The sequence below is a fragment of the Kibdelosporangium persicum genome (genome assembly GCF_013280595.1).
In the GTDB taxonomy this organism is placed as follows: Bacteria; Actinomycetota; Actinomycetes; order Mycobacteriales; family Pseudonocardiaceae; genus Kibdelosporangium; species Kibdelosporangium persicum.
The window spans coordinates 1-57671 of record NZ_JAAATY010000033.1; the positions used below are offsets into that span (position 1 = coordinate 1).

At 68.3% G+C, this 57671-nt stretch carries 55 protein-coding genes (1 of these 55 running past the window's edge); 27 read left to right on the plus strand and 28 right to left on the minus strand.

Annotated elements, in window-relative coordinates; all coding sequences use genetic code 11:
- The 11 genes from GC106_RS38350 to GC106_RS38400 all read right to left on the minus strand — a co-directional run.
- Positions 1-1874 (minus strand): ALF repeat-containing protein (locus tag GC106_RS38350; protein WP_173140752.1); only part of this gene is annotated, 1874 nt, incomplete at its 3' end.
- Positions 1875-2476: 602 nt separating this feature from the next.
- Positions 2477-3691, minus strand: a complete 1215-nt coding sequence (locus GC106_RS38355) for an FAD-dependent monooxygenase (protein WP_173140754.1) — start codon at positions 3689-3691, stop codon at positions 2477-2479.
- Positions 3688-5088: an MFS transporter gene (locus GC106_RS38360; RefSeq protein WP_173140756.1), complete on the minus strand. Its 1401-nt coding sequence runs from the start codon at positions 5086-5088 to the stop codon at positions 3688-3690. Before GC106_RS38360 ends, GC106_RS38355 begins: the two co-directional genes overlap by 4 nt.
- 36 nt (positions 5089-5124) lie before the next feature.
- Positions 5125-6237: a DUF3500 domain-containing protein gene (locus tag GC106_RS38365; RefSeq protein ID WP_173140758.1), complete on the minus strand. Its 1113-nt coding sequence runs from the start codon at positions 6235-6237 to the stop codon at positions 5125-5127.
- Between the two features lie 39 nt (positions 6238-6276).
- Positions 6277-7080: an alpha/beta fold hydrolase gene (locus GC106_RS38370; protein WP_217281489.1), complete on the minus strand. Its 804-nt coding sequence runs from the start codon at positions 7078-7080 to the stop codon at positions 6277-6279.
- Positions 7081-7287: 207 nt separating this feature from the next.
- The gene (locus GC106_RS38375) at positions 7288-7905 is read right to left on the minus strand and encodes a TetR/AcrR family transcriptional regulator (protein WP_173140760.1); all 618 of its coding nucleotides are present in this window, start codon (positions 7903-7905) and stop codon (positions 7288-7290) included.
- Positions 7906-7995: 90 nt separating this feature from the next.
- The gene (locus GC106_RS38380; RefSeq protein WP_173140762.1) at positions 7996-9132 is read right to left on the minus strand and encodes a pyridoxal phosphate-dependent aminotransferase; all 1137 of its coding nucleotides are present in this window, start codon (positions 9130-9132) and stop codon (positions 7996-7998) included.
- Positions 9129-9788, minus strand: a complete 660-nt coding sequence (locus tag GC106_RS38385) for an RraA family protein (protein ID WP_173140764.1) — start codon at positions 9786-9788, stop codon at positions 9129-9131. Before GC106_RS38385 ends, GC106_RS38380 begins: the two co-directional genes overlap by 4 nt.
- 230 nt (positions 9789-10018) lie before the next feature.
- The gene (locus tag GC106_RS38390) at positions 10019-10342 is read right to left on the minus strand and encodes a DUF1048 domain-containing protein (protein ID WP_173140765.1); all 324 of its coding nucleotides are present in this window, start codon (positions 10340-10342) and stop codon (positions 10019-10021) included.
- Position 10343: 1 nt separating this feature from the next.
- Positions 10344-10700 carry a DUF1048 domain-containing protein gene (locus GC106_RS38395; protein WP_173140767.1) on the minus strand — a complete coding sequence of 119 codons (357 nt, stop codon included), beginning with the start codon at positions 10698-10700 and terminating at the stop codon, positions 10344-10346.
- A complete protein-coding gene (locus GC106_RS38400) occupies positions 10697-11023 on the minus strand; it encodes a PadR family transcriptional regulator (protein WP_173140769.1) in 327 nt (108 codons plus the stop codon). The genes GC106_RS38395 and GC106_RS38400 overlap by 4 nt, the downstream gene beginning before the upstream one ends.
- A 504-nt stretch (positions 11024-11527) precedes the next feature.
- Between GC106_RS38400 and GC106_RS38405 the strand changes: the two genes are divergently transcribed.
- The 6 genes from GC106_RS38405 (at position 11528) to GC106_RS49555 (ending at position 16471) form a co-directional block, all read left to right on the plus strand.
- Positions 11528-12223 (plus strand): hypothetical protein, encoded by a 696-nt coding sequence (locus GC106_RS38405; RefSeq protein WP_173140771.1) that lies wholly within the window; start codon positions 11528-11530, stop codon positions 12221-12223.
- 197 nt (positions 12224-12420) lie between these two features.
- Positions 12421-12834: a cysteine/serine endopeptidase inhibitor gene (locus tag GC106_RS38410; protein ID WP_173140773.1), complete on the plus strand. Its 414-nt coding sequence runs from the start codon at positions 12421-12423 to the stop codon at positions 12832-12834.
- Positions 12835-12907: 73 nt separating this feature from the next.
- The gene (locus GC106_RS38415) at positions 12908-13711 is read left to right on the plus strand and encodes a glycoside hydrolase family protein (protein WP_173140775.1); all 804 of its coding nucleotides are present in this window, start codon (positions 12908-12910) and stop codon (positions 13709-13711) included.
- Between the two features lie 97 nt (positions 13712-13808).
- Positions 13809-14546 carry a thaumatin family protein gene (locus GC106_RS38420; protein WP_173140777.1) on the plus strand — a complete coding sequence of 246 codons (738 nt, stop codon included), beginning with the start codon at positions 13809-13811 and terminating at the stop codon, positions 14544-14546.
- 5 nt (positions 14547-14551) lie between these two features.
- A complete protein-coding gene (locus GC106_RS38425) occupies positions 14552-15037 on the plus strand; it encodes a CAP domain-containing protein (RefSeq protein ID WP_217281491.1) in 486 nt (161 codons plus the stop codon).
- A 165-nt stretch (positions 15038-15202) separates the two neighbouring features.
- Positions 15203-16471: a helix-turn-helix transcriptional regulator gene (locus tag GC106_RS49555; protein WP_173140779.1), complete on the plus strand. Its 1269-nt coding sequence runs from the start codon at positions 15203-15205 to the stop codon at positions 16469-16471.
- Positions 16472-16504: 33 nt separating this feature from the next.
- On the opposite strand, the gene GC106_RS38435 is transcribed toward GC106_RS49555, so the two are convergent.
- Complete coding sequence (locus GC106_RS38435) at positions 16505-16945, minus strand: VOC family protein (RefSeq protein WP_173140781.1); 441 nt, start codon at positions 16943-16945, stop codon at positions 16505-16507.
- Positions 16946-17061: 116 nt separating this feature from the next.
- Here GC106_RS38435 and GC106_RS49040 point away from each other — a divergent pair, with 116 nt between their 5' ends.
- Genes GC106_RS49040 through GC106_RS38445 form a run of 3 tightly spaced genes read left to right on the plus strand, consistent with a single transcriptional unit; the run spans position 17062 to position 19669 of the window.
- Positions 17062-17184 (plus strand): hypothetical protein, encoded by a 123-nt coding sequence (locus tag GC106_RS49040; protein WP_281368731.1) that lies wholly within the window; start codon positions 17062-17064, stop codon positions 17182-17184.
- Between the two features lie 23 nt (positions 17185-17207).
- Positions 17208-18527 (plus strand): TfuA-like protein, encoded by a 1320-nt coding sequence (locus GC106_RS38440; RefSeq protein ID WP_173140783.1) that lies wholly within the window; start codon positions 17208-17210, stop codon positions 18525-18527.
- A complete protein-coding gene (locus tag GC106_RS38445) occupies positions 18527-19669 on the plus strand; it encodes a YcaO-like family protein (RefSeq protein ID WP_173140785.1) in 1143 nt (380 codons plus the stop codon). Before GC106_RS38440 ends, GC106_RS38445 begins: the two co-directional genes overlap by 1 nt.
- Positions 19670-19675: 6 nt before the next feature.
- Here the strand turns inward: GC106_RS38445 and GC106_RS38450 are convergent, their stop codons facing one another.
- Entirely contained in the window at positions 19676-22942 is a 3267-nt protein-coding gene (locus GC106_RS38450; RefSeq protein WP_173140787.1) for an AfsR/SARP family transcriptional regulator, read from the minus strand.
- A gap of 13 nt (positions 22943-22955) precedes the next feature.
- Positions 22956-24005: an amidohydrolase family protein gene (locus GC106_RS38455; RefSeq protein WP_173140789.1), complete on the minus strand. Its 1050-nt coding sequence runs from the start codon at positions 24003-24005 to the stop codon at positions 22956-22958.
- Between the two features lie 295 nt (positions 24006-24300).
- Between GC106_RS38455 and GC106_RS38460 the strand changes: the two genes are divergently transcribed.
- Positions 24301-24471, plus strand: a complete 171-nt coding sequence (locus tag GC106_RS38460) for a hypothetical protein (protein ID WP_173140791.1) — start codon at positions 24301-24303, stop codon at positions 24469-24471.
- A 65-nt stretch (positions 24472-24536) separates the two neighbouring features.
- On the opposite strand, the gene GC106_RS38465 is transcribed toward GC106_RS38460, so the two are convergent.
- From GC106_RS38465 to GC106_RS38485, 6 genes are read right to left on the minus strand one after another with little or no spacing between them, the layout of a single operon-like run.
- Positions 24537-25643, minus strand: coding sequence for a cytochrome P450 family protein (locus GC106_RS38465; protein ID WP_312873228.1), 1107 nt, complete (start codon positions 25641-25643; stop codon positions 24537-24539).
- Positions 25625-27001 carry a cytochrome P450 gene (locus GC106_RS48390; protein WP_312873222.1) on the minus strand — a complete coding sequence of 459 codons (1377 nt, stop codon included), beginning with the start codon at positions 26999-27001 and terminating at the stop codon, positions 25625-25627. Before GC106_RS48390 ends, GC106_RS38465 begins: the two co-directional genes overlap by 19 nt.
- A complete protein-coding gene (locus GC106_RS38470; protein WP_173140794.1) occupies positions 26998-27594 on the minus strand; it encodes a GTP-binding protein in 597 nt (198 codons plus the stop codon). Before GC106_RS38470 ends, GC106_RS48390 begins: the two co-directional genes overlap by 4 nt.
- Positions 27572-27925, minus strand: coding sequence for a DUF742 domain-containing protein (locus GC106_RS38475; RefSeq protein ID WP_173140796.1), 354 nt, complete (start codon positions 27923-27925; stop codon positions 27572-27574). The genes GC106_RS38470 and GC106_RS38475 overlap by 23 nt, the downstream gene beginning before the upstream one ends.
- On the minus strand, positions 27922-28320 hold the full coding sequence (locus tag GC106_RS38480; protein WP_173140798.1) for a roadblock/LC7 domain-containing protein: 399 nt from the start codon (positions 28318-28320) through the stop codon (positions 27922-27924). Before GC106_RS38480 ends, GC106_RS38475 begins: the two co-directional genes overlap by 4 nt.
- Positions 28317-29564, minus strand: a complete 1248-nt coding sequence (locus GC106_RS38485; RefSeq protein WP_173140800.1) for an ATP-binding protein — start codon at positions 29562-29564, stop codon at positions 28317-28319. Before GC106_RS38485 ends, GC106_RS38480 begins: the two co-directional genes overlap by 4 nt.
- Before the next feature lie 793 nt (positions 29565-30357).
- On the opposite strand from GC106_RS38485, the gene GC106_RS38490 reads away from it, so the two are divergent.
- The 3 genes from GC106_RS38490 to GC106_RS38500 all read left to right on the plus strand — a co-directional run bounded on the left by GC106_RS38490 (position 30358) and on the right by GC106_RS38500 (position 32263).
- Positions 30358-30870: a DUF3455 domain-containing protein gene (locus GC106_RS38490; RefSeq protein WP_173140802.1), complete on the plus strand. Its 513-nt coding sequence runs from the start codon at positions 30358-30360 to the stop codon at positions 30868-30870.
- Positions 30871-30975: 105 nt separating this feature from the next.
- A complete protein-coding gene (locus GC106_RS38495) occupies positions 30976-31230 on the plus strand; it encodes a hypothetical protein (RefSeq protein ID WP_173140804.1) in 255 nt (84 codons plus the stop codon).
- A 91-nt stretch (positions 31231-31321) separates the two neighbouring features.
- The gene (locus GC106_RS38500; RefSeq protein WP_173140806.1) at positions 31322-32263 is read left to right on the plus strand and encodes an aldo/keto reductase; all 942 of its coding nucleotides are present in this window, start codon (positions 31322-31324) and stop codon (positions 32261-32263) included.
- A 4-nt stretch (positions 32264-32267) separates the two neighbouring features.
- Here the strand turns inward: GC106_RS38500 and GC106_RS38505 are convergent, their stop codons facing one another.
- A complete protein-coding gene (locus tag GC106_RS38505; RefSeq protein ID WP_173140808.1) occupies positions 32268-32672 on the minus strand; it encodes an SsgA family sporulation/cell division regulator in 405 nt (134 codons plus the stop codon).
- 177 nt (positions 32673-32849) lie between these two features.
- Here GC106_RS38505 and GC106_RS38510 point away from each other — a divergent pair, with 177 nt between their 5' ends.
- Positions 32850-33455 carry a TetR/AcrR family transcriptional regulator gene (locus GC106_RS38510; protein WP_173140810.1) on the plus strand — a complete coding sequence of 202 codons (606 nt, stop codon included), beginning with the start codon at positions 32850-32852 and terminating at the stop codon, positions 33453-33455.
- Positions 33456-33459: 4 nt separating this feature from the next.
- On the opposite strand, the gene GC106_RS38515 is transcribed toward GC106_RS38510, so the two are convergent.
- Together GC106_RS38515 and GC106_RS38520 are read right to left on the minus strand one after the other, a co-directional pair.
- Positions 33460-33672, minus strand: coding sequence for a hypothetical protein (locus GC106_RS38515; RefSeq protein WP_173140812.1), 213 nt, complete (start codon positions 33670-33672; stop codon positions 33460-33462).
- 67 nt (positions 33673-33739) lie between these two features.
- On the minus strand, positions 33740-34600 hold the full coding sequence (locus GC106_RS38520) for a poly(ethylene terephthalate) hydrolase family protein (protein ID WP_173140814.1): 861 nt from the start codon (positions 34598-34600) through the stop codon (positions 33740-33742).
- Positions 34601-34856: 256 nt separating this feature from the next.
- On the opposite strand from GC106_RS38520, the gene GC106_RS38525 reads away from it, so the two are divergent.
- Positions 34857-35087, plus strand: coding sequence for a hypothetical protein (locus GC106_RS38525; RefSeq protein WP_173140816.1), 231 nt, complete (start codon positions 34857-34859; stop codon positions 35085-35087).
- A gap of 311 nt (positions 35088-35398) precedes the next feature.
- Entirely contained in the window at positions 35399-35815 is a 417-nt protein-coding gene (locus GC106_RS38530; RefSeq protein WP_173140818.1) for a YybH family protein, read from the plus strand.
- Between the two features lie 9 nt (positions 35816-35824).
- On the opposite strand, the gene GC106_RS38535 is transcribed toward GC106_RS38530, so the two are convergent.
- Positions 35825-36409 (minus strand): helix-turn-helix domain-containing protein, encoded by a 585-nt coding sequence (locus GC106_RS38535; protein ID WP_173140820.1) that lies wholly within the window; start codon positions 36407-36409, stop codon positions 35825-35827.
- Positions 36410-36503: 94 nt separating this feature from the next.
- Here GC106_RS38535 and GC106_RS38540 point away from each other — a divergent pair, with 94 nt between their 5' ends.
- The 6 genes from GC106_RS38540 (at position 36504) to GC106_RS38565 (ending at position 45452) form a co-directional block, all read left to right on the plus strand.
- Positions 36504-36683: a hypothetical protein gene (locus GC106_RS38540; RefSeq protein WP_173140822.1), complete on the plus strand. Its 180-nt coding sequence runs from the start codon at positions 36504-36506 to the stop codon at positions 36681-36683.
- Positions 36680-37876 (plus strand): MFS transporter, encoded by a 1197-nt coding sequence (locus GC106_RS38545; protein WP_173140824.1) that lies wholly within the window; start codon positions 36680-36682, stop codon positions 37874-37876. The genes GC106_RS38540 and GC106_RS38545 overlap by 4 nt, the downstream gene beginning before the upstream one ends.
- Positions 37877-38246: 370 nt before the next feature.
- A complete protein-coding gene (locus GC106_RS38550; RefSeq protein ID WP_246367807.1) occupies positions 38247-39173 on the plus strand; it encodes an AAA family ATPase in 927 nt (308 codons plus the stop codon).
- A gap of 6 nt (positions 39174-39179) precedes the next feature.
- The gene (locus GC106_RS38555; protein ID WP_173140828.1) at positions 39180-40313 is read left to right on the plus strand and encodes a DUF58 domain-containing protein; all 1134 of its coding nucleotides are present in this window, start codon (positions 39180-39182) and stop codon (positions 40311-40313) included.
- Complete coding sequence (locus GC106_RS38560) at positions 40289-42517, plus strand: transglutaminase TgpA family protein (protein WP_173140830.1); 2229 nt, start codon at positions 40289-40291, stop codon at positions 42515-42517. The genes GC106_RS38555 and GC106_RS38560 overlap by 25 nt, the downstream gene beginning before the upstream one ends.
- Positions 42507-45452 carry a PKD domain-containing protein gene (locus GC106_RS38565; protein WP_173140832.1) on the plus strand — a complete coding sequence of 982 codons (2946 nt, stop codon included), beginning with the start codon at positions 42507-42509 and terminating at the stop codon, positions 45450-45452. The genes GC106_RS38560 and GC106_RS38565 overlap by 11 nt, the downstream gene beginning before the upstream one ends.
- Before the next feature lie 10 nt (positions 45453-45462).
- Here GC106_RS38565 and GC106_RS38570 read toward each other — a convergent pair whose 3' ends face one another.
- The 3 genes from GC106_RS38570 to GC106_RS38580 form a co-directional block, all read right to left on the minus strand.
- Positions 45463-50223 (minus strand): nSTAND1 domain-containing NTPase, encoded by a 4761-nt coding sequence (locus GC106_RS38570; protein ID WP_173140834.1) that lies wholly within the window; start codon positions 50221-50223, stop codon positions 45463-45465.
- Positions 50224-50296: 73 nt separating this feature from the next.
- Entirely contained in the window at positions 50297-51613 is a 1317-nt protein-coding gene (locus tag GC106_RS38575; protein ID WP_173140836.1) for a helix-turn-helix domain-containing protein, read from the minus strand.
- 408 nt (positions 51614-52021) lie between these two features.
- Positions 52022-52306 carry a hypothetical protein gene (locus tag GC106_RS38580; RefSeq protein WP_173140838.1) on the minus strand — a complete coding sequence of 95 codons (285 nt, stop codon included), beginning with the start codon at positions 52304-52306 and terminating at the stop codon, positions 52022-52024.
- A 342-nt stretch (positions 52307-52648) separates the two neighbouring features.
- On the opposite strand from GC106_RS38580, the gene GC106_RS38585 reads away from it, so the two are divergent.
- The 5 genes from GC106_RS38585 (at position 52649) to GC106_RS38605 (ending at position 57170) form a co-directional block, all read left to right on the plus strand.
- Positions 52649-53026, plus strand: coding sequence for a hypothetical protein (locus GC106_RS38585; protein WP_173140840.1), 378 nt, complete (start codon positions 52649-52651; stop codon positions 53024-53026).
- 74 nt (positions 53027-53100) lie between these two features.
- On the plus strand, positions 53101-54309 hold the full coding sequence (locus GC106_RS38590; RefSeq protein WP_173140842.1) for a radical SAM protein: 1209 nt from the start codon (positions 53101-53103) through the stop codon (positions 54307-54309).
- Entirely contained in the window at positions 54296-55450 is a 1155-nt protein-coding gene (locus GC106_RS38595; RefSeq protein WP_173140844.1) for a SagB/ThcOx family dehydrogenase, read from the plus strand. Before GC106_RS38590 ends, GC106_RS38595 begins: the two co-directional genes overlap by 14 nt.
- Positions 55378-55911, plus strand: coding sequence for a nitroreductase family protein (locus GC106_RS38600; RefSeq protein ID WP_173140846.1), 534 nt, complete (start codon positions 55378-55380; stop codon positions 55909-55911). The genes GC106_RS38595 and GC106_RS38600 overlap by 73 nt, the downstream gene beginning before the upstream one ends.
- A 173-nt stretch (positions 55912-56084) precedes the next feature.
- Positions 56085-57170, plus strand: coding sequence for a cytochrome P450 (locus tag GC106_RS38605; protein ID WP_173140848.1), 1086 nt, complete (start codon positions 56085-56087; stop codon positions 57168-57170).
- Between the two features lie 149 nt (positions 57171-57319).
- Here the strand turns inward: GC106_RS38605 and GC106_RS38610 are convergent, their stop codons facing one another.
- Positions 57320-57671, minus strand: partial view of an iron chaperone gene (locus tag GC106_RS38610; protein WP_173140850.1) — the 3' portion only. It continues 86 nt past the right edge of the window; 352 of the gene's 438 nt are visible here — the last part of the coding sequence; its start codon lies off the right edge, out of view; its stop codon occupies positions 57320-57322.

Consider the following 57671-nt stretch of genomic DNA (forward strand, 5'->3'; position numbering starts at 1 on the left):
GTGGCCGCACCACGCGCGCCGGCCGCGGCGCCGGTGGCGATGTTGGCGGCGTTACGGGCCGCGCCGGCGGCACCAGCCGCGATTGTCGCGGCGCCTCGGGCGTTGTTGGCTTCGGCCTGGGCTGCCGCGGCGTGCGGGCCGCCACGAGCCGCTGCGGCCATGGCGTCCATCGCGTGGGCACGGGCCTCGGCCGCGCGCTGATCGCGTTCAGCCTGGTAGGCCTTGTCACGGCTGGTGTTGGCGTTGCGTTCCTCGGTGCGGGCGTTGGTTTCTGCTTGCGCCGCAGCACCATCCGCTGCCTCGGCCTGGCCTCGGGCAGCCGCCGCGATGCCTGCCTGTGTCTCGGCTTCGCCCCGCATCGCGCGCGCGACCGCGGCTTGCTGCTCGGCCCGGCCCCGGGCTGCGGCGGCGGTGGCGCGCTCGCGTTCGGCGATGGCCCGCTGGGCCGCGGCGGTCGCGGCTTCGCGTTCGGCGATGATCCGCTGCTGCCGGGTCCGCTCAGCAGCCGCCCACGCCTCTGCCTCAGCCTGCTCAGCAGCCTGACGCGCGGCCTTCGTACGGGCTGCCGCGTCCTTGGCTGCTTCCATTTGCACGCGGGCGGCTTCGGCGAGGTCGGCTGCGGCGCGGGCGTGTGCTTCGGCGGTCTGGCGCCATTTCGTGGCTTGTTCGGCGTGCCGCTCGGCCCGTTCCTGGGCGTTGCGGGCCTGGTCGGTGAACGCCGCCGCGTCCACCGAGTGCGACGCGGTCTCCACCGCGGAGACCGCAGCCTGAGCAGCCTGGGACATACCGAACGCCATCTGCGCCCACTGCGTGCCGTAGGGCAGGCCGGTTTCGACCAGCACCTCGGCCTGGACCTGGGCTTGGACGGCCGCGCGGCGGGCGTCGTCCGCGGCAGCACGTGCGTTGCCCAACTGGCGGGCGACCTCGGCTTTCACCCCGTTGAAGGCATCGACCGGGTGGTGGCCGCCCGCGGTGTTCGCGGCCAGGATCTGCTCGGCCTTGCGGGCTTCGTTGCCCGCCAGGATCAGCGCGTTGGACGAACGCTGCAACGCGCGGATGCCGTTGCCGTGTTCCACCACCAGGATCCGGCGTGCCTCGTTGGCCCGAGCGGACTTCTTGGCCAGCTCCGACAACGCCTCGGCCGCTTTCTGCCGGGCTTCCTCGTCGGCGAGGAACTTCTCCCGCGCCTCGGCGTCCTTCCTGGCCGCCTCCAGATACCCGGTGGCGAGGAACTGTTCGATGGCGGCGTCACCAGCATCCAACGCGGCCTGTGCGGCGCGTTTGACCTCAGGACCACCCGCACCGAGCACCATGGTCACCCGGGCGCGGTTCTCTTGGGCCCGCTGCTGCACACTTTGCGTGGCGGCGGCATCGCGTTGCTCGGCAATGGCACGGCCATAGGCCAGGAACTGCACACGGTCCAGATCGGTGCCCGCCAGCACGCGGTCCACTTCGGCCCGCAGGTACGGGCCACCGGTGCCGCGCAACGGCTCGATCGCGGCCCGGTTCTCCAGTGCGACCCGGGCTTTGCGCTCGGCCGCTTTCTGCTCGGCCACCCTCTTGCCGCCGTTGAGGAATGCCATGATCCCGGTTCGCCCGAGGTCGAGCGCTGCCTTGGCGGCGTCGCGGACTTCCACGTCCTCGGCGAGTTCGGCGTTGTCGGCCACCAGTTGACGCAGCCGTGGGTCGCCGGTGTCCGGGACACCGGTCGTGCCGTCCCATTCCTTGTACGGGTCGGGCGGCATCGGCCGCGCGGGCGGCGGATCCTCAGCAACACCAGCCGTAACGGCAGGAGCCGCCTGCGCGGGATGCACCACACCCGCGAACACGGCGAACGTCAACGACGCCGCCACCGCTCTTCGAAGAAGTCTCATCGTTTATGTCGATCCCCTCAGAAACGTACAAACAAGGCCCGGCACCCGCCAGAACGAGTACCGGGCCCTGGAAAACAACGGACGGGTCAGCTGGCAGGTGCACCCCAGATATGACTGCTCCGAGTCCGATGTCTGCCAACGGTCCCGGATCGCACCGCCTCATGACCCCTACACGCGAACGTTTTCCGTTCGGCTTCAGTCGTGTTCGGACGCTATCCGCCGCAACAGTTGCTGTCCCAGGAAAAGACGCCATAACAATGGCGGACAGCAGGGCAACGCGTCACCCCTGAACCCCCCTTGACAAGTCGACAGAGCCCCCCGGCTCGGTCCCTTGCGGACCGTAACCCACCAGGCGCTCGGCGCACAAGGAAAAGGGACACCATTACGAAAGTTCCGGCAGACGGCGTAACCGCCTGCGGTAAAACGGGTCTGTCACGAACCGCACCGTTGTGGCGGCCTTTGGCGGTGCGGTACGGACCGGTTCGGGCCGCCTGAGAAGCGCGTCCAGACGCCACCGTGCCGTATGACGAGACCTGAGGCGTCGCGTGTACGACCTTGATCAGCGGTCGCGTTTGGACAGTGCCGATCCGGGCACTGGTCCTTCACGTCGCGGGCGTGAACGAGGGCAAAGTGAGGGCCGAGTGAGCCGGTCGTCCCTCCGCGGCGGGCATGGTGCTGAGGTTGCGCAGTCTGTCGTTGCGTTGCGCCAGGGCCTCGGCGGTGGTCGGGAAGAGTGTGGCGCCGCCTTCGCCGACCAGCCCCTGGTTCAGGGTCACGAACTCACGGGTGCTGTGTTCGTAGGCGGCGAAGCCTTCGGCGTGGTCCCGGTCGGCGAGGGAACCGGCGAGCATGTACGCACCGACCAGCGCGAGGCTGGTGCCCTGTCCGGTGAGGAACGAGGGCGCGTACGCGGCGTCGCCGACCAGCGCCACCCTGCCGCTGGACCAGGAGGGCATGCGGATCTGGCTGACCGCGTCGAAGAACAGGTCGTCCGCGTCGCGCATCGCGGCGAGCATGCCGGGGACCTCCCACCCGGCGTCGGCGAAGACCGTGGCGACCAGGTCCCGTTGGGCGTCCAGGTTCCGGAACGCGTGGAACGGCGGTTCCGGCAGAGCGAGGTTCAGGAAGGCGTGCACCTCGTCGTCGTCCCCTACGGCGTAGAGCGCCGCGGCCCTGCCTGGGGCGTTCCACATCACGGTCTCGTGCGAGAGCCCGAAGGTGTTGCGCATGGTGAACACCGCGAAGCAGTAGCCGAGGTATCGGTGGAACTGCTCTTCGGGGCCGAACAGCATCTCCCGGGTACGCGAGTGTGTTCCTTCCGCAGCGAACACCATGTCGAACGTACGGCTGCCGCCCCCGTGGAAGGTGACGTCGACGCCGTGGTCGTGCTGGTCGAGGGAGGCGATCGAGTCGTTGAACAAGAACTCCACGTCGTCTCGGACCGCCGCGTGCAGAGCGTCGGTCAGATCCCCGCGCCGCACCTCCAGGTCCCGCCCCGCGACACCGCCGGTGACACCGTGGGGGTGGACCGAGGCCACCTCGCTGCCGTCCTCACCGAGGAACGTCAGCCGGCGCAGGTCGATGTGCGCGTCCCGCAGCCGGGGGAGGATTCCCATCCTCCGGACGACTTCGAGTGCGGTGCCGCGCACGTCGATGGGATAGCCACCGCTGCGCGGTGCGCTCGCCTTCTCCACCACCGTGACCGCGTATCCGTAGCGGTTGAGCCAGAAAGCCAGGGCCGGGCCCGCGATGCTGGCCCCGGAAACCAGGACCGTGCGCCTCGGCGTACGGACGCCTGCTTGATCGGTGCGGGTCATTCCTGGACTCCTTTGCCTTGGGTGCGAGTGACCAGCAGGGACAGCGCCGTGACAGCGCCGGCTATGAGAAAGCCCGCGACGAAGGCCGATTCGGCCGGGACGTCCGACCCGGAAGGGGTTCCGGCGGTCAGGATCGCGCCGCTGACCTGAACACCGACGGCGAAGCCGAGCACGCGCGTCACCAAAACCAGACTGGTGGCGATGCCGGTGTCACCCTGGTCGACGGATGTGGCGGTGCTGGTCACCGTCGCCGTGACGCACAAACCGTTGGCGAACGCGATCACCGCCTTGCCGACGACGAGGTGCCAGATTTCGGTGTGTACGGCGGCCAAGGCCATCAGGGACACGGCCATCATGACGATCCCGGCGGTGAGCACGGCACGCGAGCCGAAACGCCGCGCCGCGATACCACCGATCGGCCCGGCCAACGACGCGGCGACGGCGCCGGGGAGCAGGAAGAAGCCGATCTGGGTGGCACTGGCCCCGAACCCGTACCCGTCGGCGGAGACCGCGAACAGTTGCGGGACAAGGTAGACCGCCCCCGAGGTACCGACACAGATCACGAACGTCAGCACGCACGACTTCCACACCGCGGGCCGTGCGAGCATGCGCAGATCGACCATCGGCGAGGCCGCACGACGCTCGACGGCTATCCAGCCGGTCACGAAGGCGCCCAGCAGCACGATGAGGGCGCCGAGCACGAGCGGCTGCGACGCGATGTCGGCCGCCAGTGCGAGGACGAGCATGAGCGTGACCAGCGTCCCGCTCAGCAGTGCCAAACCTGGCCAGTCGATTCCGGCGTCGTCCGGGCGGCCCGGCGGATCGTGCGGCATCAGCCGGTTCACCAGCAGGGTCGCCCCGATGACGGCGATCGTGGGCAGCGCGAACATCCAGTGCCGGGACAGCTGTTCGGCCACAGGCCCGGCCGCCAGCGTGCCCACCATCCCGCCACCCACGAACAGCCCACTGACCACCCCGATGGCCACCTTGGACTCGCCCGCGGGGAGGTGTTTGCGCACGAGGATGAACGACAGCGGCAGCGCGCCCACCATCGCCCCCTGCAGTACCTGGCCTGCCAGGAGGACGGGCAGGTTGGGAGCCAGGGCGGACACCATGCCGCCGACGCAGACCACCGCCATCAGCCGGATCAGGACCCGTTTCCCGCCGTAGCGGTCACCGAACTTGCCGGCGACCGGCGTGACGAGCGCGCCGGTGATCAGGAGCACGATGCTCAGCAGTGCCCCTTCGGCGGGGCTCATGTCCAGCTCGCGTTGCAGGAGCGGAAGTGTCGGCGTCACCACCGACTCCAGGGCGCCGGTGGCGACGGCCAGCAGGCCGAGAGCCCCGACAGCGGCCTTTCCGATGCGGACCGTCCCGGGAGCAGGGGTTGCGGTCATGGACGTCACACTCCGTTCCTGTGTGGACGTGGTGGCTCAAGGCGCGTGATGAGCGGCGTGATGGGCGGCCAGGACGTCACCGCCGAAGTCGGTCTCCGGGTCCCGCCACACGGCGTGGGCGTGGTTGACACCGCGGTGGACGTTGGTCCACTCGATCAGCAACCGCGGGCCATGCAGGCGGTAGTAGTGCGGTTCGCCCGCCGTGGTCGAGCCGGCCCAGGCGAGGTGCACGGCGTCCAGCGCCGCCGGGTCGTCGTAGCGGGACATCGGGGACACTCCGTCCGGGACGCGGCCGAGGTAAGTGCCCAGCAGGGCCCGCAGCAGTTCCCGTTGCGCGGCGTCGAGTTCGGCGCCCGGCACGCCCTTGGGCGTCGGGGTGAGGGCCAGCGCCCGCTGGTTCGCGCCGTCGAGGCCGGTGGCCGGATGCTCGGCACGGTCCGGGATGTGCGGGCCGGGGCGCCAGAGTTCGCTGCGCTTCACCACACGGTCGCCGATCCTGGTGCTGTTGCCCGCGACGATGTCGTTCGGGGCGCGGGGCAACAGGACCGCGCGGGTGGCGAGTTCTGGGCGCAGGGAACGGACCAGCTCGCGGGCCAGGTCCTCGGACGTTCCCAGCGGGCGCAGCTTCGCGCCGCCCAGCAGCGGTGACGCGGCCGGGTCGGCACCCAGGAAACACGGTGTGGTGGCGGCGACCCGCCCGTCCACCACGAGGTTGTTGATCGAGACGTGGTGGCCGCCGAACCGCCATCCCCACGGCCGCCGTCCGCCCGGTTCACCGAAGACCCGCAGGTAGTACATGCCGGGATCGCGGGTTCGTTCCCTGCCCCAGTTCACCGAGAAGCCCTCGGCGCGGTCGAGCACGTTCTCCAGGCCGAGCACGGTGGCCACAGTGGTGTACCCGGCTTCGGACAGTCCGCTCGCGACCAGTCGCATCACCAGCCGGTGCTGGGCGGGGCGCTGCTGGTGGAACGTCAGGCCGCCGTGATCGGTGGGCGTGTAGAACCAGCGGGTGCGTTCGGCCTCGGCTTCGCCACCGGCGCCCGGCGGCGGTCCGACCGCCACCCTGCGCTGGTCCGCGTCCAAGGAGTCCAGCCACGCCTGGGCCGCCTCCGCCATCCGGTGGGCGACCTCCTGGCCGGCGTCAGCCACGGCTGCGGAGCAGGATCGGTCGTGGGGGCGCCGTGCTGTTCATGTCGCGTCCACTCCGAGGAATTCGCGCACCCAGCGGGCGATCTGGTCCGGGAACTCCACCGCGATGCCGTGCCGCCCACCTTGGATCGACCGCAGTTCGGCGTGGGGAATCTGGTGTTCCATCAGGACGGCGCCGGTGTAGAGCGCCAGCCGATCGTCCGTGCCGTGCACGACGAGGGTGGGGGCGGTGATCTCCCCGAGCCGGTCCCGGACCTCGTGCTGCCGGGCGACGTCATGGCGGCGGGCACTCTGCTCGGGAGTGCGGGCGGTGAGCGTCCGGGCGCGCCGCTCGCCCGGATATTCGGGCGTGAAGAAGAAGTCCGGGGCCGCGATCACCCGCTCGCTGTGGGTCATGTTCAGGAGTTCGTCGATCGCCTCGTGGTTCATCGCGAAACTCGGCGTGGTGGCGACCAGGATGAGGGACGCGACCCGATCGGGATGCCGGAGCGCGGCGTGCTGCGCGAGAGCGCCGCCGAAGGAGGTGCCCAGCAGGTGCGCGTCGCGCAGCCCCAACGCGTCCAACAGGGCGACGAGATCATCGGCGAGGACGTCGAACGTGTAGGGGACCGGTGGGTTCACGGTGATCCCGGAATCGCGCTGGTCGTAGGAGATCGCCCGAATTCCCGGGCCGAGGTGCGTGCGGAGCTTCGTGAACTGGGTGCGGTCGCTTTCGCCGCCGTGCACGAGGACAAGCGGCACGCCGTCGCCGCCGCTGTCGATCACCCCGACTTCGAGATCACCCGCTCGTACGGTCGAACCGGCCGTTTCGGCGGGTTCGTGCATCTCCTGTCGCGTCGCCACCGCTGCTCCCGTGGTTGAAAAAAATGTGACTGCCGTATGACTTGAGACGAATCTATCACATTCTGGCCGACGTCGTCTTCTCTACCGAGTAGGTACAGAGTGCGGCGACGGCGGCACATCAGGCGTCATGCCCGAGAACCACGTGCAGGTGCTACCGCAGGAGGAGACGGCGAACGTCGCCCAGTCCATCAGCCCGGAGGCGGGCGATCAGCCGACCCGCGCCCACCCACGCAACGCGCCGCAGTACGCCTCGGTCAGCCGGGTGATGACCTCCCGGCGGGAAAGGTCCGTCTCCTGCATCAGGTCCTGGACCTCGCGTGGATCGAAGATCATGTTGCCGAGGAACAGGGCGTATTCGAGCATCCCGGCCGGCAGCCCGATGTCGTCGAGCAGTCCCCGCACAGGCTCGCTCCAGGCGTCCCGCGTGGCGGCGATGATCTCGCTCCCGTTGTGCAGCCGCTCCAGGAAACCCCGCCGGGACCGAAGCTGGACCAACGCCGGGCCGTGCTCGGCTAGCAGATCCACCCACTTGTCCACGACGGCATCGAACAGCGGCCGCCCCTGCGCGGTCGACCTCGCGGTGAAATCCCCGAGCTCCTCGACGACGCTGAGGACGTAGGCCGCGAGCACCTCCTCCATCGAGGAGTAGTAGCGATAGGCCGTGGCCGGACCGATCTCCGCGCGGGACGCGACCGCCTGCATGGTCAGCTCGTCGGGTGCCTCCCGGGCGAGCTCGCCGACGGCCTCGAGGAGGCGCCGGCGGTTGCGGCGGGTGTCGCTGCGCAACTTGCGTTCCCCACGTGGGGCCGCCTGCTGACCGGACACGGGCCTCCTCCCCCTGGTAGAAGTGCAGGCAAAGGGTATCGCTTCCCCAACGCGGTGCGTACTTCCGCCGGGTAGGCGACCCGGTCTCGGTCAGGAGTTCGCGACGCCGAGGTGCCGGACGATGCGGGCCAGCCCGGTCCGCAGGTCGTCCTCGGCGGCCGCGAACGAAATCCGGATGTGCCCCTCGCCCGAAGGGCCGTACTCCGCGCCGGCCCGGACCAGCACCTTCCGCTCGGCGAGCTCGCGGGCGATCTGTTCGGAGGGGCGGGCGGCGTCGTAACGGAGGAACCCGTAGAACGCGCCCTCCGGGGGAACCAGGTGCAGGCCGGGGACGTCCGACAGGTGCGCGACCACCAGTTCACGACGCTGCCGGTACGTGTCCACCATGGCGTCCACGACGCCGTCCGGCAGATCGAGGGCGGCGAGGGCCGCGTGCTGGACCGCCGTGTTCAACGAGCCGTTGAGGGTCCGATGCACCTGAGCCGCCGCGTCCACCACTTGGCGCGGCCCGGTCAGATAGCCCACGCGCCAGCCGGTCATCGCGTATGTCTTGGAGAACGTCTGCACGTACACCGTCCGGTCCCGCAGCGATTCGATCGCCAGCGCCGAGGTCCACTCGTGTCCCGGGTAGACCAGCCGGTGGTACGCCTCGTCGCTGACGACCAGCACGCCGGAGCCGTCGAGGAGGTCTCCGAGGGCCTTGAGCTCCTGCTCGCCGTGCACGATGCCGGTCGGGTTCGAGGGATTCGAGAAGATCATCATCGTGGCGCCGGGAAGCGCGGCGGCCAACGCGTCGAGGTCCCAGTGCAGGTCTGGACCGAGCGGGACGAAGTCCACGGTGCCTCCGGCGAGGACGACCAGGTCGGCGTACAGCGAGTAGGCGGGCTCCGGGATGACGACGCGGTCGCCGGGGCCGACCATCGCGAGCACGACCGCCGCCAGCGCGGCGGTGGCGCCGTGGGTGACCACGATGTCGTCCGCGCTCGACGTCCGGCCGGGATGGGCGGGTAGCCGGGACGCGAGCGCGGCGCGCAGTTCAAGCAGGCCCTTCTGGTCGGCGTAGTGGGTGTTTCCCATGCGTAAGGCGGCCGCGGCGGCCTCGATCACCGGCGGCGGTGTCGAGAAGTCCGGCTCGCCCATGGCGAGCGAGACGGCACCAGGCGGGGCCGGGGTGAGGGCTGGACGCCGCGAACAGCGGCGCAGTTCCTCGATCCGCAAGGCGGTCATCGAGTCGCCACCGGGCGGTCGGGGCGTGCGGCGAGGATGCGCCGCCGTAGCGCCTCCTCGTTCTCGCCGATCCCGTCGAGCGCGTCGACGACTTCCCGCACCCGGTGCCGTGGGACGACGACGACACCGTCCGCGTCACCGACGAGCACGTCACCTGCCTCCACCACCACGCCGCCGACCGCCACTGGGGCACCGATGGCGCCGGGCCCGTTCTTGAAAGGTCCGGCGGGGGTGACCGCCCGCGCGTACACGGCCAGGCCCATGTTGGACAGCGCCTGGACATCGCGGACCGCACCGTCGACCACCGCGCCCACGACCCCGGCGTTGACCATGATCTCGCCGATGATGTCCCCGACCAGCGCACGGGTCACGTCGCCCTGTCCGTTGACGACCAGGACGTCGCCCGGCCGGGCTTCGTCGAGCGCTCGGTGGATGGCCAGGTTGTCACCTGACCGCACGTTCACCGTCAGAGCGTTGCCCAGGAGCGCGGCGCGCCCGGTGAGCAGCCGGATGCCGCCGTCCAGCACGGTCATCCGCTGCAGCGCGTCACCGACGTTGGCGGCCGGGACTTCCCCCAGCCTGCGGATCTCCGCCGCGGCCGGGCGAGGCCAGCTCGGAGCGATGGACACGCTGTCCGTCGCCGCACCTATGAACATCACGAAGCTCCATCCTCAAATAAGACATCTCTATCAGATGAGATGACCATAGTCTCCCGTGATGCCCGGCTACAACGGTTGGCCGCGAAGCCGCGCCATGGTGTTGTTGGCATCACGAGATACGTCAGGAGCGGCGCCGGACGGGTAGCAGATGCGCATGAGGCGTCGCCACGTCACAGACGTTCGCCGGGCAGGCACGTGAGAACCGACGTGCGTGGGCGGGCGCGTTACTACTTGGCTTTGCCTGATTCCTTGCTGATGGACTCCTGATAGATCTCCGCGTAGGTGCGCGAGTCCTTGATCAGGTCGTCGCAGAAGGCGGCGACGTCGTCGCCGATGAGTTCCAGCACTCCCGTGCCGGCCGCGGCGCCCTCCTCGAAGAAGTCGACGATTCCGGAGAGCAGGTTGCCTTCGGTCAGGTCGACCGGTCCGACCTTGAAGAAGTACTTCTGCATCTCCTGATAGACGATCTGGTAGTCCCGTGGCAGCGCCTTGACCCGAGCCACGTGCGCCCGCCACTGCTTCTTGCCCTCGATGATGTCCTGGATGCCCACGTCAGCCTCCCAGCCTGCCCAGTTTTCTCGCGACATTCCTGTTCAACTGCTCGCGCCACCGGTCGCGATAGCTCCGCGCCCCTTCTCCGCCGGCCAGTGCCGCGCAGAAGCCCGGGATGTCGTCACCCAGCACGTCGTGAATGCCCTGGCCGTCCGCCGCTGTCTGTTCGAGCAGCCCCAGTGCGCTGTCGAGGACCGGCATCAGGTTGCGGCCCGTGAAGTTCCCGTAGGGCAGGAGCTGGAACTTGATCTGGTTCCACGCCGCCCGGTAGTCGGCCGGCAGAGCCCCGGCCCTGGCCTCGAACGCCTTGAATTCCCTGGTGAGATCGCTGCCTGTGATGGTCTCCCAGAAGTTCATCGCCCGCCCTCCCTGAGCTTGTCGATTCGCGATGAGAGGTACTCCCATTTCGCCCAGAACCTCCCGAGTTCTTCGCGCCCCGCGTCGTTGAGCGCGTAGAACTTGCGCGGCGGACCCATCTCGGACGGTCGTTTCGTCACCTGGACGAGCCCGTTCTTCTCCAGTCGCAGCAAGATGGTGTAGACCGTCCCCTCGATGACGTCGGCGAAGCCGAGTTCGTTCAGCCGGCGTGTGATGGCGTATCCGTAGGTCTCTTCGTTGCCGATGATTTCGAGCACGCAGCCTTCAAGGGTGCCCTTCAGCATTTCCCTCAGATCGTCCACCACCGGCCCCTTCGATCCTCTCGGTACTGCGTGATACCGAGTACTACTATAACGTACCACGGAGTAGTGGCGAGTTGGTCTGCTTGTCCAAGACTCATGTGACAGCGCCGTGTGCCAGGACAGCGTGGACGGTTCATGACCGAACTGGCGAGCGCTGTGGTTGTGCCCCTGTCGACTTCGAGCTTCGGGTCCGTCCTCATAGGACATTCGATGGCGGTTGTCGCACACCTCACCACCGCTTGCGCGGCATGGCCATCACCCGGTTGCGCACCGGGCCTTTCGGCGCGCGGCATGGCCCAGTGGACTATTACTCGGTGGCGACACGTCTGAGCTTGCTGCGACACTGGTTTTGTGGCTGACGGGTGGCGGTCGGAGACCTACGGCGGGATCGAGGTCGAGGTTCCCGCCGAGTGGGGGTTCGGCACCAGTAGATGGCCGTCGTGTGTGAGGCAGCCTCCGTCCGGATACGTCGGTCGTCCGGGTTCTATTCCCCTTGTCGGGTGCATGGGCAGAGTGCCGCCGTTGCCGGACCGGGTCCCGTACCTGTGGTTCGACGGGGTGTCGGCGGAGCCGTCGATCCATTCGTTCGATGGCGGATGGGTGGAGGAAAGCCGGGACGTGGCCGGAGTGCGGGTCACGGTGCTCACCGATGACGACGCGTTGCGCAGCCGGTTGTTGCTGTCTGCCCGGCCGGTCGCCGACGACACCGACTGCCCTGCCCGGCATCGGATTCTGGACGGGATCGAGGCCCGGCCCGATCCCGGGCCAGGCGGGCTGGCGGGGATGGGCCGGGTCGAGTCCGTCACGATCTGCCGTTACTTCCTTGGCGAGCGCTCGGGAAATCCCGTGCTGTCGTTGAGCCGGCGCACCGGGGAGACCGCGGAGCGGCTCGTCCGGGCGATCCTGTCGGCACCGCGGGGGAGTGGGCCGAACACGCCGGGAAACTGTGTTCCGGAAGCGATGTACGGTCGTGAAGCCCAGGTGCTCATCGTCCGTGACGGCGTACGTGTCCAGCAGGTGTTCGTGCGGTACAGCGGATGCGACGGACATGGTTTCGACGACGGGCACACTCGCCGGTGGCTTACCACGGACACACTGGAGATCCTGCTGGCCGGTCCGCACCGGGTACTCGGCGGCCTGCAGTCCGCGGTCGCCAGACTCCGGTGGCCAAGCCGTTTCGACCCAGCTCACCCCTCGTGAGTGTTTGTCAGGGTTCTAACCCTGACAAACACTCACGAGGGGGCTTTTTCTGTGGTGTGACCGTAGAGACTTCCGTGCCGCACTCGCCGAAGATCACGCCAGCGGGGAAAGCCGCATCCGGCCGGTACCCGCCAGGTTCGATTCGACCGACCCGGTGACCAACCGGGACCTTCGCGAGAACCACGAGGTGATCAAGCATGACGAAGATCGGTAAGGCACTCGGGGTGCTGGCCGCGGCCGTGGCGCTGCCCTTGGCGGTGAACGGGACCGCGTACGCGGACATCCCGTTCAACCAGCCGATCAACGGGAATGCCACGTACTACGACAACTCGGGCTACGGCGCGTGCGGCACGTGGATCAACGCCGCCACGGAGATGCTGGTCGCGGTGCCCGCCTCGTACTGGACGTCCCCGAACCCGAACAACGACCCGCTTTGCCGGGGTGTCTCCGTGCAGGTGACCTACAACGGGCGGACCATCACCGTCCCGGTCAAGGACAAGTGCCCGAGTTGCGGCAGCGGGCACATCGACCTCAGCCGGCCGGCGTTCGCGCAGCTCGCCGACCCCAATCTGGGCAACATCCCGTTGACGTGGAAGTTCGTCAGGTCCTGACGACGAAGCACGACCGTTGCCGGCTCCCGTACCGGCGAGCCGGCAACGGCACGGGCGACGAGGGGAGACGTCCATGCGATCTGTGCGCTACGTGGTCATCCTCATGCTGGCAGTGCTGGCATTCGGCGCCACGCCGGCCGCCGCGGTGTCGGCGACGAAAAAAGGCGTGAGCGCGCTCAATTTCACCGGCGTCACCACAGCGCTCGCCGATGTCCGGGCGGGCTGGTACTACACGTGGTCGTCGAACACGCAGGGCATCACCGCGCCTCCGGGCGTGGAGTTCGTCCCGATGATCTGGGGCCCTGGGTCGGTGACCGACGCCGAGCTGAACCAGGCGAAGGCCCTGGGCACCACCCTGCTCGGCTTCAACGAACCGGACATGGCCGGTCAGGCGAACATGCCGGTCGAGCAGGCACTCGACCTGTGGCCCCGGCTGCAGGCGACCGGGATGCGGCTGGGCGCTCCGGCCGTCGCGTTCGGCGGCGACCGGCCCGGCGGCTGGCTCGACCGGTTCATGAGCGGTGCGGCCGCTCGCGGCCACCGCGTCGACTTCATCCCGTTGCACTGGTACGGCAGTGATTTCTCCAAGGCGGCCACGGATCACCTGCGGGGTTACCTGCAGGCGGTGCACGACCGGTACCGCAAACCGATCTGGCTCACCGAGTACGCGCTCATCGACTTCACCGGTCCGGTCCCGCGGTACCCGAACCAGGCCGAGCAGGGCGATTTCGTGCGGAACTCCACCGCGATGCTGCAAGGCCTGCCGTTCGTGGAGCGCTACGCCTGGTTCACGTTGTCGACCAGCACCAGCCCCACCGGGCTGTACACCGGCACGGCCGCCAACCAGTCCGGCGCCGCGTACCGCGCCGCCGGCTGATTCGGCTTGAGAGCAACGAGATTCCCTGTGGTCGGACCATGCCCAGAGTGGTCTGTACCACTGCTGACGCGCCTGTTCACGACAACCCGGAGGAACAATGCGCAAGATGCTGTGTGCGGTGATCGCCGTGATCGCCGCACTGGTAGCTGTGACGCCCGCGGCCGCGGCCGCGGACCATACGGTCACCTTCGTCAACCGGTCCGGTCAGACGATCTGGATCGGCAGCGGTGTCAACGCCGACGGCTCGGTGAACTTCACCCGGCTGCCCGTGTTGCAGAACGGGCAGTCCGCGACGGTCACGATCCCCGAGTCGAGCGCCCCGAATCACTGGCGTGGCAAGTTCTTCGCCCGGCAGGGCTGCACCGGCGAGGCGGGCAGCACGTTCCGCTGCAAGGTCGGCGACTGCGGGCCGTTCCCCGACCGGTGCACCACCGGAGAACAGCCGGCCAGCCTCGCGGAGTTCAACTTCGACCGCAAGGACGCCCTGGCTCCCTGGTACAACGTGAGCTACGTCAACGCGTTCTCCTTGCCCGTCACCATCGAGCCCCGTGACGCGTCGGCGCCGCCCGGCTCGAAGGAGTGCGAAGCGGTCGGTTGCTCGCAGAACCTGTTGCCGTTCTGCCCGCCTGCGAACCTGACCCGCTGGGACGACGGCACACCGATGCTCTGCACGAACCCCAACCGGGACGCCAAGACGCCGTACAGCGACGCGATCTCGTCCCGGTGCCCCAAGGCGTATGCCTGGTCGAAGCAGGACACCGAGCCCGGCAACCAGGTGATGCGCCAGTGCCGCCAGTGCAGCGGCTTCACCGTGACGTTCCACAGTGGAAGGTAGGAGTCGTGGTCCGACGCATGCTGACCCTGGTCGCCGCCACGGGAGCGGTGCTGGCCGCCGTGCTGCAGGCGGCTCCGGCCCAGGCCACGGTAACGGTCCAGACCATTCAGGATGACGTGGTGCGGCTGACCAACGCCGAACGGCAGAAGGCCGGTTGCCCACCGCTGACTGCCGTGGCTCAACTCAATGTGGCCGCGCAACGCCATTCCGAGGACATGGCGGCCAAGAACTTCATGGGCCACACGGGTTCCGACGGCAGCACGATGGTGACCAGGGTGGAACGGGCCGGTTACACCGGATGGCGGAGCCTGGCCGAGAACGTCGCCGCCGGGTACCAGACCGCCCAGGCCGTGGTGGCGGGATGGATGAACAGTTCCGGCCACCGCGCCAACATCCTCAACTGCGGGTTACGGGACATCGGGGTCGGCCACGCGACGAATCCCAACAGCACCTACGGCGTCTACTGGACGCAGAACTTCGGCACCCGGTAGCGCGGTCGACGTGCCCTCCCCGGACTGGGACGCCCGGGGAGCGCACGTAACGTCGGGATCGGGCAACGCGCTGTGACATTCCGGGCAGAAATCACCGTTGCCCGGCGGCATCCTGCCCGGAGGGCACAACAATCACCAGACGTGACCCAACCGCCGAGGGCCGAAGTGTCAACTGACATCGATGTCACACCCGGCTCGACGGAGGCGTTGCCGCACCAGGGGGACGTCCCCGCGGTGGTCGTCCCCGGCGTCCACTCGCCGGATCGGTACCGTTGCCCGGCCGAACAGGCCATTCAGGTGGCACACCGGGGAATCCACCGGGTGGAGGCCGTTCAGCTCGCCGAGCGGGCGCTGTCCGGCGGACAGTGTGCGACGGACCCGAAGTGCGTCCGGCACGCCGTGCTGACGATGGTGTACGCCGGCGACCTGATGTCGGCTGAGGCGCATTGCGCTGAGGTGCTCAGACGCGTGGAGTGGCAGGCGGACGGACCCGTCCGGCAGGCTTTTTCCTTGCTCCGGGCGAGGATTCGTTACCTGACCGGTGACTGCGCCGGGGCGCGGGAGAGGCTGTCGCGCCTGCTCGGTGGCCCGGTGCATCCCGGCCTTCGCAGCCCGGCGGTGGCCTGGCTGGTCGAGGCGCTGGTCCAGCGGGACGAGCTCGGCCGTGCGGAGGCGTTGCTGGCCGAGCACGGCCTGCTGGAGTCGGTCGGGCCGCAGATCCCCGACCGGGCCGTGGTGATCGCCGCTCGTGCGGCCGTGCACCTGGCCGCTGAACGGTTCCAGCCGGCCGTGGACGAATACCTGGAGTGTGGCAAGCAGTTGGCGGAGTCGCAGATCGTCAATCCCGCCGTGGTCGCGTGGCGCTCCCGCGCGGCGCTGGCCGCACTCGGGACCCACCGCGTCGACCTCGCCCTGGCACTGGCCCACGACGAACTGCTGGCCGCGCGGCGGTGGGGCTCACCCGCCGCGGTGGGCGCCGCCCTGCACCCTGTGGCGATGCTGCAGACCGACGGCCGCGGCGCCGACCTGCTGGCGGACGCGGTGCGGTTGCTGGACGTCGCCCGTGCCCGCAACGAGCAGATCTGGGCCTTGTACGACCTGGGGCTCATGTTGCACAAGCGGGAGGACAACGCAGCGGCGCGTGCGAAGCTGGAGCTGGCGGGCGAACTGGCCGGGCGGGGCGGCAACGTGCGCTGGTCACGGCGTGTCAGCTCGGCGCTGACCAGGCTGCTGGCGTTCGGCGGGACCGCCGCACTCACCAAGCAGGAAGCCAGGATCGCCCGCCTGGCAGCGGCCGGTCACAGCAACAAGCAGATCGCGGCGAAACTGTGCCTCACGGTCCGGACAGTCGAGTTCCATCTTTCTGGGGCGTACCGCAAGCTCGGCATCTCCGGCCGCCGTGAACTCGGCGCGGTGCTGCCAGCCGTCTTCTGAGCGACCTGCCCCACCGCGACGTTTCGGCAGGCGTCAGCCGAGCTGCTCGGCGAGCCCGACGATGATGCCCTCGGGGCCGCGGACGTAGCAGAGCCGATAGACGTTCTCGTACTGCTCCAGTTCGCCGACAAGGTCGGCGCCGTGGGCGCGCAGGCGGGCGACGACGTCCTCGATGTCGTCGACGGCGAACATGATGCGACGGATGCCCAGCGTGTTCACCGGCGCGTGCTTGGGCTCGGCGCTGATCGCCTTCGGCGTGTGGAACTTCACCAGTTCGATCCGGCCGTGGCCGTCCGGGGTTCGCAGCATGGCGACGTCCTGCCGGACGTCCTCGATGCCGATGATCCGCTCAACCCAACGCCCCTCGACGGGTCCCTTGCCCTCCAGTTCCATGCCCAGTTCGACGAAGAACGCGATAACCGCGTCAAGGTCGTCGACGACAATGAGGACGTTGTCCATCCGCTGGATCGTCATCGTGGCTCCTTGATGTGTCTGTGTGGGTGTTCGGCTGAGATCCCGCCCGGGCCGTGGCTACACTTCCAGCGGGAAGCCCCTGGTGGTAGTAGGGGCGCACACGGCAGGGGTAGAAAATGGACGAATTGATCGAGCGCATTGACGTGGCCGGCACGCAGGTCGCCTTGAACGACTTCTTCGACCCGTGGGTGGACGGCCTCATCACGGCGAGCATGATCGGGCCCTCAGCCATCAACTGATCTCGGGTAACGCAGGGGATGACGTGCGCGTTCACGTTTTCCTTGGGCCGACCTTGCCCGGGCGGGACGCTGCGCGCGTCCTGCCCGGGGCAGTGCTGCACCCGCCCGCCGCGCACGGCGACATGCTGCGGCTTGGCTGCGAGGCAGGCGATGTCGTGGTGCTGGTGGACGGGTACTACCACCACAGTGCTTCCGTGCGGCACAAGGAGATCCTCGCGCTGGTGAGCGACGGCGTGCATGTCGTCGGATGCGCGAGCATGGGTGCGCTTCGTGCGGCCGAACTGCATCCGTACGGCATGGTGGGCAACGGCACCGTGTTCGAGATGTACCGCGATGGCGTGATCGACGGTGACGACGAGGTCGCGGTGATGCACGCCGAAGGCCCGGAGTACCGCAAACTCACCGTTCCGTCGGTGGCTGTTCGGCACGCGGCCGCATCGGCCACCCTGGCCGGTTGGCTCAGCGAATCCGACCATCGTGACATCGTCGGCATCGTCCGGAGTCTGCACTACACCGACCGTACCTGGCAGGCCGTCGAAACGGCCGCCCGCCAGGCTGGACGGCATGACCAGGTCGCCCGGCTGCGTTCGTCGATGGCCGGGCAACCGGACGTCAAAGCCCTTGACACGCTCGACACCTTGACGAAGATCGCGCGCCACGAACTGCCGGGAGACGGCGAACCGGGCGAGTGGGCGACCTCCCGGCACTGGCGCACCAGGTTCCTGGCCGAGTGGCGGACCGAGTTCTCAGTCACCACAGTGGACGGCATCGAGGTCGGCGCGGGCGCGGTGGCCCGGTACCAGCAGATCTACCTCAAGGATTTCCCCGCCCGGTGGGAAAGGCTTGTTCTGTCCACAGTGGCCGGCCCGGGTGCCGGGCTCGTGCCCCGGGCGCTGGCCGCCGCGGCACGGCAGGGACTGACGCCGGAGTCGATCACACCGGCACAGGCCGGCTACTGGCTGACACCGGCGGAGCGGACCGCGCTGTCCGGTGTGGACGCGGTGATCCGGATGCTGGTCCGTTCCCATGTGGCGCCCGCTCCGGCTCATCAGATCGTCGCGTTCGACCCCGAGGTCGTCGCCGATCCGGCGGCGCGGCGAGCGGTCGCCGAGGCGCAGGTGACGAACGCCAGGGTCGCGTCGTGGAAGAACGGCCAGAGCGTGGCGCATCTGAAAAGCGAGGTGCTGCACGCGCACCTGGCCGAGACCTGGCAGGCCGAGGACGGCGCCGCGCTGACCGCGGCGGCACGTGATCGCGGATTCGACTCGGTGGACGCGGCGGTCGCGGCGGTCCGTCCGTTCTTCCTGCGCACGGTGCTGCTGACCGGCACAAAGGCGGGTTGATGCCCGAAGCCAAGGTGTTCTTCACGGGCACGCACCGAACCCGCACGCCCGAACGGACGTGGGAGATCATCGAGCCGCTGCTGCCCAGGTTCGGCGTCACCCGCGTCGCGGATGTCACCGGGCTGGACAGCCTCGGCGTCCCGGTCGCGATGGGTGTGCGTCCGCTGGCTCGCCTGCTGGCCGTCTCCCAGGGCAAAGGACAGACGGCGGTGCTCGCCAAGGTGTCCGCGGCGATGGAAGCGATCGAGTTGTGGCACGTGGAGAACGTGCACCCGCCGGTCACCATCCCCGCGACGCCCGCCAGGGACCTGGACCTGCCCTATCCGGTCAGCGGGCTGCTGTCCGGGCCCGCCGCGCTGGTGACCGACCGGACGCCGGTGGACTGGGTCGACGCCACCGGGATGGTCACCGGAGACGTCGTGCCGGTGCCTTCGGTGGTGGTGTCACTGCCGGACGGCGACCGGCCATGGTCACTGCCGGGCTTCCAGTGGAGCAGCAACGGCCTGGCATCCGGCAACAGTCACGCCGAAGCAAGCCTGCATGCGCTCTACGAGATCATCGAGCGGGACGCGATCAGCGCACAGTCCGATGACACGCCAGGGCAGTACGTCGACCCCGCGTCGATCACCGACAGCCACTGTGCAGCGCTCATCGCCTCGATCGGCTCGATCGGCGCGACCCTGACCATCGAGCGACTGCCGAGCCGGTTCGGCGTGCCCTGCTACCGCGCCGAGGTCTTCAGTCCCGACTTCCCCATCGCCACAGGGGGGACAGGCGCGCATCTGGATGCTCATGTGGCCGTGTCCAGGGCGATCACCGAGGCGGTGCAAAGCAGGCTGACCGCCATCGTGGGCAGCCGCGACGATCTCCCGCCGATCTATCAGCTGGTGCGGCTCAGTGTTGAGGAGTTCGTCCGGCGTCAGGGCACGCCGATGCCGTGGGACGAGCTCGCCCGGACGGCCGCGGGTCCGTTCGACGACATCGGCGACGAACTCGACTGGATTTCCCGCCGGGTACGGGAGATCACTTCGGTCGAGCCGCTCGTGGCGGACCTCAGCACGGTCGAAGAGTTCGCTGTGGTGCGGGTTCTGGCACCGGGGACGCTGATCGACATTGATCGCGTGCACGCCCCGATGCGGTGACGGCTGTCACCGCTGAGTGATGATCCGGGCCGCCAGGGTGCTCAAGGCAGGCTCGATGTCGGCCTGTCCGGTTTCGAACAGTGTCGCGGCGTGGCGCTGGTCATCCCGCGCCGCGGCGGTGTCGCCCATCGCCGTATGGGCCGCGGCCGACACTGACAGAGCGTTCGCGTGGTCGAGGATGTATCCGTGCGCCGCCGCGATCCGCTGAGCCTCACGCGCGTTGGTGATCGCGCTCGGGTGATCTCCCTGAGCCACGAGCACAGCGGCCAGTTCGGTATGCGCCCGGCCACGTTCGCGCGGAAGTTGCTCCGTTGTTCCCTTGCCCGCCAACGCCGCCGCTTCGGCCAGCCGGCCTTCCTGCCGGTGACACGCGGCCAGCCCGAGCCTGACCGTCGATGTCCAATAACGGACCCCGCCACGTGCCATGGTCAAGGCAGCGTCGAAATGCCGCGTCGCCGTGCCGGAGTCGCCCATGTCCAGTGCGGTCTTGCCAAGCACGTCAAGGCACCCGATCGTCTGCCAGTCCGCTTCGATCTCCTGCGCCTTGGCCAGCGCCCACCGGCCCAGATCCGCCGCCAGCGCGGGCCGCCGCGCCAAGCGGCTGACCTCGGCGGTGTGCCGGACCATCTCGACGATCCCCGGCACGAACTCGAGCCGGGAGAACTTCGTCAGCGCCCGGTCGAACCGGGCCAGCGCGGAGCCGAGCCTGCCCGCCCACATGTCCGCGAACCCCCACGCTCCCTCGCACCGGGCGTCCACAAGGGACAGGTCGAGGTCGTGCGCGAGTTCGTTGGCCAGTACCAGGTTCTCGGACGCGCGATCGGTGCGACCCAAGTGGATGTAGAGCATGCTCAGGTTGAACACGGTCACGCACCGGCCCGCGGGGTCCAGCCCGTCACCGAAGAGCCGTAACGACTTCTCGAAGTGCTCGATCGAATTGTCGTACTCGTCCATGTCCCTGGCGAACGCACCCAGGGTGCTGTGCGACCGGGCCTCGCCGATGACGTCGCCCGCGGCGCGGAAGAGCCGTGCCGCGTCGGCCATGTGCGCCCGACCTTCGGCGAACTGCGTGTTCTGGAAATGCAGCCGCGCGATACCCGCGTGGACGACGGCTTGCGGCCGCGACTCACCGGTGCGTTCCGCGGCGGTGAGCGCCGCGGCGAACGTGGACCGCCAACTGGACTGGTGGCGCCGCCGCTGCAGGTACGGCAGCAGAGCCTCGGCGAGCGCCCAGACCGGCAGGCTGTGCGCCGAACCGGTGTTGATCATCGCGAGGAGGTTCTCGGCCTCGATGTCGAGCCACTTCAGCGCGTCGGACGGATCAGTCCATAGTGGAGTCAGCTTGGCCTGTAGCGTCGGCGGCGTGAGATGCGCGTCGGTGTAGAGCATGCGGCACGCCGAGTACGTCCACTGTAGATAGAAGGCGAACAACTCGGCCAGCGCCTGCCCGCGTTCGTCCTCGCTTTCCTGGTCCCGCACCCGTTCGAGGACGAACTCCTTGATCAGGTCATGGAAGCCGGCCCGGCCGGTCGCGCCGACACCGATCAGGTTCATCGAGGTCAGCCGGTCGAGCATGCGCTGCGCCTCGGCCTCGTCCGGTCCCGCGACGGCCGCGGCGGCCAGCCGGTCGAAATCGGGTCCGGGAATCAGGCTCACCATGCGCAGGAACCGGGACAGTGCCGGTTTGAGGGTGCTGTAGGACAGGTCGAAGGCGGGGCGTACCGCGGCCTCGTCGTCCCCCTCGATCTGCATCGCGTCGAGCCTGCTGCCGGAGCGGAGCATCCGGACGTACTCCGCGATGCTGCTGCCTTCCGAACCGGCGAGGTTGGTCGACGCGATCCGCAGGCCCAGCGGGAGGTACCCGCAGAGTGCGGCGAGCGAGCCCGTGGCTTCGGGCTCCGCGCCGACGCGGTCGGCGCCGACGATGTTGGTCACCATCGCGGCCGCCTCGCCCGCCGTGACTACTCCGATGGGGAACCGCTTGGCCCCGTTGAGCGCCGTGAGGCCGTTGAGGTTGTTGCGGCTGGTCACCAGGACCGCGCAGGAACCGTCGGACGGCAGCAGCGGCCGGACGTGCTCCGGGCTCGCCGCGTTGTCCAGGATCATCAGCACCCGGCGGCCGCCCAGCAGCGAACGCAGCAACGCGCTCTGCTCGTCCGCCTCGTGCGGAATCCGCTCCGGCTCGACACCCAGTGCGCGCAGGAACCGGGCCAGCGCGTCCGTCGCGGCCAGTGGCGGGCTCGTGGAGTAGCCACGCAGGTTGACGTACAGCTGACCGTCGGGGAATTCGGGTCTGAGCACGTGAGCGGCGTGCACCGCGAGCGCTGTCTTGCCTGCCCCGGGCGGGCCGGACAGGACCACGAGTGGGACAGCCAGTTTGTTGCGATCCGGGCCGACGGTCAGCTCACGGATCTTGGCCAGCAGGTCGTCCCGGCCGACAAAATCGGGAATGTCCGCGGGCAACTGGAACGGTGGCCGCCAGAAGCCGGTCCGCGTCGCGGGCGCGGGCGCGGGCCGGTCGCTGGCCAGGATGCTCTGGTGCACCTCCCGCAGCGCGTCGCCCGGATCGATGCCGAGCTCGTCACGCAGCAGCTGTGAGACCTTCCGGTACACGCCCAGCGCCTCGGCCTGTCGGCCCGAGCGGTGCAGCGCGAGCATCAGCTGGCCCCAGAAGCGCTCCCGCAGCTCGTTTCCCGCCGTGATGGCGTAGAGCTCGCCGATCAGCTCGGCGTGCCTGCCCAGCGCCAGCTCGAGGTCCATCAGGCGTTCGAGGACCTGCAGACGTTCTTCGTCGAGCCGGGTGGCCTCGTGGACCCGCAGGAACTCCGACGGCACGTCCGAGAGCGGGGCACCCCGCCACATCGCCATGGCGGCACGCAGTTCCCGGGCTTCCCTGGCGGTGTCGGAGGCTGTGCGGGCCTCGTCCGCGGCGGCGACCCTGGCCCGGAAACGACCGAGGTCGATCATCTCGGGTGAGACGGCGATGACGTACCCGGCGGGATGCGTGCTGATGAGCGCACCCGCGTCACCCAGGGCGTTGCGCAGCCGCATCACGTACGACTGGGCGGTGTTGCGCGCTCCTTTCGGCGGATTCTCGTGCCACAGACGGTCGACGAGTTCCTCGACCGAGACCACACGGTTCGGCCGGAGCAACAGGCTGACCAGCACGATCCGGGTCTTGGCTGAAGGAAGGGACACCGGCGTCCCGGCGACCGTTGCCGTCAGTGGTCCGAGAATGCCGAAGTCGGCGGTCACGCCTTGGTCGGGTGTCAAACCTCCTCCAATTTCACTGGACGACGCGGCCTCGCAGGATGATCCGCTTCGGGTGGGCGAGCACGGTGTGGTCGGCGGTGGGATCTTCGTCGAAGACGACCAGGTCGGCAGGCGCGCCGTCGGTGACGCCGGGCAGCCCCAGCCACGTCCGTGCGGTCCAGGAGGCGGCGCCGACCGCGGCCTCGGCAGGCAGACCCGCCCTGACCAGCAGGTCGACTTCCGTGCTGACCTTGCCGAAGGTGGCGGTGTCGGTGCCGGCGAGGACCGTCACGCTGGCCTCGTGCGCGGCACGGATGGACGACCCGAGGTGGTGTTCCCAGCCGTCGAGCAGCCAGTCGCGCCTCGGGCCCGGCTCCCTGGCCCGGACCGCGTCGAGTATCTCGGAGAAGGTCGTGAGCGTCGGGACGAGCGCCGTGCCCTGCGCGGCCATCTGGTCGAGCAGGGCCAGATCGAGGTGCATGCCGTGTTCGAGGCTATCGGCACCGGCGAGGACCGCGTTGCGGCTGCCCTCGGCGGTCTGGCAGTGCACCGCGACCCGCCCGCCCACGTCGTGCACGGCGGTGACGACTTCACGAAGCAGATCCAGCGGGACGGGCGGGTCGCCGAACTCCCAGTCACCGATGACCTTGCACCACCCCGAGGACGCCTGCGTCTCCTCGACCGCGGCCGTCACCAGCTCGTTCTCGCTGATCTCCCGGCCGTAGCCGGGGAAGAACCGGCCCGGTGTGGCCAGCCAACGGCCCGCCGAGCGGACGCGGGGCAGGTCCGGTTCGTCGTCGACCCACTGCGGAATCCTGGCCTGCGAGCCGGGCGTCCGCACGAGGAGCACGCCTGCGTCGCGGTGTGCCCGCAGGTGCCGGCGCATCCGCTCTTCGTCGAAGACGTCCGTGGGCTGCTCAGTGCCCGGATGGGTGTGCACATCGACCAGGCCCGGCAGAATCCAGCCACCGTCGCTGACCATCTCGGCGTCCGACGCCGGATCGACCCGCAGCTGGTCGCCGTCGATGACAAACGTCTGATCCGCACGGTCCGGCAACGTTGTCCCGCGTACCCTGAAGGCCATTCGTCTCCCCCGGCGGCGGTCCGGTCATTTCGAACACTACCCGAACACGCCTGCCGCGAGCAGGCATTTCACCCGGTTCCCACGGCCACCGGCAGCGGAGTCATCGAGCAGTCATCGAGACGACATCCCGGTCACGTAGACAAGGGGACGGGGAAGCGCCGGTCGGCCGCGGGCCGCGGTCCGAATCGTCTGGGGTTCGGTTCGGGCCTCCCTCGTGAGTGTTTATCAGGGTTAGAACACGGATAAACACTCACGAGGTGGAACCGGACAATCCGGCCGAGGAAAGGAAGGGCCCATGGCGCTGGATCCCCGTCGCCGTTCGCTTCGCATGTTCGCGGTCATCGCGTCGTTGGCGGCGTTGCCTCTGCTCGCCGCGTGCAACGACAGTGACAATGACGATGGCGACAATGATGACAACGACGGTATGGGCGCTAGGCCCGCGGTTGTCATGGTCGTGTCCCAGTGACGCTGCATGTGCCCCACGGCCCTGCGTGCCTCCGCTTCTGACGGAGGCACGCAAGACCAGGGCGTTCAGTGCAGTGTGACGGGCAGTGCTACGTGACCGTTGGAGATGAACGAGTGGCCGTGCTCAAGCTTGTCGGGTGCCACGGCCAGTTTGATTTCCGGGAATCGGGTGAACAGGGCCGGTAACGCGACCTCGGCCTCCAGCCGCGCCAGCGGTGCGCCCAGGCAGTAGTGCACGCCGTGGCCGAAGGCCAGGTGGGTCTTCTCGTCCCGGGTGATGTCGAACGCGTCCGCTGTGTCGCCGTACATCGAGCGGTCCCGGCCCGCTGACGCGTACGCCGCCAGGATCGCGTCGCCTTTCCTGATCGTGATCTCGTCGTCGAGCTGGATGTCCTCCACCGCGTACCGTAAGGGCAGATACGCCACCGGCGCCTGCCAGCGCAGGGTTTCCTCGATCACGTCGGCCCACGAGCCGGTGCCCGAACGCACCAGCTCCAGCTGCTCCGGGTGGGTCAGCAGGGCGGTGATCGCCTGGTCGAGCAGGTTCACCGTGGTCTCGTGCCCCGCCGAGATCACCAGGATCAGGGTGTCGACGAGCTCGGCCTCCGTGAGGTGCGACCCGTCCTCCTCGCGGACCGAGATCAGCTCGCTGGTGAGATCGTCACCCGGCGTCTGCTTCTTGGCCGCGACGAGTTCGTGCATGATCTGGTACATCTTCTGGACGTTGGCCACCGCGTCCTCGGCCGTGGCGGTGGTGTCGAAGATTCCGTCCACGACCCGGCGCAGATCCGCCCGCACCGAGTCGTGCACGCCGAACAGCTGGCAGATGACCTCGATCGGGATCGGGTACGCGTAGCCCTCCCGCAGGTCGACCGGCTGCTCGGCGGAGTCCAAAGTGTCCAGCAGGCTCGCGGTGATCTGTTCGATCCACGGCCGCATCCCGGACACCCGGCGGGGGGTGAAGGCCTTGGACACCAACGAACGCAGCCGCCGGTGGTCGGCGCCGTACGCGGTGAACATGTTCTGCACCGACACCCAGAGGTGCAGCGGCCAGTCCTCGGCGATCTCCCCGTTGATGTACCGCGGCCAGTGCATCCGCGGGTTCTTCGACACGCGCGAGTCGCTCAGCAGCTGCCGCAGCGTCTCCTGGCGGTTTACCGACCACGCCACCACTTCGCCGGGAAGTTCCACCAGCGTCGCCGGGCCGCGCTCGGCGAGCTTGGCTGCTTCGGCATGGATGTCTCTACCGGTCGGGTCGAGTACGAAGGGGCGGGAGCTGCGGTCCATGGTGTTTCTCCAGGCGTCTCGTCGGGTTGGACGGGCACATTTACCGGGGTGAAACGCACGGGGAGCGCGGTCAGCGCACGGTGGAACGGACCTGGCCGCCAGACCAGTTCCTCCACGGCGACGGCCAGTCGCATGTCAGGCAGGCCGTCCAGGAGTTTCTCGATGGCGACCGACGCCATCAGCCGGGCTTGCTGTTGCGCCGGGCAGGAATGCGGGCCGGCACCCCACGCCAGGTGGGCGCGGTTGCCGGAGCGCTGCTGGTTGGCCAGCACGGGATCGTTGTTCGCCGCGGCGAAACTCATCACCAGGGGTTCCGCCGCGGGCAGCCGGACACCGGCGAAGTCGGTGTCCTCGACGGGATAGCTCGCCGAGTAGTTGGCGATCGGCGGGTCCGTCCACAGCACCTCGTCGAGCGCCTCCTCGACCGGCAGGCTGCCGCCGGAGAGGTCACCGGCGAACCGCTCGTCCGACAACAGCAGCCTGATCCCGTTGGCGATCAGGTTCTGTTCCGGCTCGGTGCCCGCCCCCATCAGCAGGATCAGGTGGTGCAACACTTCCTCGTCGCCCAGCTGGGCGGGGTGGGCCATCATCCACGACGGCACGTCCTGCCCCGGCTTGCGCCGCTTGAGCGCGATGAGTTCGAGCATGGCCTGGGTCAGCTCGGCGTTGGCCTTCTCCGGGTCGATCATGTCGAAGATGCCGCTCATGCCCGAGACCAGCCGCTCACCCAGTTCCGGCGGGCAGCCGTACAGGTGGTTGAACATCATCAGCGGCACGAGCATCGCGTACTCGGCCAGCAGGTTGGCCTCGCCGCGCGGTGCGAACCGCGCGATCAGCAGGTCCGCGGTGAACTCGACCTGCGTGCGCAGCGCGTTGAGGTCCACTCTGGCCAGTGAGTCGGTGACCGCGGCCCGGTAGCGGGCATGCGCGGCGCCGTCGGCGAACAGGGCGTTCGGCCGGTACATCATCATCGGCAGCACCGGGCAGTCCGGCGGCATCTTCTCCTGCCACCGCAACGGGTTGCGCGGGAACGTGTTCGGGTTGCGCAGCACCTCCAGCGCCGCGTCGTATCCCACGACCAGGTTGGCCGGTACGCCCGGCGCCAGCTCGACCGGCGCGACCGGGCCGTACTGCCGCAGCACCTGGTAGGTGGCAGCCGGGTCGGCGGCGAATTCCGGGCCGTACAGGGGCATCCGGCCGTGTTGCACGGGACATGCCTGTCCCGGTGCGGCTTGCGAAGTCACACAGTCTCCTGGGTGCGGGTGAGCAGATAGTCGACCAGGGCGATGAGCGCCTGGGTGGACGAGCCGGGGTCACGGGCGTCGCAGAACACCAGCGGCGTCTCGTCGAGCAGATCCAGGGCGTCGCGCAGTTCCTCGGTGGGAAACGTCGGCGCGCCGTCGAATTCGTTGACCGCGACCGCGTAGGGCACACCGAGCTCTTCCAGCAGCCCCATCACCTCGAAGGAGTTCTCCAGGCGGCGGGTGTCGGTGAGCACGAGCGCGCCGAGCGCGCCGTACGCGATGTCCTTCCAGATCTGGGTGAACCGCTGCTGGCCGGGTGCGCCGAACAGGTACAGCACGAGCTCGTCGTTGAGCGTCAGCCGGCCGAAGTCGAGCGCGACCGTGGTGGTGCTCTTGCCGTTGACCCCCGCGAGGTCGTCGACGGAGGCGCTCGCCTGCGTCATCGTCTCCTCGGTGCGCAGCGGGCGGATTTCCGAGAGCGTGCCCACGAAGGTGGTCTTGCCGACCGCGAAGTGCCCGACGATCAGCAGTTTCACCGCCGTCCGCACCGTGTCACGCAAATACACGCCGTCAGAGGCGAGCGCGGAGCCCATCTAGTACGTCCTTCAGCAGCTTGATGTCCGGGCGGGTGGTGTACGGAACAGCGGCGTGCGTGACGATGTGACCGCTGTCGACGAGGTCCGACAGCAGGACCTTGGTGACGCTGATCGGCAACGACAGGTGGGCGGCCACCTCGGCGACCGACAGCGCGCCGCCACGGCAGAGCTCCATCAGCCGGCGCTTCTCCGGCGTCAGCCCGGCCACGTTCTCGCGCGTCGCCATCACGACGGTGACCACGTCGAACGTGTTGCGGCTGGGGTGGGCACGGCCGCCGGTCACCACGTGCGGCCGCACCAGTGCACGTTCCCGCCGTGGGCCCGTCATACCGGGCTACCGGCGTCCTGTCGCGGCGGGCTGGTCAGTTCCTTGCCCAGCCGCTGCACGAGTTCCTGCAGCCGGAAGGAAACGGCCTCCATGTCGACCCGCTCGGTCGCCGAGACCGCGAGGTACGCGCCCGGACCGGCGGCGACGAGGAACACGTAACCGCCGGGGAACTCGTTGACGGTCTGCTGCCATGCCGCGGGTGTCTCGCCGCAGAACTCCGCGGTGTTGCGGGCCAGCGCCTGCAGCCCGGACATGGCTGCGGCGTGCCGTTCCGCGTCGTCCCGGCCGATGCTCTTGGAGTGCGCCATCAGCAGCCCGTCGGCGGACAGCAGGATCGCGTGCCGTGTCTCGGGCATCGTCATGGCGTTGTCCAGCATCCAGCCCAACTTGTTCATGTCTGGGTGTTCCCTTCAACCACAGGCGGGGAGATGTCGCGGCCGGAGCGGGTGCCGCGCTGCCAGGCCGCGAGGCCGCGAGCGGTCCGCTCATTGGACTGAACGGACTTGGTCGCGGGCGGAGGTGTACTGGGCTCCGCGGTGGCCCGTTCCCGGCGTTGGCGCCGCGGCAGACCGCCCGGCGTACGGTCTTTCTCGTCCCTGTCCACTGATGGCGCTGCTTCCCGCGTGACCGCCACATTCGGCATCTGGGGCTTGGAGACGCGGGTGAGCAACTCCGTCGGCAGGAAGACCACCGCGCGTACGCCGCCGTACGGCGAGCGCGTGTCCACCGAGACGCGGAAGCCGTACCGCTTGGCCAGCACGCCGATGACCGCGAAGCCGATCTGCGGCGGGTCACCGAGCCGGTTGATGTCGCTGCCGCCGTCACCGCTCAGCAGCCGGGCCGCGCGCTGGAGTTCTTCGACGGTCATCCCGACACCGGCGTCGTCGATCATGATGACCATGCCGTTGTGCGCCTGCTGGAAGTTGACCTCGACCATGGTGTTGGGCTGGGAGTGCCGGGCGCCGTTGTCGAGCAGCTCGGCCACTGCCAGCACCACCGGCTCGACGGCCCGGCTGATCACCGCGACGTCGGCCTCGGCCGGCACGCTGACCCGCAGGTAGTCCCGGATTCGTGAAGTGGCGCCCCGCACGACGTCGGTCAGCGCCGACGCCGAGCGCTGCTGCCCCGGCCATGACCCACACAGCACGGCTGTGGCCTGCGCACGGCGTCCCAGCTGGGAGTTCATGTGGTCGATGCGCATCAGGTCGGCGAGCACGTCGGGATCGTCGTGCCGCTCCTGCATCGACGAGATCGCCACCTGCTGCTCGTTGGCCAGGCTCTGCACCGCCCGCATCATCGACTTGACCGTCGCCCTGGCGGCCTGCACGCCCCGCGCCGTGGCGTCCTGCACCGACTCGGTGAACAGGTGGAGCACGCGATTGTGCGCTTCGGCCAGCTCGGCGTGCCTCGGCCCGGGTACTTCCACCGGCCGGTGGTTCACGGCCTCGGCCAACGCGGGTAACCGCGTCGTGATCAGGTGGTTGTCCTCCTCGGCCCGCCTGCGCAGCGAGGCTTCCGCCGTGGTGCAGCGCGAACGCAGCTCGCGGACCGAACGGTGCTGGCGTACGAGCAGGACCACGGCGACGAGCACGGCGGCGAGGGCGAACCAGAATGCCACCGCGAGTGTTTGTTGATCCATCAAATCCTCTGGTGCGGACGAGTTGCCGGGTCCCAGTGAGTCATGAGGAACTGATCTCTATCACGTGACTCGGCGCGACTCCAAGTGGCTGCAGCAGTTCCCCTCCAATGGAGCAACTGTTCACGCACAGCAATACCACATGTCTATAAAGGACGTTCAGGGGTGGTCCGCCTGGCCGGCGTGGCAGCCGTGAAAAGCGGCTTCGCCCGCATTCCTTCGCGTTGGTAGGAACTGTCCGCCGTGTCAAGGAGGGGGTGCGTAGGCCTTTCCGGTGCCGGGAGACCCCGTCGGCGACCGGTTCTCGCCGACGTCCGGATCGACCGGTATCACACCGCGTGATCATCGGCGCGTGCCGTCCGTGACTTCGTCCGGCGATCGACGCCGGTGACCGCGCACCCGGGACAGTGGTGTCTGGTCCATTGAGGACTTTCTTTGGGGTGCTGCCCGATGAGGACACTGCCCGGAGACTCAGGAGTGGGAACGGCAGTTAGACCGTGTTTCAAATGCCCGATCGCGATAGCCGGGCCGGATGCGGCCCCTGACGCCACCGCGGGACCGCCCAAAGACAACCAGTATTCGCGGCGATCCCGCGGCGACGCCAGGAACCGCCCCACCGAGCCGATTCCGGCCTCCGGCCGGGGCAGACTCTCATCGACCGGGACATTCGAAACACGACCTAGTCGCCACGATCAGGTCAGGCGGGTGACCCGCTGAACCGCGACAGGGTGTGCTTCGTGTGGTTGTCGGTCGGCGACGTCCGCCGCACCGGAAACCACACGGAAGGCACGAAGACATGAGTCGGGTTCGGAAAGTCTCGGTGGTTCTGTCGGTCGGTCTCGCCGTCGCCGCGCTCTCGGCCGCCGCACCGGCCGCCGCAACGCATGTCCCTCAAGCGCCTGAAATCCTGAAAGTGCCGGACGGCAACAAGTTGACCGGGATCGTGTTCGCCAGGGGCGTGCAGACCTACCAGTGCACCAACAACGCGTGGAGGTTCGTCCAGCCCGATGCGATCCTCGGCAACCGTGGCCGTGCCGAGGTGCTGCACTCCAAGGGGCCGGTGTGGACCTCGGTGCTCGACGGCAGTTCGGTGACCGGCGCCGCCGTCGCCGACTCGCCCGTCCCGGACGCCATTCCGGAGTTGCTGCTGCGGTCCACCGGCAACCGTGGCCCCGGCAAGCTCGGCACAGTCACGTTCATCCAGCGCCTGAAGACCAAGGGCGGCGTCGCCCCCACTGGCGCATGCAGTGATGGCGTCACCGTCTCGGTGCCTTACACCGCCGACTACGCCTTCTACGCCCCTGCCTGACTTGGCGGCGATACCGGATCGGGTGGTCTTTCACCGCTGTTGTTGGCACCTGCCCGCGGAACCGGGAAACCTGCGGGACAAAGCCCCAACGGAAGGAGCACATGCGTGTTCGGTCGAATCATCGCCGGACTGGCCGTGGCAACGGGTGTCCTGCTCGGACTCGCGGCACCTGCCGCGGCCACGTCGGCCGGCCCGGTCACCACTCCGATCATCGAGCTGGTGGCGGGTCCCTACCAGTCGGAGGCCGAGTGCGTGGCGGCACTCGCGAACTGGCCGGCTGAGTACTACTGCGCGACTCCGCCGCCAGTGGTGGCCTGGCTGATCCCAGCCGGCTGGTACGTCACCACCTCGCGGAACTGAGGCGCGCGAGCCGGGTGGCGGTGGATTGGTCCGGGAAACAGCCCTCGGATTGGCGCGGTTGGCCGGTCCGAATCGCCCTACCGTGATCGCCATGATTGATCACCTGGTTCTGGGTGCCATGTTGTTCGGCACGGTTCAGGACGAGCGCCGGTCGTTCGAGATCCTGGACCGGTTCGTGGACGCGGGCGGCGTCTGGATCGACACCGCCAACTGCTACGCGTTCTGGGCCGATCCGTCCGGGTTCGGCGGGCAGAGCGAGGCGTTGCTCGGGCGCTGGCTGGCCACCCGTCCCGGCGTCCGTGACCGCGTCAGGATCAGCACCAAGGTGGGGTGCGAGCCGATCGAGGCCGGGCGGTTCCCGGAGACCGCCGAAGGGCTCTCGGCCGGGGCCGTCAAGACCGCGATCGAGGGCAGTCTGCGGCGGCTCGGCACGGATCACGTGGAGCTGTACTGGGCCCACAAGCCTGATCCGGTCACGCCGCTGGAGGAGACGGTCGCCGCCTTCGACGAACTGGTGTCGGCGGGTGTCGTCGGCCGCCTTGGCTGCTCCAACTACCCCGTCTGGCAGGTCGAGCGGGCACGGCAGATCGCGCGGGCCGACGGCCGCACTGGCTTCACCGCGGTGCAGCAGCACCACACGTACCTGCGGCCGTTGCCCGGGACCCAGCCCACCGTGGTGCACCGGTTCGGTGCCGTCACTGACGAGGTGCTCCACTATCTGGAGCATCACCCGGACATGGCGCTGTGGGCGTACACGCCGCTGTTGAGCGGTGGTTACACCCGTACGGACAAGCCGCTGCCGCCGGAGTACGACCACCCCGGCACGGAACGCCGCCTCGCGGTGCTCGACGAGATCGCCGCGGAGACCGGCACGAACCGCAACCGGGTGGTGCTGGCGTGGCTGGCCGGAGGCAATCCGGCCGCCATGCCGATCGTCGGCGTCAGCACGGTCGGGCAACTGGACGAGGCGGTCGCCGGGGTGTCCCTGGACCTGACCGTCGAGCAGCGCCGACGCCTCGACTCCGCGGCGTGACCCGTCAGGCGAGCTTGCTCATCTCGTGATCGAAGTCGAACCATGCGTGTTCCTCGCTGGGCGGGATCTCGTCGTAGGTGCGGTCCAGGAAGTCGGCGAGTTCGTCAGCCGAGGCCTCCAGGGTGGCGGTGCCGCCCGGCGAGGTCAGTTCGAAGATCACCCGGGTGTGGTCCGTGGCGGGGGTGATACGCAGGTCACCCAGGCCGGCGGCGGCGATCAGGCCGTCGGCCAGCAGGCTCCTGGCGAAGACCCACTGCACCGAGGCGCGACCGGTGTGGAAATCGACGGCCACCGCGTACGGGTCGCGTGTGTCGTAGCTCAGGTCGGCTCGCACCTTGACCGACGTGGTCGGGTGGGACCGCAGGCCGAAGTCGATGGTGGCGTGGACCGTGGTGTGCGGATCGATCATGGTTGTCCTCTTCCCCCTCGTACCGAGTCTTTCTCATATCTACCGATAGGTAACGTCGTCACGTTTCGATAGTGAGCCCACTCGGTCCCTATTTCACGCGAACGTGTTGGAGCTCCCAGGCGTGTTCACTCTGACGGGGAGTCAAGAACGAACGTTCTATCTGGTATAGTCCGGATGATGACGAACGTCCACGGCCAGGTGTCCGAAGCGCGAGCGCGGCTGCTCGCCACGGCGACCCGCATCTTCTACACGGAAGGCATCCACTCCGTCGGCATCGACCGGATCGTCGCCGAGGCCAAGGTGACCCGGGCCACGCTGTACCGGCACTTCCCCGGCAAGGACGACCTGATCGTCTCCTACCTGCAGGAAGCCGACCGGGCCATCCGGGGCCAGGTGGACGCCGTCGTCGCCCGGGGGCTGCCGGCGCCCGACACGCTCAGGGCCATCGCCGGCTCCATCGCGGACGGCATCCGGTCTCCCGGCTTCCGTGGCTGTGCCTTCCTCAACGCCGCCGCGGAGTACCCCGACCCGGCCCATCCGGTGCACAAGGCCGTGCTGGCGCACAGGCAGTGGTTCGCGCGGACGATCACCGAACACCTGGCCCGCGTGGCGGAACCGGCAGAACCCGCCGCTCTGCAGTTCGTCATGCTGCGAGACGGCGCGATGGCCAGTGGCTGCCTGTCCGACCCGGAACCGATCTGCGAGACGTTCCTGCTAGGGATCGAGGGTCTGCTGCGGACGCACGCCGCGTCCGCATCTGCGTCGGGCACGGCACAAGCCTGATAGCTCACGTCGCGGCCGGCGCGAACCCGGAGTGCAACACCGACGAGAACCTGTCCACCACGCTGAGCAGGGGCTTGTCCGAGACGGGATCCACTCGGACACCGTCCGGTGTGCGCTCGATGTGCCGGTCGAGCGCGAACCAGCCCTGCACGATGTGATGCGGGTCAAGGGAAGTCAGCACCGGGATCGCGCTGGCCGCCGCCGTGCTGATCGCCACCCCTCGTGAGTGTTTATCAGTGTTCTAACCCTGATAAACACTCACGAGGGGTTGGTGGGGCGGTGGTTCAGGAGTGCGGGCAGGTGTGCCGGTACTCCTCGATCAGTGAACTCGGTGCCGGGGGCGGGCAGAGGAACTGTTCGTACCGGGTGTCGTTGTCGATGAACCGCTTCAACCACGAGATGCTGTACTTCGCGATCGTGGTGTTGGCGGATGTCGGCGCGGAATGGCCGGCGTTGTTCAGTTCCAGGTAGGCCTTGTCCGGTGTGGACGAGAGGCTCTGGTAGAACGGCTCGGAATGCGCGCCGACCGAGGCCGTTGTGTCGTTCTCGGCGCCGACGACGAGCGTCGGAACCTGCACTGACGACCAGCTCTTGGTGGTGTGCCAGGCGGTGAGCGGAATGGCCGCCTGGAGGGCGGGCCGGGTGGCCGCGGCTCGCAGGCTGCCACCGCCGCCCATCGAGTGGCCCATCACGCCGAGCCTGCTGCCGTCGATCCGGCCGCGGACGGAACTGGTCTGCACCAGGTAGTCCAGTGCCGCGAGGAGCTGGGTGCCACGCTGGTCGGGCTGGTCGAGGATGGACAGCGTGTCGATGGTGATCACCACGAACCCCTGGGAGGCCAGCCGCGGGCCGTACCAGGCGACGCTGGTCTGGCGGGCGGTGAATCCCGGTGAGATCGCGACGGCACCGAACGTGCCCTCACTGGTGGATGTCGGGTAGTAGATCGTGCCGCCGCCGAACCCGCGGACGGCGCTCGCCGCCACCGTGGTCTGCGCGATGGCGAACGGCCCGCGGGACGCCTCGATACTGGCGACGGTCGGAGCGGGGCCGCGTTCGTAGGGATTGGCCGCCGCCTGTGCTTGTGCCGGAGTGACAAGCGTGGCGATCGCCAATGTGAGCAGGGTGAACAGGCTGCGAGTATGCACGTCGTCGTACACCTCTTAGGTCGCAGGGAGACCGAAGCACCTTCATGTTACCGAGCGGTAGGCGTCACCGGAAGCGACGAAGGTAGGCATGCTCGGCAACGATCTCCGGCGGCGAACGGATGTGTCGACGGTAAGCGATGCCGACCACTCCTTTGTGGACAGAGTGGCGCCGGGCTTGCGGGTTTTACGCCAGGGGATGCCGATTCCTCCCGGCCGTGCCAAGATGATCATCGACGTCCACTGGAGGGAAACGCCCATGAAACGAATCCTGGCAACGGCCGCGGTCACCTCGGCTGCTGTCGGCGTGATGCTGGCAGGCGCGGGAACGGCGTCCGCGCAGGACCCGTATGCCAAGTACGCCACGGAATCCGCGTGCCGGACCGCGGGTTTCCAGTATGTGCTGTCCGGGAAGGCGTACCGTTACGACTGCACCGGTCCGCACGCCAACAGCCCGGCCAGCCAGAAGTACTGGCTTTACTTGATCTGAGTACGCCTTACCCGGGATGAGGACTCCTCCCTGAGTCCTTTATGGACCGGATTCGCACGGGTGGCGCCCGTCCGGCTCGCCGATTCGGCTGGTTGCGGCGGTACGGCGTTGGCTGTTCGCGCTCGCCGTGGTCACGCTCGTCGCCGAGACGGCGATCGCGATGACCACGGCGGCGCCCGGAAGCCTGCTCGGCGATCATCCCGGCCGTGCTGCCGTGGCACCTCACATTCCGGCGAGCTGCGTCGTCGGACTGGTGAGACCACAGGAACCGCGGCCAGGCGAACTGGTCGCGGCAGATCACGGAGGATGCGATGACGCCGACGACCGATCCGGAGGTCATGGCGCTGCTGGACAGGCGGGTCGAGGCCTGCCGGGCCAAGGACATCGACGGGCTCATGGCGTTGTACGCGCCCACGATCGTCTACTACGACGTCGTCCCGCCAGTTCAGTTCACGGGAACGGATGAAGTCCGCCGGAACTTCCTGCGGTGGTTCGACGAATACGACGGCCCTATCGGTCTGGAGACGCACGAGCTCGAAGTGGCGACGAGCGGAGATGTCGCGTTCGCGCACATGCTTCACCTGGACAGCGGAGAACGCAAGGAAGGGCGGCCTGAGGGCGCGGTCTGGGTGCGATCGACCGTGTGCTGCCAACGGTCGGGCGGCAGGTGGTCGATCACGCACGAACACATCTCGCTGCCGATCGGCTGGCAGGACGAGGCCGCCTGACCTCGAAGATCAGTCCTCCTCGGCCCGCATCCGCACGTGGATGCGTTCGCCCTGCGGGCTCAGGATGTTGAGCACCTCCACCGGGCCGTCGCCGGTGCTGCCGAACCAGTGCGGCAGCCGGGTGTCGAACTCCGCGGCCTCACCGGCTTCGAGCACCAGGTCCTGCGAGCCCACGACGAGCCGCAACCGTCCGGAAAGGACGTACAGCCACTCGTAGCCGTCGTGGGTGCACAGGTCCGGGGTGTCGCGCTGGGGCGGGATGATCGTCTTGAAGGTGTGTTGTGGCCCGGGCCGGCGGGTGAGCGGCAGCACCACGCTGCCGTCCACCCGCCGTGGCGTCGGGCGGATCCGCGGGTCGACCACCTCCGGCCCGCCGACCAGCTCGTCCAGCGGAATCCGGTAGGCGCGGGCGATCGGCAGCAGCAGCTCGAGGCTGGGCCGCCGCTGCCCGACCTCCAGCCGGGACAGGGTGCTCTTGGAGATCCCGGTCGTCTCGGACAGATCGGACAGGCTCAGCCCGCGCTGTGTCCGCAGCCGCTTGAGCCGGGGACCGGTGTCGGCGAGCGCTCGGTTGAGGTCCTCGAACTGGGTCATGACCCCATGACACCACGTCGGCGTCCCGATTTCAGCAACATTCGTTGCCGATCGGTACACGCGGGTCGCAGCATGGCGGCGGAGGTGATCGTCGATGAGTGGGGCGAAACTGTCCGAACTCGACTGTGATGGAGTGGTGATCGGGGCCGGTGCGGCGGGGGAGGACGGCTGGCCGGCCGTCGACCGCACCGGCGTGCCCGGGGTGTGGGCCGCCGTCGACCGTGCCGTGCGGCAGCGACTGGCCATCAAGCCGGCCGGGGGTGCCGGCCGATGAGTGTCCACACCGAAGAGCAGGCGGCGACCTCCGGCCGGAGGCTGCCGGTGGGCGTCTACCTGCTCGCGTTCAGCCTTTTCGCCATGGGCAGCGCGGAGTTCCTGGTCGCCGGGGTGCTGCCGGGGATCGCCGACGACCTGGGGATCTCGCTGTCCTCGGCCGGTGCGTTGATCTCGGCGTTCGCGGTCGGAGTGGTCCTCGGCGGGCCGCCGTTGGCCGTCGCGACCCTGCGCTGGCCTCGGCGAACGACATTGGTGGTCACGCAGGCCGCGTTCGCCGCCTCGGTGGCGATCGGCCTGCTGACCGACAACTACGGTTTGTTGCTGGCCACACGCTTCCTCTGCGGACTGGCCTACGCGGGATATTGGGCGGTCGCCGCCGTCACCGCGATCGCCCTTGTCCCTCCCGACCGCACAGCGCGCGCCTCCGGGGTGGTGGTCAGCGGACTGAGCCTCGCGATGATCGCGGGTGGGCCGGCGGGCGCGCTGGTCAGCCATTTCACCGGCTGGCGCGGCGGGTTCTGGGTCGTGGTCGCGCTTACCGTGGCCGGTGCCCTGCTGACCGTCGCCGCGGTGCCCGCCGCCCGCGCGCACGAAGAACCCAGTGTGCGGCGAGAACTGCGCGTCATGCGGCAGCCCCGGCTGTGGATCGTCTACGCGGTCACCTTGTTGAGCACCGCTGCCTACATGATCTCCTACAACTACCTGGCGGCGTTCCTGACCGACGTCACCGGCATCGGAGCTGTGTGGGTGCCCGCGATCCTCACCCTGTTCGGTGTCGGCGCCTTCGTCGGCCTGTCGGTCGGCGGCCGGATCTCCGACGGGCGGCCGTATTCCGCGCTGCTGGCTGGGACGGTCGGCATCGGGGTCGCGTCGGTCCTGCTCGCGCTCCTCGCCGGGCACGCCGTGGTCGTCGTGCCGTTGATCCTGCTCATGGGCGTCGCGGGGTTCGTGCTGAACCCGGCCATTTACGGGCGGGTCTTCACGATCGCGGCACAGGCGCCCACCCTCGCCGGTGCCACCGCCGTGTCGGCGTTCCAGCTTGGCATCTCGCTGGTTCCCGTGTTCGCAGGCGCCGCCCTGACCGCCGGTGCCGGTGTCGGCTCCATCCCGTGGCTCGGTGCGGGTCTTGCCCTGATCACGATCCCGGCGATCCTGCTCGAACGGCGGATCACGCGATCAAGGCGGCCATGACCAGCGCCGCGTCATCGGCAGGCCGGTCTGGTCGGCGACGCTCACGCGCAGGGACCTGGCGCTGATCGGCCAAGCCTGAGCGGGCGGCGGAGTCCGTCCTGATCGGACAGGCCGCGTCCGGACCGGGGAGCGGCCAGGCGACCGGGTCGCGCTGACCTTTGTGGACTACTCTGGCGTGATCATGGGACGACACGTCCGATGATCACGCCTCCATGCCCGGCGAAGCCGACGGCTGCGATTCGGTCGAAGACGTGACTTCCCGGGCGGACTGTGAATACCATGGCGGCCTGGCGTGACCACCGGGTGAAACTGCAGGTATGGAGTGGCGCAATTGCCCGATACGGCGATGTTCCATCGACGCTTTCTTCAGTTGACGGGAAACATCGAGGAATTCATCCGGGGGAAGTCCGAGGTCGTCCGGCTCGCCCTCGTCTGCCTGCTCGCCGAGGGACACCTGTTGATCGAGGACGTCCCCGGGGTGGCGAAGACGTCCCTGGCCAAGGCGATCGCGCGGTCGGTCGAGGGTGCGGCGGTGAAACGTGTCCAGTTCACGCCCGACCTGCTGCCGTCCGACGTGACCGGTGTCCAGGTCTACGACCAGGCAGGTGGCGGCTTCGAGTTCCGGCAGGGCCCGGTGTTCGCCAACATCCTGCTGGGTGACGAGATCAACCGGGCCTCGCCGAAGACCCAGTCCGCACTGCTGGAGGTGATGGCCGAGCACCAGGTGACGGTGGACGGTGTGCCGTACGCGGTGCCGCATCCGTTCCTGTGCATCGCGACACAGAACCCGGTCGAGCAGCACGGCACGTATCCGTTGCCCGAGGCCCAGCTGGACCGGTTCCTGATGCGGATCTCCATCGGCTACCCCGAGGAACTGGCCGACGAGGTCGCGATCGTGACCGGTGGGCTGGCGCGGCGACGGCCCGAGGAGCTCAAGCCCGTCATCGAGCTGGACGAACTGCGCACGATGATCACCGCGCTGCGGGACCTGCACGTCGCCGAGAACCTGCGGACCTACGTCGCCACGATCACCAGGGCGACCCGTAAGCACCCGGACGTTCACCTCGGCGTCAGCCCCCGTGGCAGCATCGCGTTGGCGACCGCCGCGCAGGCATGGGCGCTGTCGATGGGGCGGGACTTCGTCACGGCCGACGACGTGAAGGCCGTCGCGGTGCCGGTGTTGAACCACCGGCTGCTGCTGACCTCCGAGGCGCGGCTGCGCAAACAGAAACCGGAGGCCATCGTGGCGGAGATCCTGGCCGGAATCCCGGTTCCTCGCCTGCCAGAACCGCGGTGAGCCGATGTGATCACCGCAACGGGCCTGACGGTCGCCGCAACCGGCGTCATCCTGCTGCTGGCCGGGGTGTGGATCGATTCGCCTGAGTTGGTGATCCTCGGCTTCGCCTGTGTCATGGCGCTGCTCGTCGCGGCGGCGTGGCTGCTCGCGCGCCCGAGGTTGACGGTGCTGCGCGAGATCAACCCCGGGCGAGTGGAGGAAGGCGCTGTCGTCCATGGCGTGCTGACCGTGACGAACGTCGGGCGTCGTCGCAGCACTCCGTTGCTGGCCGTGGAGACGGTCGCCGATCATCGCGTCACGGTGCCGTTGCCGAGTCTGGCCGTCGGCGAGAACTTCGAGACGGTCTACTCGTTGCCGCCTTTCCGCCGTGGCCGGTATGTGATCCCGCCGGTCACCCTCGATCACTCCGACCCGCTCCGGCTGCTCCACAGTGGACGGACGAGTGGCCGTGAGGCGCTGTTGTCGGTGTACCCGCGGGTGCATCACATCGATCCGCTGCCGCTGGGCGGTCCGCGTGACGTGGAAGGACCGACCTCGGCCAGTTCCCCGCAGGACGGCGTGGCATTCCACAGCCTGCGTGTCTACCAGCCCGGTGACGACTGGCGGCGGATCCACTGGAAGTCCACCGCGCGCACCGGCGAGCTCATGGTCAGGCACAACGTCATCCCCAACGAGCCGCGGCACGTGGTGATCCTCGACACCAGTGCGAAGCCGTACAGTGGCTCGTCGTTCGAGGAGGCAGTGCGAGTGGCTGCGTCGTTGTGTGTGGCAGCGGAGAAGGTCGGGCACCCGCTTGTCTGTGGCACCACCGCGGACCTGGACGTCGCCGAAGGCGAAGCCGCTGCCCTCGATCTGTTGTCCGGTGTGCGGTGCTCGACGTCGGACCGCGGCCTGCTGGCGCTCGACGCCATGCTCGGTGCCATCGTGCCCGCAGGGGAGCGAGTGGCCCTGAGTATCGTGACAGGGCAAGCAGATCCTGGTGAACTGGCCAGCCTCGCGGTGCTGAGGTCCCAGTTCCTCGCCGTCAGCCTCGTCCATATCGGACAAGTCGATGTGGAGGCGCTACCCGGTGTGGTGACGATCGGCGCGCGGACCAGCACGGAGTTCGAGGCCAGATGGAATCAGCTGGTCCGATCGTGAACGGGGACAAGCCGTTTCGGCTCGCCGAGGTCGCCCTGTGCGCGGTGGCGACCATCGCGACAGGGCTGCTGTACGGTCGGTTCTTCGCCTCCATCGGCTACCTGCCAACCGTTTGCGCCGCCGCGCTGGCCGGTGCGTTGATCGCTGCCGTGGCCGGACTACGCCGGTGGCGAATGGTCCGAACCTTGCTGGCAGCGGTCGCCGGGTTCGTGGTTCTGGCGGTATACGGGGTTTTCCGCGGCACCCTCTACTATGGCTTGCCCACTGGGAGCACCGCGTCGGAGCTGGCGCGGGCCGTGTTCGACGGATGGGTACGACTGTTCCTGGTGGCACCGCCCGCGGATGTGCGGCCAGATCTGCTGATCACGCCGGTGCTCATCACGTGGATCGCGGCGTTCACGGCCGCCACACTCGCTGTGCGGACCCGGAATGTGCTCGCACCGATCGCGCCAGTGCTGGTGGCGTTCGTGCTCGCGTTGCTGTACCTCGGCAAACAGCCCGGTGTCCACCTGACTACCACAGTGCTCTTCCTCACGGCGGCATTGTCGCTGATGTTGCTGCGTACCGTCCGCCTCGGTGCCCGGTCGGAACGCGACCGTCGAGCGATGACCAGCAAGCTGTTGTTCGGCCTGCCTGCCGTGGTGCTGATCGCGGTGCCTGCCGTTCTCTACGGCCAGACATCCCCATTGGCTTCCGGCGAGCAGCGGTTCGACCCCCGGACCCTGAGGCCTCCGCCCGTGCGGATCATCGACACGCTCACGCCGTTGGCCAGGCTCAAAGGCCAGCTACGGGAACAACCACCTCGCCGGTTGTTCACCGTGCGCGTGACCGGTGAGCGGCGGCCGGACCGGATCAGGCTCGCCGCGTTGAACCGCTTCGACGGCGTGTCGTGGACCTCGACGGACCAGTTCCTCGTCGCGGGCCGTCAACTCGCGACCGATCCTGCGCTCACCAACTCCCGGACGGTGTCCGCGCACATCACCATCGAGGACCTGAACGGACCGTTCCTGCCGACGCTCGGCTGGCCCAGGCAACTCGACATCGCACAGCCCGGCGAGGAGCCTGTCGGCTTCAGCACGACTTCCGGCGTGCTCGTCAGCACCCTGCGGTCCTTGCGCGGAGTGGAGTACGACCTCGTCGGGCAACTGACCGACCACGACGAGGGGCTGCTTCGAGCGGCACCGACCACCACCCCGGATTACCGTGGCTACACCGATGTGCCGGAAGACATGCCGCCGCTGCTGCGGGCACTGGCACAGCAGCTCACAGCCATCGAAACGACGCCGTACGGCAAGCTGACGGCGATCGAGGAGCACCTGCGTGCCCTGCCGTACCAGGTGGACGCGCTGTCAGGACATTCCTACGCCGCCCTGGTCAGGTTGCTGACCCGGACCAGTGCCGGCTATGCCGAGCAGAACGCGTCGGCATTCGCGGTACTCGCCCGTGCCGCGGGTTTCCCGGCCAGGGTTGCTGTGGGCTACAAGCTCGACGACAGCCCGGACGGTTCCTACACCGTGACCACCCGCGACGCACATGCCTGGGCGGAGGTGCACTTCGACGGCTACGGCTGGGTCGTGTTCGAGCCCACCGACACGTCACAGGACGCCTCCGAAACACCGGACAGGCCGACAGTCGCTCCGCGGCCCGCGCAGCCTCCAGTGGCCCAGCAGCCGCCCGCGGTGCGACCGCCGCAGACACCGCCACGGTCGGGCAGCGGCCAAAACGAAGGACTGGTGGAGGCGGCGTTCGTGGCCTCGGTCCCAACGGCCCTGGTCGTACTGCTGGCGACGATGATCACGGGAGTGAAAGCACATCGGCGACGGCGGCGTCGCCGTGCACGCGGCAACGCCGCGCGCGTCATGGGGGCATGGCAGGAAGCCGCGGATCGGCTGACCGAACGCGGCATTCCCACGTCAGGCTCGCTCACCGCCAGCGAGATCGCGGCGCACGCAGTCGGTACGCTGGGTGATGCCGCGAACCCGTTGTCAGAACTAGCGCCGTTGGCCACCATGGCGGTGTACGCGCGCGACGAACCGGACGACGATGAGGTTCACCGGGCCTGGCAGCTCGAGGCGCAACTGCGGCGGCAGCTGTACCCGAGACGTTTCTCCGTGCGCCGGCTTCGGGCGAGGCTCGATCCGCGGCCGGTCATCGCCGGGTGGCGGCAGGCCGGACAACTGGGGAGTCACCGAGATGATCATTGATCACGTGGTGCGTTGGTTCAGCCCGATGTGGCGCGGACGGCGGGTGCTGGCGGGCATGGTCGCGGCCGCCACGGTGGCCACGGGAGTCATCGTCGGCTGGGATCATGCGGGTGACCGCGCCCCGCAGGTTCGGTTGCGGTCAGGCATCGCATGGGTCGCGTCCGACGAGACCGGGCAGCTCACGTTGCTGGACGGCGCTTCGGCGGCGGTGGCCGGACAGGTCCAGGTCGGCCAGCCAGGCACGGACCTGGACGCCGTGCAGCAAGGGACGACTGGGTACGCCCTCAACCGCGCGGTCGGCTCGGTCGTCCGGGTTGACGGGGCGACACTCGAGCTGTCCCGCCCGTTGGCGCCGGTCGCGAGGCCTGGCGCCCAGCTCAGCGTGTTCGCGACGCCGCACGCGCTCTACACGTTGGACTCGGCGCGCGGACTGCTCGTGAAGGCGGATCCGGAGACGATGGAATCCCGGGGAGAACCGCACCAGCTGACCGCCGGTACCTCGGTGGACGAAGCCGTGATGGACGCCGACGGGCACCTCTGGGCGCTTGACCAGCGTTCCGGCGAACTGGTCTGGTTCTCCGACGGGACACGCCATTCGCGGCCGCAGGCCCATACGCCCGGCAAGAGCAAGCTGACCACGACCGCGAACGGTCCTGCCGTGGTGGATTTGGCCCGTGGCACGGTGGAACTCCTGGACCCGAAGACCGGGGCGGTCCAGGAGTCGGTCACGGTGCCACTGCGGCCTGACGACACCGTGGCGGTGAGTGGGTCGTCACAAGAAGGCAGGCTGTTGATCGCGGTCGGGTCCCGCGGCCAGTTCCTGAGCTGTTCCTTCGACGCGGACGCGTGCACCGCTCCGGTCGAGGTGAGCCAGGGCCCGGCGGATCTCGGTGAGCCGGTCGAGGCGGACGGCCACGTGGTGGTGCCGGACCACGCGACCGGCCGGATCTGGGTCATCGACCTGGCGAGCGGGCGGGTGGTGGCCGAGCGCCGGCTTTTCGAGGCCCCCGTGCGATTCGAACTGCTCGCCCGGGACGGCGTGGTCTTCTACAACGACCCCGGCGGCGAGCAGGCCGGTGTCATCGACCCCGACGGCCGGATCCGGCCCATCACCAAATACCAGCCGGGGCAACGAACTCAACCCACGTCGTCGGGTGCGGCCACCTCCGGGCCAGGTGCGGCCGCACCAGTCAGCGGCGCACCGGTCAGCGGGGCACCACCTGCGACCGGGCCGCGCGGGGGTACTCCCGGCGATTCACGGCCCGGCACGCCGTCCGCCCCGGCGTTGTCCATCACGATCAGCCCACGCGACCGGGGACTTGTCGGTGACGAGTTCCAGTTCACCGTGACAGCCAGAGGCACGGTTCTGTTCGATACACAATGGACATTCGGGGACGGCGCCGGGGCGAAGGGCACCAGGGTCCGGCACAAGTACGACCGTGCTGGGACGTACACAGTCGCTGTCGCGGCGCGCGCACGCCACGGGCAGGCTGTCAACGCGTCCGCGCAGGTCGTCGTCGACGCGCTGGACGCGCCGCCGCGGATCGTGCGGATCGCCGTCGAGCCCGAGACGCCCCGGGTCGGTGAGCAGGTGCGGTTCAGTGCCGAACTGGCCGGGATGCGCCCGCAGATCACGGCGTGGTCCGTGACCGGTGAAGCAGGCACTGAGGCCACGTCGAACGAGCCGGTGTTCCAGCACGTGTTCACCAAACCAGGCACCTACACCGCGACGCACACCGTGACCGCCGGTGCCACCACGGTTCAGTCGTCCAAGCAGTTCACCGTGACGCCCGAGACGCGCGAAGTGCGTTGTGGAGACGTCATCAGGGCTGACGTCGTGCTGACGAAGGACCTCAACTGCACCGGTGACGTGGGCCTGAAGATCGCCGCCAGCGACGTCGTCCTGGACCTGGGTGGCCACAAGATCGCCACGGACAACGCTCAGGCGCCGCGGAAGGGGATCGTGCTCGCGGGATCGGAGCCCATCAGGAACATCACCATTCGCAATGGCTCGATCACCCAGTTCCGTACCGGCATCGAAATAATCGACGTCGCCGACGTCACCATCGCCAACGCGACCGTGGCGGGAGCGACGGTGCCCTTGGACGAGGAAGTCTTCGGGATCTACGGCGAGAAGGCCCGCAACGTCCAGCTGCGCAGTACGACGCTGCGGGCCTACAACCCGTTCTTGTTCGACAACGGGTCCTCGGTCGCCTTTGTCGGCTCGAGTGTCGTGGGTGACGACGGCTGGGGTGGTGCGTACTGCCGGAACGGCACTTCGTGTCTTTTTTCGGAGGGGAGCGACATTCAGACCAGGTATCTCAACTGTGGCGGTTCGGAGCGGGACAGCTCGACGTTCCGTATCGACTCGAGCGAAGTGGTGCTCGTCGAGTTCTTTGGCGCCGCCTGTGCTGAGACCGTGGTCACCAACAGCCTGATCAAAGGGCTCATCAATGTGGACGGCGACAAGAACTTCGTCAGCAGGAACGTGATGGACAACAATCCCACCATGGTGGTGCGTGGCGAGTTCGTCGTTGCGGACAACGTTTTCAGTGGTGCGCAAACCCAAGGATTGAACATCGAGGACGGGTATCGCATCGGAATCAAAGGGGAGGTGGTGAGGAACACCATAACAGGAAGCCGGGGGTATGGCCTGCACGTGCAACAGCACATGCCAGACGAGCCGGTCGGGTCGCTGATAATCTCGCAGAACAAGTTCATTTCCAACGGTCTAGACCCGGAGCATCCGGTATACGGCCGTGACGGTCTTCGGATCGAGGAGCTCATTCCTGGTACGCATGTCGAGGTGTCCGACAACTACGCGGAGAACAACGGCGAATACGGCATGATCGCTCCCCCGGGGACCGTGACGATCGACCTTCGGAACAGCGAGACAGGCAACCCGAAAGGCTGTCTGAACATCACCTGTGACTAGGGTGTTTCGCTCAGCGCGGGGACGTGCACGGCGATGTGGGATCGGCTCCGGCGGGAAGGAGTTCCCGTTCTTCGGGCCGGTAGTCGCGATTGTTGATACGGCACAGCTGGTCAAGCCAGTGCTGCGGGGTCATGTCGATGGCCACCGGCCTGTTCGCGGTGGCGGCCACCAGGACGTTGTCGCGCAACGACCAACTGCTCGGAAGCCCGGGAGTGCGGAAGCTGCCGACACCGATCCCGGTTTCCGGATCCCAGATCCGCACGGTGCCGTTTCCGGCGTCGGCGATCAGCTTGCCGTCAGCGGAGAACGCCACCAGCGACAGGTCACCGGGCATCGGTCTGGGCAGCGGTCTCGGGTCGCCGTCCTCCGGAGTCCACAACTCGATCAGTCCGTCGTTGCGGTAGTGCAGCGCGACCCGCTCAAGGAGCTCTTCGGAGACCACGGCGGCGGCCTGGCTGCCCGGCCGGGGTTGCAGGGACCGCACGAGCCGGCCTTCGCGCACGTCCCATATCTCGGCGCCGTCCGGCGACGTGACGAGCATCCGGCTGGACCCTCCGGGCAACGGTATGGCGATGGCACGCCGAGAGAACTCGTACGACTTCGATCCGTCCGCGCTGCGCAGCTCGTGGTCATCGGTGATCTGCTCACCGGTGCTGACTCGCCAGGTGATGACTTTCGCCGCGTGCACCAAGGCCACTTCGTCGTCGACGATGGGAACGATGGACGTCTCGAAGGTCACTCCCGTGTAGTTCGGCGGGACGATTCGCCGTCGGACGGCGAAGTCGGTGGTGGACAGCACCACCAGTTCGCCCGCTTCGCCGACCGCGAGCAGCCACTTGCTGTCCTTGCTGAAGGTCAGCCGGGGGTTTTTCGCCAGCCGGAGCCTGCCCGTGGTGGTCTCCGGTCCGCCGGCCTGCCGTCGCCGCGTGGTCATGTCGATCGCGAGCAGCCCCTGCTCGGTCATCGTGACCAGCAGGCGTCCGTCCGGGCTGAGCGCGGTGAAACCGGGTGCCGCCGGAGGAGCGGACTGGGTGAAGTCGTCGACCGGCCCGGTCGCACGGAACCGGAACAGGGTGCCGTCCGTGCCGAACATGAACACCGTCGGCGGACCTGAACCGTTCGGCACCACCATGATGGGTTCCGTGTTGTACCGCGTGAGGTCGTTCTCCGGTTGCCGGTAGGGCTTGGGCGGGCACTGGAGTGCGTAAGTGTCGCCGGTGGCCAGGTCGATCAGGACGAGGTGCCGGAAGGACGCTTGGGACGAGCCGTCGTCGACCACGGCGTATCTGCCGCTCAGGTCCGTGAGGCCCTGGGCGGTGGCTGCCGGGCACCCGGGCGTGTACCTGCTGAGGCGAACCGCGTCGGTGGCCGAGTCCAGGATGGACAGTCGATGGTCCTGGCACTCGGCGGTCACGCCGTCCGGTGTGACGAAGTCCGCGGCGGTTTCCCGCAGGACGGCACCCGTGCCCAAGTCGCGCAGGACGTTGTGCCATGTCCCATCGACGTGCTGTTCACCGAACCACGCGCTCTTGCCGTCCGGTTCGACTCGCTGCACGGCAATGGCTTCGACAGGCGGTCCCGCGGTGAAACCGTTCGTCGCCGGTTGGCGCTGCAGGACGTCCCATACTTCGACGGAGTTCGACGCCCCCGGTCCGGATCGCTGTGACGTCACCACGAACAGCCCGCCGTCCGGGGAGAAAGCCGCGCTGGAAAGCCTGCTCGGGTGCTCGGTCTGGGCTGGACCGGCAGCGGACCGCAGCGGCAGCGAACCGCTGCGCTGGCTGACGTCCCAGAGCGAGACACTGCTGCGGTCGTCGGTCACCGCGAGCCAACGGCCGTCCGGGCTCACCAGGATCTCCTGCTGGTCGGGGATGGTGGCCACGAACCAGCTCCGGGGCGCGGGCCCGAACAGGCCGGTCCACACGGTGATCTTGCCATCCGCTTCCGCGACCGCCGTCACTTGGCCGTCCTCGCTGGTGGAGACCCCGTCCACGGTTCCCGACCAGAGGCCCGACCGGACTTCGTCCGCCGCGGCGAACTTGAGGTACTGCTGCAGCAGGGCCGCGTACGCCTCGGGCCGGCTCGGGTCGTGGTACCAGGCCGCTTGGGCGAACTGCAGCGCTGCCAGGGGATTGGTGTCGCTGCGCCGCAACGCCTCCTGGCCCAGGGAAACCGCCGCGGCCTGCCGCAGTTGGTCGGTGAGTTCGTTGTTGCGGTTGAGGGCAACCGCGGCGGATACGGTGGCGACGAGCGCGAGCACCGCGATCAAGGCGGTTGTCATGCGCCAGCGACGGGTTCCGCGGCGCTCGTGGGTGTGGCTGGCGGTGATGTACGCGCGTTCGTCGTCGGTGAAGCCGGACGGGTTCTTGGCCAGCCAGTCCTGGGCTGTGGCAAGAGATGCGCCACGCAGCAGGGTGCTCTGATCGTTGTGCTGTCGCCACTGCTCGAGCGCGATCCTGAGTTGTTCCTGCCATGACCGGAAATCCCGGGCGGCGATCAGCCATTCCCGCAGCCGCGGCCATTGCTGCACGAGGTCCTCGTGGGCCAGCGCGACCACCTCGGCCTGACCGGGGTCATGCCGCAGGACCACCAGGTGGTGGTGGGCGAGTATCCGCGCCAGGCTGCGGGACGCGGGCTCCAGCCGGTCGAGCTGGGCCGGGGTCAGGGTGAACGTCCCGTCGTCGCCCGGCCTGGCCAGCTGCACGAGCAGCCGTTCGGCGAGCTTCTGCTCGTCCGGCACCAGTTGCCGGTCGTAGACCTCCTGGGCGTACACGGCCAACGGCCCGGCCACCCCGCCCTGCTCGTCGTACATGCGGTGGGTCAGCGTGCCGCCTTGATGCGACTCCCACAGCCGCGTCAACGCGAACTCCACGATCGGCAACTGGCCGGGAGCGTCCGTCGCGTCGGCGATGATCCGGTCGACAAGACCCGGTTCGAACGTCACGAGCGGCAGGTCGGCCGGTCCCGTGATCGCTTCCCGCAGCTCCGCGGGCCCCATCCTGGGCAACGGCAGGCACTGCGGCGCCGGGGTGAACTCGGCGGGGAGCAGGTCGCCGAGATCCGCCGACCGTGCCGTGAACACGGCCCGCAGTGCCGGTGTCGTCGCAGGTCGAGGCGGTGCCGCCCGCAGCAGCGCGGCCACGAGTTCGAGCAGTTCCCGTGCCGCGTCCGGGTCGGCCTCGACAAGTTCCTCGAACTGGTCCACGAACAGCACCAGGTGCCCGGCCTTCTGGACGATCGCGTCGGCCAGCGAGGCGATGTCCCGAGTGGTCGGCTCGTAGCCCAGGACCGGCGCCAGGGCACGGGCCAGCAGTTCGCGCGGTTGCGCGCCCGCGGCCGGCCGGAACGTCGCCAGCGCGATGTCGTGCCGGCGTAGCAAGGGAAAGAGCCCGGCCCGGATCAGCGACGACTTCCCGCTCCCGGACGCCCCGGTGACCAGGACCAAGGGGTGCTGGTCCACGAGCGCACTGAGTTGCCGGATCTGCGGGTCACGGCCGCGGAAGAATCTCGCGTCCTGCTCCTGGAACGGCTGCAGGCCGCGATACGGGGACTCAGGCCGCGCGGCACGGTGCAGTTCCGGGTCCGGCTTGGTCCCGTTCGTGGTGAGCACCGACACGAGCGCGGTGGCGTGGATCGTCCGGACGGACGCGTAACGCGGATTGTCCAGATCGGACGGTGGCGTACGGCCGGTCGCGGGGAGACTGAGGTAGTCGGTGTACGCGGCCGCCGCGCGGAGGAACTCCGCCTGGCGTTCGGCGACGGTCGGGGCCAGTGGTGCGAGAGGACGTTCGTCGATCGTCCGGAACAACGTGCTGACGCGATCGTCGGTATGGGTGCGCAACCGCCGTAGCCACTCGTCGGTGTCCCGGCTGAGCAGCAGCAGCCGCGCGGGCGGGAACGTGGGGGAGCGCTCCGTCAACGCCGCCGCCATGGCGTGGACCTGCTCGAAGCGGGTCTCGGCGTGGTCGATGACCGCCAGCAGCGGGCTGCCGGTCCTGCTCAGGTTGATCAGGTCGGCGATGGCGGCGTTGTCGTGCACGGCACCGGCGACCCAGCCGTGCGCGGTCATGTCCTGGCACAACTGCTGGGCCAGACGTGTCTTTCCCTGCCCGGCGGGCCCGGTGATCACGTGCGCCGACACCGGTTTCGGCGCGCCGAGCCGGGCCTTGAGGTCGGCGAGTTCGGTCTCCCGCCCGCCGAAGGGCACCAGTTGGTACTCGGGACGCAGCCACGCACTGGGCTCGAGGTTCGGGCTGGGCGGATTCGAGGTGGGCGACGAGGGGGCGGCGAAGACCCGGTTGAGCACCAGCCCGGGGACGAGGTCGCCCAGTTCGTCGACCAGCCGGGCGAGGTCACGGGTGTCGTTGCGGTGGCTGAGCCGCAGGAACTGACAACGCGCCAGCGGCGCCAGGTCGGCGGGCAGTTCCGGCTCGGCGAGGCCGATGGTGTGGTCGAGGAACACCGGGATCACCCGCAGGCCGTACCGGAACGCCTCCGCGATCTCCCGGTGCACCCAGTCGTCCGTGCCGTCGACCTCACGGCGGCGCTGCCGGTCGGTGACCGAGTGCCAGCGCGGCCCGATCACCGCGAGCAGGACGTCGGACTGCCTGAGCCGTTCCAGTATCTTCTGCGCGAAGTCCTCACCAGGGCGGATCGACCTGCTGGCGAGGAACACGTGCTCCGCGCCGAACCGGGCCACGAGCACCCTCGTGATCAGCGTCGCCGCGAACTCGCCGTCGCCGGTGCGGTAGTTGATGAATACACCACCCACGTGACATCCCCCGCGCACCGTGACCTGATGAGCCGTCGCTCACGGTGTCGAGGCTAGCCGGGGTGGCAAGGAGTCAGCCGATCGGACTACGCAAAGTCTCGTTGAGCCGCGGGAACAGCTCACGCACGGGCTGATGCGTCTGGTACCGGGCGAAAGAACGGGCGAGCCGGCGCAGGTCCACGCGGATGGTCGCCGAGTCCACCACCTCCGCGGTGTTGAGCACCTGATGGGTCAGCGTGACGGCGTGGTCGACCTCGCCTGCCGTGGCATAGGCCAGCGCCCGGCGGGCGCCGAAGCGGGCGTGCACCCGGCGGGCACTGTCGGGGACCAGACTCAGCTGCCGGTCGAGCACCTCACCGGCCTGCTCGCTGCGGCCGAGGTCGTGCAGGCACCAGCCGGTCACCATGGCCTGCTGCCGATGGCTGGTCACCGACGCCGGGCCGAGCGCCATACCGTCCGAGGTCTCGTCCGCGGCCTTGGCCAGCAGGTGCTCGGCGCGGTCGAGCGCACGGAAGCACTGGTCGGGATCGCAGGCCAGGGCGTGGCCCTGCGCCTCCCGCAAGGCGGCCAGGCCCTGGATCCGCAGCGGCGTGGCCGGATCGGCCTGGGCCTGCTGGGCTAGTTCGATGGTGCCCGCGGCGTCGTCACGGTAGAGCGTGATCAGCGCCTGCCGGATCAGGGCGTACGTCTTCAGTTCGGTGTCGCCCGCGGCCGTGGCCAGGTCGACCGCGGTGCGGGTCCACCACAGCGACCCCCGGTCGTCACCGGCTTCCTGGGTCATCCACCCGGCGTACTCGGCATACCGGGAGGCCAGCCGCAGCAGTTCCACGCGGGTCGGGGAGGACGCCTTGGCCGCCATGCCGCGCAGTGTGTGGGTCTGGGCGATGACGGTCGGCAGCACCACGCTGGGACCCGCGATCTGACCCAGCTTGCGCGTCTGCTCGAACAGGGTCCGGAATGCCGTGATCGTGCCGTTCTGCTGGGCCGCCGCGGCCGACGCGCCGCTGGTGCCCAGGCTCAGGCCCAGCAGCGAAGCGGCCCCCACCGTCAGTGCCTCACGGCGACGCATCGGCACCATCCGGCTCGTCCCGTCCGGTTCCATGCTCATCACCCATACCTCGCCGTCCTGTTCGGGTTCGGCACTCGGTGACGGGCTCGGAGGTTGTTCGTTGGTGGCCACCGCGACCAGCGCGACCAGTCGGCCACCGGCGTCGAGGACCGCGTCGCAGCGTCGGGCGAGGTCAGCGCCGGGCGGCTTGTCGCCGGTCTCGATCTTGCCGAGATAGCCCTTGCTGTAGTGCACCCGCCTGGCGAACTCGGCCAGTGACAACCCGGCAGCCGTCCGCCGACGCCGCAACTCCGCACCGAAAGTTGCCGGCTGTTCAGACATCTGAAGACACCTGCCTCGACCGCGTTCCCCCGAAGCACGGCGAGCGATTCGGCTCCCGGCGAAGACGCGCACTGACCGCTGCGACCACTGGCTCGTCAGGTTACCAGTGCGGCGTGGGTCGTCACGCGAATTCGCCATGGCCCGCGTTCACTCCCGAGGCACTGTCGCCGGTGAATGTCGTTCTCGCATGCCGGTCAGTCTGGTCCGCCGCGGCCGTCGTGCGACCGCGTCGCCCGGCTCCCGTCGGCTCAGGAGACGGGAGCCGCACTGACGAGAGGTCGTGGGGGGTTCATGCTGGCTAGCAGACAGGCCGGACCTGTCGGAAACACCAAAGGGGGTGCCGCGGGAGCAGAGCGATACCGTGGGGGTGCTCTGCTACCGCGGCGGGGGATGGGGGGCCGTTCGGCCTCATGGGGCGGGGGCCGCGCGGGTGGCGGGGGAGCCGTGCGGCGCGGTCCCGTAGTCGTTGATCCGCTCGGCGGTGCCGGGGTTCGTCACCAGGCCGAGGTACCCGTCCGGGCGGATCAACACCAGGGAGCCGCCGGTCGCGTCGTATCCAGCTCGTACGTGCCCGTCGCTGTCGATCACCGTGCGCGCGTCCGTAGGTTGGCCTGGCTGGACCACGGTGTAGGCGCGCAGCGGGTCGCTTGGTGCCGCGACTGTGCGCGCATGGGCCGCGCCGAATGCCGGCAATGTCCAATGTGGATCATGGAACAGCCGGGCGGCCAAACCGGCCGAGTTGACGCGCCGGAACGCCGGCGAGTGCCTCTTCTCGTTTCAGGCCGTGATCATATCGTCACTCAAGCGAGTGAGTGTCGTTGACACCACTAGATCAAAAAATTACGCTCAGCGTAGTAGATGTGATTCATTTCACAGACCTTTGCTGAGGTGTACACCCCACATTCTCGAAGGCATCAACACGACCACTTCCAGCGAACTTGCGATGGGCGAGACCGTCATTGGCGGCCTCTTTGTTTGTGTGAACGAAGCATTTCGTCGCACGGTCTCGTCTGTCCGCGGGATGAGGAGGAGAAAATGGCCGACCAGGAGAACATCCAGCAGAGCCCGTTGAGCCAGATCGTCAGCAGCGGGCTGCAGGCAGCCACCCCTGGTTCAGTGATCGGTGCGAGCCTTGCTTTCGACCCGGAAGCTTTCTCGTCAAGTGACGAAGCCGTGGCCAAGCTTGAGGGGGGAGATGAACTTCGCCTCCGGCAACGCGATGGGGCCGTGTTCGCGGAAATCCTCAGCCGAGGCGAGGTCGTCCAGCCCGAACCGTCAGGTCAGTTCACCCTGGCCGACGGCAAGACCATGATCCTCGAACGAGGAAGGATCGTGGGAGGAACATCTTTGCAGCGAGAATCCTGGGCGATGTTCGCGCTGCTCACGGACTGGCCGGCAAACGATCGCGCCTAGCGTTCCACTCGGGTTTTGCCCCGGTTTGGTGTTCCACGGTCGGATGTGTCCGAATTGCCGCGAGGAGTACGCACGTGCAGTGGGTCATCAAGATAACGAAGCGGTGCAACCTGCGTTGTAAGTACTGCTACGAGTGGGACTTCCTGTCCGATCCGGCGCGCATGTCGCTGGATGTGTGGAGGAGTACGCTGCACGCGATTCTGGAATACTCCGAGCTGGCGGAAGCCCAGTCGGGGATTCCCACCTACTCCAGCCTCATCTGGCACGGCGGTGAGCCGCTGCTGTTGCCGCCGGCCTACTTCGAGAGTGTCCTCGAACTCCAGCGTGAAGTCTTCCCTGCCGAGTGGATCAAACAGGGACGCTTCAGAAACTGCATCCAGACGAATCTGTTCTCGGTGACCGACGCGCAGCTGGATCTTCTCCAACGGCATGAATTCAAAGTCGGTGTGTCGTTGGACTTCGTCGGCGACGTCCGGGTCACCGCCAACGGACGTCCGACGGAGGAGCGAGTAAAACAGAACCTCGGGCGGCTGCGCGCCAGGGGGATTCCATACCAGCTGATCACCGTCCTGGCCCGGCACACGGCGTCGGAGGTCGAGGGGGTCTTCCGCGAGATCCACAACCTCAACGTCCCGACCAGGTTGCTGCCGCTGTTCGAGGGGCCGCCGTCCAGGGATCTGCGAAACGTCGAACTGTCCCGCTCGGCGATGCTCGACGCGATGCTCAGGATGTTCGAGCTGTGGTTCGACGCCGGCATGTCTCCCAAGATGCGGCCCTTCGATCACGCTGTCGAGACCATTGTCATGAAAAAACTGGGCCTGCTGAGATCTCCGCAGGACCGGACAAAGCTCAACCACGAAGTGCTGGTCGTCGACCGTGACGGTTCGGTGAGTTGTGCCTCGCACCGAGATTCCTGGCGCGTCGGCAATGTCACTCACATGACTGTCAGTGACATCGTTCGGTCCGACAGTTATCGGGCACTGGTGTCGGACGAGTCTGATCTGAAGCGATCCATCTGTGGCCCATGTCCCTTTTTCGGGCCATGCGACACGTCGCCGATAGCCTCGTGCTTCGACAGTTTCATCTTCCGTGACTGCGTCATCGAAAAGCCGCTGTACACAGCGATCGAGGCTTACCTGGACGAGCGTGGACTGCTTGGCACCGAATTTCTCGGCAGCGCTCAAGCGCAGGTCGCGGACTATGTCCGTGCCGAAATGCAGCTCGACGCCCCGGCTGGTCGTGGTGATCTGTCGTTGAATTCGGGCCGCCGTGGACCCTGTTGAGATCACCGCGCTGTACCACCGCCTGAGCAGGAATGGCGCCACTCTGACGCCAAGTGAGTACTTCTGCCTCCTGAAGTATCGGCGCGGTGCCGACTTTCAGCCGCTTGATCCAGCGAACCGTCCGTCGCCGTTCAAACAGTATCACGCGGCTGAGCGGGTTGAGCTTCCCCGCGAACTGGGTGCCGGCGCATCGGACGCGATTACCGCGCTCGCCGGGAACGGTCACCCTCGCAAATTTGCTCCAGTATCCCTTGACTTGAGGGCGCTCGCACGTCTCTTGCATCTCTGTGCCGGAGTGACTCGATCAACGGCAAGATCCTCACAGCGTCCCAGGTATTTCCGGGCGGCTATGTCGGCTGGTAATCTCCATCCGTTGGAAGTGTACGTGGTATGCGGGCCGATGGACGGCCTCTCAGCCGGCGTCTACCACTTCGCTCCCCTGGAATTTCGCCTCGATCGATTGCGCCCGACTGACGAGCGGGAATTCCTGGCCCACGCCTGTGCGACCGTCGAAGATCAGCGACCCATGGCCGGCCTGGTCATAACCGGTATCCCTTGGCGAACAGCCTGGAAGTACGGAGAACGAGGCTGGCGTCATTTGTACTGGGACGCCGGCGCCATGGTCGCCAATCTCGTTGCTGCCGCGGAGGGGGTGAGCCTACGCGTCCGGGTGCTGACCGGCTTCGTCGACGACGAAGTCGCCCGGCTGGTCGGCGTAGACGGTGTCGAGGAGTTCCCACTGGTGGTGGTCGAGTTGGGGATGGGCGATCCGACGACAAAGGCCGGTGACACTCCGGCTCCGGCACCGCTGAGGCCGGCTGTGGGTCCGCTGTCGTCGAATCCGCTCGTGCTGCCGTTGGTGGTCGGAGCTCAGCGCGCCGGAGTTCTCGACAGTCCGCTCGCGGTGCGCCGATGGCGCGAAATGGCGGAGGACGGGGCTGCGGAAACGAAGGCTCGTCAGACAGTGTGCCCAGGCGGCATGACCATCGATGAGGCCATTCTGCGCCGTGGTTCGACTCAGCTCATGCGTGCCGAACCGGTACCCCCCGAGAACTCCTCGACTTCGGAATGGCGGTCGTCGCACGAGACATCATCGGCGATTTCGACCGTGTCAGCCGCGCGACTCTGGACCATTATCTGAACGTCCACTGTGTCGCCGACACGACTCCTGGCGCCTATGTTCGGGATCGGACTGGCCTGCGGCTGTTGAAACGAGGCGACCACCACGCCCAATCCCGTCGGCTCTGCCTTGATCAGCCTCTCGGCGGCAACTGCGCCTACGCGGTCTTTCACACCGCACGGCTCGATGAGCTCTTCGGGGCCTGTGGCGCACGCGGTTACCGTGTCGCGAACTTCAGTGCCGGCCTGTCGTCAGGCCGGTTGGCATTGGCCGCGTTCGCCCTGTCCTTCGGAGCCTCCGCCCTGAGCTTCCTCGACGACGAGGTTTCGGTCTTCTTCGACACGGCCGCGTCCTGTGTTCTGGTCACGGCTGTGGGAAAGCCGGCCTATCAGAATCTTCCTGGCGGCGCGCCCGGTGAGATCACTGAGCTTCCGCACTACGAACAGCTGGTGGACCGAAGCGGCGGCCAACGATGGCGGTAGAGCATGCCGACATGGTCGGCTCGTCCATCAACGAGGGCCTGCGGGCACTCCTTCGCGACGATCCGCGACTCACCCGGAATCCTTACCCGTTCTACGGCCGACTCCGCGAGAAAGCGCCGGTCCACCGGCTTGGCTCGCTCGTCTTCGTCTCGACGCACGCGGAAGCCAGAAGGTTGTACCTGGACCACAGGCGGCTGGCCAACAAGTCGCCCGAGGCCACCGACCCGGGCGAGGCTCTCTCGCTCCTCGGGGACGCCGAGAAGCGGATGTACAACGAACTGCTCGAATTCGAGCTGGGCTACGTGAGTCGCAAGGATGGCGGCGACCACATTCGCATCCGCTCGGCGGCACAGCCGGCCTTCGCGCCGCGGTGCATCGCCGAACTCGAAGCGACGGTGGGAGAGCTCACCGACGAGCTGTTGGACGAGCTTTCCAGGCAGGAAAGTCCGGACCTGATGGAGCTGGCGCACCGGCTGCCGCTGCTCGTGATCACGGCGATGCTCGGCGCACCGCGCAAGGATGCCGAACGACTGAAGCGCTGGTGCGACGACATCAACGGGCGGCGACGACGGATGCCGGCGCGGCCGGAGCTGGTCCAGCGCGCCAAACAGGGGTTGGCGAAGTATCGGCAATACGTCAGCGAGATCATCGAACACGGCGAGAGTGAACCCAGAACCGGCTTGGTGGCAACACTGCTGGCGGCAGAAGGTCGTGGGCAGTTGACGCGTGACGAACTTGTGGCGACGTACGCGCTCGTTCTCCACGCCGGACACCTGACGACAGCGAACCTGATCGGCAACGGCGTCCTCGCCTTACTCAAGCACCGAAACCAATGGCGACTCCTTCGCGACGACCTTTCCCTCGCTCCGGGCGCTGTCGAAGAGACCTTTCGGTACGACGCCCCGGTACAGCTCAGCCTCCGCACCGCCGCTGTCGACCTTGAGCTGAGCGCCGTCGAGATCCCCGCCGGGACGCCTGTGGCGCTTCTGATCGGAGCCGCCAATCGCGATCCGAAGGTGTTCTCTCGTCCGGACGACGTGGACATCACCCGCCGCGGCAACGACCATCTCGCCCTCGGCCACGGCGTGCACTTCTGCCTCGGTGGACCGCTCGCCAGGCTCCAGGGACAGGTCGTCTTCTCGACGCTCGCCCGGAGGTTCCCCGGGACCAAGCTGGCTGCGGACCCGGACACGCTCCCGCGCTCGACCGGAGCGTCGATGCGCGGGGTCATGTCGCTGCCGGTCAAGTTCGGCGCCTGACGGGCCAGGAGAACGCTTCACTGACGGACCTCTCACCGATGCGAATGCGTACCTACGGCGGGCTCGCGTCGACGAGATGTCGACGCTCAGCCCGTCGCGTACGGCGGCGGCCCGCTTGGCCCGCTTGGTCAGCGGCCCCGCCCCGGCTCTCAGCTCACGGCCTGCCGGACGAGTTCGGCGATCGTCGCCGCGTCGTCGTCGGTCAGCTCGGTCAGCGCGTACGAGGTCGGCCACATGGTGCCGTCGTCGAGGTTCGCTTGGTCGCTGAAGGTGAAGGTCGCGTACCGCGTCTTGAACTTCGCGGCGGGTTGGAAGTGGCAGACCACCTTGCCGTCGCGGGCGTACGCGGGCATCCCGTACCAGAGCTTCGGCGTAAGGGCCGGGGCGTTGGCCTTGATCACGGCGTGCAGCCGTTCGGCGATCACGCGGTCGGACCCAGGCAGCTCGGCGATCTTCGCGAGCACGTCGCGCTCGGGGTCAGCCTTGGCGCCGCGCCGGGCG

Bases quoted from the DNA above. Each gene is read 5' to 3' on its own strand.
- GC106_RS38585 (WP_173140840.1), top strand. From the start codon at position 52,649: ATGGCCGACCAGGAGAACATCCAGCAGAGCCCGTTGAGCCAGATCGTC.
- GC106_RS38405 (WP_173140771.1), top strand. From the start codon at position 11,528: ATGGGCAGAGTGCCGCCGTTGCCGGACCGGGTCCCGTACCTGTGGTTC.
- GC106_RS38510 (WP_173140810.1), top strand. From the start codon at position 32,850: ATGACGAACGTCCACGGCCAGGTGTCCGAAGCGCGAGCGCGGCTGCTC.
- GC106_RS38485 (WP_173140800.1), bottom strand. From the start codon at position 29,564: ATGGATCAACAAACACTCGCGGTGGCATTCTGGTTCGCCCTCGCCGCC.
- GC106_RS38385 (WP_173140764.1), bottom strand. From the start codon at position 9,788: ATGTTCATAGGTGCGGCGACGGACAGCGTGTCCATCGCTCCGAGCTGG.
- GC106_RS38360 (WP_173140756.1), bottom strand. From the start codon at position 5,088: ATGACCGCAACCCCTGCTCCCGGGACGGTCCGCATCGGAAAGGCCGCT.
- GC106_RS38565 (WP_173140832.1), top strand. From the start codon at position 42,507: ATGATCATTGATCACGTGGTGCGTTGGTTCAGCCCGATGTGGCGCGGA.
- GC106_RS38560 (WP_173140830.1), top strand. From the start codon at position 40,289: ATGGAATCAGCTGGTCCGATCGTGAACGGGGACAAGCCGTTTCGGCTC.
- GC106_RS38540 (WP_173140822.1), top strand. From the start codon at position 36,504: ATGAGTGGGGCGAAACTGTCCGAACTCGACTGTGATGGAGTGGTGATC.
- GC106_RS38355 (WP_173140754.1), bottom strand. From the start codon at position 3,691: ATGACCCGCACCGATCAAGCAGGCGTCCGTACGCCGAGGCGCACGGTC.
- GC106_RS38490 (WP_173140802.1), top strand. From the start codon at position 30,358: ATGAGTCGGGTTCGGAAAGTCTCGGTGGTTCTGTCGGTCGGTCTCGCC.
- GC106_RS38395 (WP_173140767.1), bottom strand. From the start codon at position 10,700: ATGAACTTCTGGGAGACCATCACAGGCAGCGATCTCACCAGGGAATTC.
- GC106_RS38500 (WP_173140806.1), top strand. From the start codon at position 31,322: ATGATTGATCACCTGGTTCTGGGTGCCATGTTGTTCGGCACGGTTCAG.
- GC106_RS38480 (WP_173140798.1), bottom strand. From the start codon at position 28,320: ATGAACAAGTTGGGCTGGATGCTGGACAACGCCATGACGATGCCCGAG.
- GC106_RS38455 (WP_173140789.1), bottom strand. From the start codon at position 24,005: ATGGCCTTCAGGGTACGCGGGACAACGTTGCCGGACCGTGCGGATCAG.
- GC106_RS38575 (WP_173140836.1), bottom strand. From the start codon at position 51,613: ATGTCTGAACAGCCGGCAACTTTCGGTGCGGAGTTGCGGCGTCGGCGG.
- GC106_RS38600 (WP_173140846.1), top strand. From the start codon at position 55,378: ATGGCGGTCGTCGCACGAGACATCATCGGCGATTTCGACCGTGTCAGC.
- GC106_RS38435 (WP_173140781.1), bottom strand. From the start codon at position 16,945: ATGACGATCCAGCGGATGGACAACGTCCTCATTGTCGTCGACGACCTT.
- GC106_RS38415 (WP_173140775.1), top strand. From the start codon at position 12,908: ATGCGATCTGTGCGCTACGTGGTCATCCTCATGCTGGCAGTGCTGGCA.
- GC106_RS38380 (WP_173140762.1), bottom strand. From the start codon at position 9,132: ATGACCGCCTTGCGGATCGAGGAACTGCGCCGCTGTTCGCGGCGTCCA.
- GC106_RS38445 (WP_173140785.1), top strand. From the start codon at position 18,527: ATGCCCGAAGCCAAGGTGTTCTTCACGGGCACGCACCGAACCCGCACG.
- GC106_RS38505 (WP_173140808.1), bottom strand. From the start codon at position 32,672: ATGATCGATCCGCACACCACGGTCCACGCCACCATCGACTTCGGCCTG.
- GC106_RS38470 (WP_173140794.1), bottom strand. From the start codon at position 27,594: ATGGGCTCCGCGCTCGCCTCTGACGGCGTGTATTTGCGTGACACGGTG.
- GC106_RS38475 (WP_173140796.1), bottom strand. From the start codon at position 27,925: ATGACGGGCCCACGGCGGGAACGTGCACTGGTGCGGCCGCACGTGGTG.
- GC106_RS38545 (WP_173140824.1), top strand. From the start codon at position 36,680: ATGAGTGTCCACACCGAAGAGCAGGCGGCGACCTCCGGCCGGAGGCTG.
- GC106_RS38535 (WP_173140820.1), bottom strand. From the start codon at position 36,409: ATGACCCAGTTCGAGGACCTCAACCGAGCGCTCGCCGACACCGGTCCC.
- GC106_RS38530 (WP_173140818.1), top strand. From the start codon at position 35,399: ATGACGCCGACGACCGATCCGGAGGTCATGGCGCTGCTGGACAGGCGG.
- GC106_RS38460 (WP_173140791.1), top strand. From the start codon at position 24,301: ATGGCGCTGGATCCCCGTCGCCGTTCGCTTCGCATGTTCGCGGTCATC.
- GC106_RS49040 (WP_281368731.1), top strand. From the start codon at position 17,062: ATGGACGAATTGATCGAGCGCATTGACGTGGCCGGCACGCAGGTCGCC.
- GC106_RS38420 (WP_173140777.1), top strand. From the start codon at position 13,809: ATGCGCAAGATGCTGTGTGCGGTGATCGCCGTGATCGCCGCACTGGTA.
- GC106_RS38410 (WP_173140773.1), top strand. From the start codon at position 12,421: ATGACGAAGATCGGTAAGGCACTCGGGGTGCTGGCCGCGGCCGTGGCG.
- GC106_RS38525 (WP_173140816.1), top strand. From the start codon at position 34,857: ATGAAACGAATCCTGGCAACGGCCGCGGTCACCTCGGCTGCTGTCGGC.